This is a genomic window from Burkholderia dolosa (assembly GCF_902499135.1).
Classification (GTDB): domain Bacteria; phylum Pseudomonadota; class Gammaproteobacteria; order Burkholderiales; family Burkholderiaceae; genus Burkholderia; species Burkholderia dolosa.
In genome coordinates this window covers 1-57671 of record NZ_CABVPR010000040.1, presented here as the reverse complement: position 1 = coordinate 57671, position 57671 = coordinate 1, and the positions used below count along the sequence as shown (strand labels likewise).

The following is a 57671-nucleotide window of genomic DNA, read 5'->3' as shown; positions in this document are numbered from 1 at the left end:
AATTCTGAGCACCGGGGGCTATTCGATTGAAGTTCGCCAGCATGCAAAAAATGGCTTCCACGATATCGACGTTAACTCGGAGATCTCCGGAAATCCTCAAAGCACCTCTTACTTCTTCAAAGAGGGGAAGTATGCACCATTGAAAACACATGACGGGTCAGTGCGCCACTGATGAATTTTCAAGAACGTGACGGATCGAGCATATCTGTATACCCCAGCGACGATTGACAGATAATCGAAGACCCACGTTGTACGATGAGGCGAGGTTGAATTACCGAACTTATCGCGTGCGGCTGCTACCTGATTTCAAGTCTCCGCTTGATCCTGAAATGGAACAACGCGATAACGTTGTGCAGCTATCGTCCGCCGTGTCTGAAGATCCGCGCCGCAGACGTTCAGCACATTAAGCATGGCGCCTTTACAGAGGTGGGCACGAGAAACGTGACTTGTTATTGATGGCGCCCCCGTAATGCCGTTTCGCAAAATTCATAGCTACCGCGGAACAACGGTGCACCGATATGGTGGGCGACTTGCCGCGTGAGGCTGAAATACTCGCAGCTCTTACTGATCTCCGAGTGTTTCAGGCCGATCGCGGCGTGCCCTGCACTGGCCTGATATCGTGCACCCACTTGTGCACTTTGCGTTTTGCGGGAGACCCTATGCAAAATTCCTGCGTAGTCGATTGTTGCCCACGGGCTTCAATACATGATCGACAACGATCATCGTTGGCAAGAGCGCTACCGGACTTGTCTGTTCCTTGATCGCAATCGACAGACCGCGGCAGAACAGCAGCAATGGCTCGGCGAAACGCAAAAGCGCAAAGAAAAAGGGGTTAGCATCAGCTAACCCCTCGATTCCTTGGTCGGAGCGAAAGGATTCGAACCTTCGACCCTCTGATCCCAAATCAGATGCGCTACCAGGCTGCGCTACGCTCCGACGAATCGAAGATTCTATCGACCATTTGACCATTCGGTCAATCTTTATTGCAATATGGATGCAGGACGACGCGGCGATGAACCGTTCGCGGCCTGCAACGGCGGGCGCACGGCGCGCGACAGGTTCGGTCGTACTGCCCGTCCACGCATCGGAGACAAATCATGATGAACCTGATTCTGTGGCGCCACGCCGAAGCCGAGGACTATGCGGCGAACGATCTCGCGCGGCAACTGACCACTCGCGGGCGCAAGGAAGCGCAGGCGATGGCCCGATGGCTGCGAGGCCGACTCGAGTCGAGCACGGTGATTCTGGCAAGCCCGGCGGCGCGCACGGTGCAGACGGTCGAGGCGCTGACCGACCAGTACCGGACCGTCGACGCGCTCGCGCCGGACAGCAGCGTCGACGACGTGCTCGCAGCTGCCGGATGGCCGGACGGAATCGCGCCGACGGTCGTCGTCGTCGGTCACCAGCCGACGCTCGGCAGCGTCGCCGCGCATCTGATTGCCGGAAACGGCGACAGCTGGAGTATCAAAAAAGGCGGTATCGTGTGGCTCGCGAGCCGCAAGCGCGACGGCAACCGGGAAGCCGTGCTGCGCGCGGTTTTGCCGCCGGAACTGGTTTGAAGGGATAGATCGTACCGTTTCGCAAGCTTTCTGCTAAAGTCAATTCGGCGACACGTCATTGAAACGACATGCTCGTGCCACATAACGGTCACGGCCGGTTACTACATTGGCGGGCATGTCGCCTTATTCCTTACGACCAGGAAAGCCTAATGCGAGAACTGCCGACGCCTACGCTCCCTTTTGCCTCGCTTCCCCTCGACACGTCGCGGCGCCACCTGCCGCGCGCTGCTGAAACGGTCACATCGGAGTACCGCCTGCGCGCCGCATGGGCGCGCACGGAAGACGAACTGCGCGAGGCGCAGCGCTTGCGTTATAGCGTGTTCGCCGAAGAAATGGGCGCGCAGGTGAGCGGGCCCGCCGGCCTCGACGTGGATCCGTTCGATGCGTACTGCGACCACCTGCTGGTGCGCGATCTGGATACGCTGAAGGTCGTCGGCACGTACCGTGTGCTGCCGCCGCACCAGGCCGCGCGTGTCGGCCGCCTGTATGCGGAAGGCGAATTCGATCTGTCTCGCCTCACGCATCTGCGCGGCAAGATGGTCGAGGTCGGCCGCTCGTGCGTGCACAGCGACTATCGCAGCGGCGCCGTGATCATGGCGCTGTGGGGCGGTCTCGGCGCGTACATGATGCAGAACGGCTACGAGACGATGCTCGGCTGCGCAAGCGTGTCGATGGCGGACGGCGGCCACTATGCGGCGAACCTGTATCAGTCGCTGCCGGCGAACTCGCTGACGGCACCCGAATATCGCGCGTTCCCGCACACGGCGCTGCCGGTCGACGAGCTGCAGACGGGCACGGTCGTCGCGCCGCCGCCGCTGATCAAGGGCTATCTGCGTCTCGGTGCGAAGATTTGCGGTGCGCCTGCGTGGGATCCCGACTTCAACTGCGCCGATTTCCTGACGCTGTTCCGCCTGTCGGACATCAACGCGCGCTACGCGCGGCACTTCCTCGGCTGAATCGGGTGAAGCGTGTGCGCCGCTGACCGGCGCACACAAACGAGCGCCGTCGAGCGGTATCGAGCCGCGCGACGGCGTTCTCGCATTTGCACATGTATGGCCCCGTTAAATCGACGCACGCGCAAGCCATACCGTGCCCGCAGGCACGTTTTCCCAGACCGAAACGTGTGTGCCGGTCCGACGAGCCGGACGGCGGATACCGGCCAGATGCCGGCTGCTCAGTGCCGGCGCCGCCAGTCGAGCAGGTGGTGTTCGGCCATCCAGTGATGAATCATCCCTTCGCCGCCGTGGCTGCGCTTGTATTCGCGCGATTCGAAGTACGACAGCGCGACGAGCACCGCCAGACCAATGAACAGGCCGATCAGGCCGGCAATTTCTTCAGACGACATGGCAGCCTCCTTCCTACGGCACAGCGCCATGCGTACATAGTAGGACATGCGCGAGACAACCCGTAAACCGGAATTCCGCTAGACTCGCGCGTCCAGGCGCGCAGCGGGCGCGCCGCTTTCCGGAGCCATAACCCGATGATCCGTTTCATGCTGGCCGTGCTGGCTGCATCCATCGTCGCCGGCTGTGCCGGCGATCCGCGTCAGGCGCGCCGCGGTCACCCGCCGCAGGATCCGGCCGACTACCACGGCGTGCCGACCGACATGACGCCGCCGTCGATGCTCGGCGAGCCCGCACCGCCCGCGGCTCGCTGACGGCGCATTCCAAACGGTTACGCGCCCGCCGCGGGCGCGACCGTCGTGCCGCCGGCACCGATGCGTCGCACGAGCGCCGGCAGGTAGCGCGCGAGCGTCGCACCGCGCGCGGCCATGAACAGCAGCAGCGCGAACCACAGGCCGTGATTCCCGAGCGGGCCGACGAACGCGACGGTGGCCGCGACGAAGATCGCGAACGACGCGACCATTGCGCGCATCAGCGCTTGCGTGTGGGTCGCGCCGATGAACACGCCGTCGAGCAGGAAACCCCACACGGATACGATCGGCGAAAGCGCGGCCCACGGCAGGTAGCGCAGCGCGACCGCACGAACGTCGGCCTGATCGGTGAGCTTCGCGACGATCCAGCCGCCGGCCGCCCAATAGACGAGCGCGAACAGGACGGCACCGAGCGCCGACCAGAACAGCGTGACGCGCACCGCCTGCCGGAACGCGGCGCGATTCCGTGCGCCGGCCGCGGCGCCGACGAGCGCCTCGGCCGCGTGGGCGAAGCCGTCGAGGCCGTACGCCATGAAGGTCTGAAAATTCAGCAGCAGCGCGTTCGCAGCGAGCGTCGCATCGCCCTGTTTCGCACCGAGATGCGCGAACCAGCCGAACGCGCCGAGCAGGCACAGCGTGCGCAGAAAGATGTCGCGATTGAGAACGATCAGACGCTCGAGCGCCGCACGATCGGCGAGCGCGCGTGCCGCGAGCGGCGGCAGGCCGCGCGGCCGCAGCCGCCACAGGATCGATGCGCCGAGCGCGAAGCCGCACACGTCGGCAGTGGCGGTCGCCGCGCCGATGCCGGCGACGCCCCAGCCGAAGCCGTACACGTAGAGCAGCACCGCGCCGACGTTCACCGCGTTGATGAATACCTGCGCGACGAGCGCGAGCCGCACGCGCTGCGCACCAAGCAGGTAGCCGAGCACGACGTAGTTCGCGAGCGCGAACGGCGCGCTCCAGATCCGCGCGTGGCCGTATGCAAGGGCCGTCGCGCGCACGGCGTCGCTGCCGCCGAGCGCAGTCAGCGCAAAAGCCAGCAGCGGCACCTGCAGCGCGAGCACGGCAGCGCCGAGCACGAACGCGACGATCAGCGCACGCAGCACGTTCAAGCGGATGCCGGCAGCGTCGCCCGCACCGTATGCCTGCGCGACGAGGCCGGTGGTGCCCATTCGCAGGAAGCCGAAGCCCCAGAACACGAAATTGAAGAACAGTCCGCCGAGCGCGACGCCGCCGAGATACTGTGCGCCGTCGAGATGGCCGGCGACGGCTGTATCGACGGCACCGAGTATCGGCTGGGTCAGGTTCGCAATGACGATCGGGAACGCAAGCGACAGCACGCGCCGATGCGACACGGCGGCCGACGCGACGCCGGCCCCGTGTGCGGAAGCGGAGTCGGACATGGCGGACGCGTTATGCGCGTTCCTGCACGCACACCCACGGCGACACGACGACGGCCCACAGTTCCGGATTGCGCGCCGCGTAGTCGCTCGCGGTTTCGGCCGGCATGCGCGCGACGAGGCCGGCGGACAGCCAGCGCGTGACCTGTTCGGCATCGTCGCCGGCGATCGCTTCCGCGACGCTGATCAGATCGAGGTCGCGCGCGACTGACAGCAGCTTGCCTTGCGCAAAGAAGCGCTCGAGATCGCACCAGTCGATCTTCGCGGTTTCACCGAGGAGCTTGGCGTAGAGCGGGCTGTGCGACGCGCCCGCGGCGGATGGGTGTTCGGAGGACATCGGATTCTTCGAAAGACTGCGTGGCGCCACTATAAACCATCCGGCATCGTCGCCGGGCGGCAGTTCACGCGTCGCGCAGCGCGCGGCGCACGATCTTGCCGGTCGCCGTCATCGGCAGGCTGTCGACGAACGCGATCGCGCGCGGATACTCGTGCGCGGCGAGCCGTGTACGCACGTGCGCCTGCAGCGCGCGCACGAGCGCATCGTCGCCGACATGGCCGGGATTCAGCACGACGAACGCCTTCACGATTTCGGTGCGCGTGGCGTCGGGCACGCCGACGACGGCCGCCATCCGCACGGCCGGATGCGTGAGCAGGCAGTCCTCGATCGGGCCGGGACCGATCCGATAGCCGGCGCTCGTGATCACGTCGTCGTCGCGGCCGACGAAACGCACGAAGCCGTCTGCGTCGACGATGCCGGTGTCGCCGGTGAGCAGATAGTCGCCCGCGAACTTGTCGCGTGTCGCGGCCGGATTGCGCCAGTATTCGATGAACATCACCGGATCGGGACGACGGATCGCGATTCGTCCTTCGACGCCCGGCGGCAGCGGCGTGCCGTTGTCATCGACGATCGCGACGGTATGGCCGGGCACGGCCTTGCCGATCGCGCCCGGCCGCGCGTCGAACAACGCGGCGCACGACGACAGCACCATGTTGCATTCGGTCTGCCCGTAGAACTCGTTGATCGTCACGCCGAGCGCGTCGCGTCCCCACGCGGTCAGTTCGGTCCCGAGCGATTCTCCGCCGCTCGCGACCGACTTCAGCGACAGCGCGTAGCGTTCGCGCGGTTTCGGCACCGCGCGCATCAGCTTCAGCGCCGTCGGCGGCAGGAACGCGTGCGTTACGCCGTGCCGGGCCATCAGCGCGAACGCGGCGTCGCCGTCGAATTTTTCGAAGCGGCGCGCGAGCACGGGCACGCCGTGATGCCACGACGGCAGCAGCACGTCGAGCAGGCCGCCGATCCACGCCCAGTCCGCCGGCGTCCAGAAGAGCCGCGCATCGCGCGGGAAGCATTGCTGCGACATCTCGACGCCCGGCAGGTGGCCGAGCAGCACGCGATGCGCGTGCAGCGCGCCTTTCGGTTTGCCGGTCGTGCCGGACGTGTAGATGATCAGCGCCGGATCATCGGCGGCGGTGTCCGCCGGCGTGAAGTCGGGCGTTTCGGCCGCGAGCGCGGCGTCGTAGCGCAGTACGCCCGGTGCGTCGGGCGCATCGTCGCCGATGCAGTAGCACGTATGCAGCGCCGGCAACCGCGCACGCAGCGGCGCGATTTTCGCGTAGCCGGCCGCGTCGGTGACGAGGGCCGCGGCTTCGCTGTTCGCGAGCCGGTACTCGAGCGCATCGACGCCGAACAGCGTAAACAGCGGCACCGCGATCGCGCCGAGCTTGTACGCGGCCAGATGCGCGATCGCCGTTTCCGGGCCCTGCGCGAGAAAGATGCCGATCCGGTCGCCGCGTCGAAGGCCCGCGCGGGAGAAGCTGTTCGCGAGCCGGTTAGAGGCGTTCCTCAGATCGTCGAACGTGAAGCGCGAGACGTCGCCTTGCGCGGTTTCGTGGATCAGCGCGACACGTCCGCTGCCGTCGGCCCACTTGTCGCAGACGTCCACGCCGATGTTGTAGCGGGCCGGAACGTCCCACGCGAAGCGGGAGAGCAGGTCTTCGTAGCGGTCGGCGGCGGGCAGCATCGCGTGTCTCCTTGGCATCGATCGTGGCGTTGCCCGAACAGATTACATCGGCATTTCACGCGGACGAAACCACAATGGCGTCTGATGGATAGGGAATGTTCGGGCTCGTGCGACCGGTGCGGCGCCGTGCACGATTACGCAATGACGCATAAGATCACGACAAAACAGTGATGTGACCATGGATTTGCTTCTGATAGCTGCGGGGTTCAGCCTGATCGGAATCGGGGTGCTGGTGGCGTTTGCCCGTCACGTCGATCCGTTGTCCGGCCGTTTCACCGGACGTCTGCGCAAGCGCTGACGCAATTTTTTCCGACCTTCATGTGCGATGGCGCGCGATGCGCGCCGGCATCGCGCGCCATCGGCCGCGCTCAGCGTGCCGGCAGGTAGCGCGCGGGGTCGATCGAACGGCCGCCGTAGCGCAGCTCGAAATGCAGCGCGACGCGATCGCTGTCGCTGCTGCCCATCTCCGCGATCGTTTGCCCCTGCGTGACCGACTGACCTTCCTTCACAAGCAGCGCGCGGTTGTGCGCATACGCCGTCAGATAGTCGGCATTGTGCTTGAGGATGATCAGGTTGCCGTAGCCGCGCAGCCCGTTGCCCGCATAGACGACAACCCCCGGCGCCGCAGCGACCACCGGCGTACCGGCGGCGTTCGCGATATCGATTCCCTTCGACTTCGAGCCGTCGAACGTGCGCACGACGTTGCCCGCGGCCGGCCAGATCAGCGCGATGCTCGCGGCCGGCTTGACGGCCGATTCGACAGGCGCGGACGGTGCGGGGCGGCTGCGGCCCGTGGTGCCCGTGCCGGCGGTGGACGGCGCGGACGCGGTCGACGTGCCGGGCGGCGGCGCGACACGCAGGACCTGACCGACCTCGATCGCGTCGGGGTTCGTGAGCTGGTTCCAGCGCGCGAGGTTCTGCACCGACTGGCGGTTTTCGCGCGCGATCTTGTACAGCGTGTCGCCGCGCTCGACGCGGTAGAACCCCGGGCCGACCGGTGCGGCGCCACATGCGGCGAGCAACGCGGCGCAAGCGGCCGCGCAGAGTCGCTTCGTTGTTGTTTCGAACATTGAGCCTCGCAAGACCCTGCCGCACCGCGTGCGGCAGGCAACACAAAACGTCCGATTTTAACGGGTTCGACCCGCGTACCGCAGTTTGACCGGCGTTCGGCGGTTCGACGCGTGCGGCGTCAGGCGGCGTCGGGCACGACGCGAATGCGCAGCGATGCCGTTTCGGTCGCGCCCGGCGCGAGCATGCGCAGACCGAGGCCGTTGTGGATCGCGTCCGGCAGGCCGAGCCACGGCTCGACGCAGTAGAAGTCGGATTCCGGTTTTTCGGTCCACGTCGTGACCGCGTACCACGGGATCGATCCCGGCACGTCGAGCGCGATCTCGATCGTGCGGCGGCGGCCCGGCATCACGATGCGCACGGGCGCGGACGGCGTGCCGTCCAGGCAGTGGAAGCGGTCGAGAATCTTCGGATCGTCGAGGCGGTAGCGGCCTTCGCCCGGTTCGAGCGGCGTGATGGAGCCGTCCGGACGCTGCTCGCAGCGTCGCGTGCGCGGCAGCTCGAGCGTCGTGACCGCGCGTTCCCGATGCGGCAGCGCGAAGTAGAAGTGGTGGCCCGCGTAGTAGGGCAGCGGCGTGTGGCCGCGATTGGTGGTCGTCAGCGCGACATCGAGCGTATGCGCGTCGGCGAGCCGGTAGACCGCTTCGAAGCGGAAATCGAACGGATAGCTGTCGCGCAGCGCGTCGGTCGCGTCGAGCGTCATCGACAGCGCGGCGCCGTCGGTGGACGGCCGCGCGTCGAACGGCAGATCGCGGGCGAAGCCGTGCATCGGCAGGTCGCGCACCACGCCGGCCGAGTCGCGCCAGCGGCCGAGCTCGCCGTCGACGCGATGGCGGCCGAGAAACGGAAACAGCAGTGGATTGCCGCCGCGCACGCGCGCGAGATTGCTCCAGTCGGCCGTTTCCGGCCAGAAGATGACCGGTTCGCCGTCGATGTCCCATGACAGCAGGCGGCCGCCGAATTGCGGGGCGACGCGGACGAGCGACGGGCCCGCGTGAAGTTCGTGTATGTCGTGTTGCTGAAAAGTCGGCATGGCGAATCGGTATGAACGGGTGGATCGGACGTCGCGCGACGGCGCGCTCCATTATCGCGGCGGACGGCGCCCCGGGAAAACCCTTCTCGGGGAAATTGCGAGTTCTTGAGCGCGGCGACGCTCAGGATAATGCGCATAAACCGGTGATGTTGCCGGGTCATGACACTTTCGTGGAGGGGCCATGGATCTGGCAATGGCAATGGGAATCGCGCTGTTCGGTATGTTCACCGGCAGTACCGTGCTGTTTTTCTATCAGCTCGGCCGCTGACGGCATTTTCTGCCGGATTCGACAAGCCCGCCCTGCAAATGGCGGGCTTTTTGCTTTCCGCGCGCTTACAAATTGCAAGCGTTTGTATGCACTGCCGCAATATTCGGCCAAATGCCTTGGCGCGTTAATCCGGCCTCGGCATAATCGGGGCGCGTTTTTTCGGACGCGCGCCGCGTCGTCCGCCTTTCTTTCCGTTCATCTTCACTAAAGGACCGACGCGTGAGCCTCTGGTTTCTGGTATTCCTGAGCGTCCTGCAGGGCGTGACCGAACTCTTTCCCGTCAGCAGCCTCGGCCACACGCTGCTCGTGCCGGCGCTGTTCGGCATGCACATCGACAAGCATGCGCCGCAGTTGCTGCCGTTCCTGGTTGCATTGCACCTCGGCACCGCGCTCGCGCTGCTGTGGTATTTCCGCGCGCGCTGGATCGCGCTGATCGGCGGCTTCGTCGCGCAGCTCGGCGGACGCAAGAACGACGACGGGCATCTGATGTGGGCGCTGATCATCGGCACGATCCCGACGGGGATCGTCGGTCTGCTGCTCGAGAAGCGCATCGAGCGCGTGTTTCACGACTTGCGGATCGTTGCGGTCGCACTGATCGTAAACGGCGTGCTGCTGTGGATCGGCGATCGCATCCAGCGTAGCCGCGCGCATCAGCCGCCGGAGAAGATGACGTTCAAGCAGGCGTTCTTCGTGGGCCTCGCGCAGATCGGCGCGCTCATTCCGGGATTCTCGCGCAGCGGCCTGACGATGATCGCGGGCAACGCGGCGGGGCTGACGGCGGAGAAGGCCGCGGAGTTTTCGTTCTTGCTCGGCACGCCGATCATCTTCGCAGCAGGCGTGCTCGAACTGCCGAAGCTGTTCCATGCGCGCGACCAGCTCGCCGATGCGCTGCTCGGCGGCGTGCTGACGGCGATCGCCGCGTATCTGAGCGTGCGGTTTCTGATGCGCTATTTCGAAGGGCGCGGACGGCTGGCGTCGTTCGGGCTGTATTGCGTGATCGCGGGGCTGTTCTGCGTGGGCTGGTTCATGTTGCATCCGCAACCGGTTTGATCGCAGGCGCCGCTCGCGCGTAATATCACGCGTTGATCGGGTATAATTTCGGGCTCGGTTCCATGCCGGGCCCGTTTCGTTTCGGGGCGTCGAGTTCAGCGTGTCTGTTGCTCGGGGCCTTGCGCCGATTGCGGTCCGTGTCGCGGGCCGTGTCTTCTCCCTCGACCGCCCTTAGCTCAGTTGGATAGAGCAACGGCCTTCTAAGCCGTAGGCCGCAGGTTCGAATCCTGCAGGGCGGGCCAGCACAATGGATCGGTTGTGATGTTTTTCGCGTCGACTTGCTCCATCTGGTTCTGCCGTGTAACCGCCATGTAACCGGATTTTGTCAACGCACGAGCGTTGCCGCCGCGATGCCGGCGCTTGCGTAGTTATGCTTTGTTATCTTTTGCGTGCGGCGAGCCGGCTCTGCCGGACCAAGCGCTGAGCGTTGACTGTAGCGTCGCGGCCGCCGCACAGAAGTGGAGCCGCACGTCGATTTCGAAACTTCGCTATGCGCGAAGCATGACGTCCCGCAACTTCGCCGTGTCAGCGTATTGCTGGAACTGAACGATTCTGCCGTCGGACAACGTCCAAATATGACAGGCTTGCGCGTCGAGCGCGCGACCGGTCCGACGATGTATGCCCGTATATCGCGCTTCAACCACCACTGATTCCCCGCTGGCGTGAAATCGCACGGGCGTGATCGAAAATGTATGCCAGTCGTCCGGCATCCGATCAAGCAGATTCCGCTTGACGGCGGCCGGGCCTTTCCACGTCGCTTCGTTCGAATACGGACTGCTTTCGGCCTCGTTCCATTCGATCGATGGATCGAATAGGTCGAGCAACGCCGAAACGTTTCCCTCGGCCAGGTAGCGGTAAGCGCTTTTGACGGTATCCGTGGGAGTCATATGTCGGTTCTCCTGATACTCGATCTATCTGTGAGAAATGTGCCGTCCTGGTCCGGTGCGTCGTGAGCGGGCGATGTCATGGCTCGGCACCGCGACCGATGCACCGGACGAGACACGCATGCGAGGCAGGACGGCGATAGTCAGCTAGGCGAGCGGTGCGATGCGACTTGAATGCGCCGCCGCGTACGGCGCGATCTGATAGCCGGGAACCACTGGCTGATCCATGTCGACTTCGCGAGACGCCGCCGCTGTATTCGATACGACCGATGAAGCGGCTTCCGGTAGTGGATACGTGTCGCCGAATTGAGCGAGGAATCGATCCGTTTTCGTTGGATCGCGGCTAATTTCGCGCAACGCCTCCAAATCTCGCACAGTGCGAACTTTCAGTTCCGCCGTCTGGCAGACGAAATTGAAATAGCTCGCGTAGTCGTCGTGGCGTGCTGCGCGATAAGCGGCCAACGCTTGATCGAGCGGCACTTCGCCGCGCAGCCCGCGATCGACGTGCCAGCTGATCAGCTCCGCGTCGCGAAATGCGTGCGTGATGCCCATCGCCGTGACCTGATCTTTGAAGCTACCGGCATCGCCGATGAGCGCCCAGCCGCAGCCGACGTTTTGCCTCTGAAATGCGGGCATCGTTCCGCACGCCTTGAATGGCTCTTCGCGCGTGCCACTACGGACCTTTTCTGCCGTGTCCGGATCGCAGAACTCATATGTCTTGAGGAAATTCTCCTCCGGGTCACGACGAAATTCGTCCCACCACGAACTGGGCCCGTATGTGAGTACCATGTGCGTGCCGTCCGACGTGGGGAAGATCGCCGTGCCGAGGCGCCCGCGGTTGCATATGGTCAATTCGTCCTTGTCGATACCGGAGAAGTATCCGAAATAGGCAAACGTCGAATTCGACCGGTAATCGGTCGTTTCGGCACCGACAGCCTTCGCAAACTGGGAAAAGCGTCCGTCCGCACCAATGACGAGGCGTGCGCTCGCCTGAATCGGCGTGCCTTGTTCGGTGACTGCGTGGATGCCCGTCACCTCGCCATTCTCCACGATCGGACGCGTGAAAGTCGTACGCTCGCGAACATCGGCGCCGGCCGCGGCCGCTGCTCTGATCAATTCGTGATCGAGAAGGAGACGTCTCGGCCCGCAATAGACGTTGGTTGCGCCATTCGCGTCGCCATGCACTTTCCGAAAGCGTTGCTCGATGTCCGCAAGCGGGATCGAGCCGGACATCCTGACGCCCTCGATCGTCACTTCCATATGCGCGAATTTCGGGGTGCGGCTGAGAATAGGCTCCGCGATACCCCAGCGCTTCAGATAGGACACGCCGCGCGGCCAAATGAAATGGGTCGAAAGCGTATCGCGCGGGAATTGCTTCCGGTCGATCAACAACACCTTGTGTCCTTGACGTGCGAGATGCATGGCAGTCGGTGCGCCGGATACGCTGGCGCCGACGACGACGACATCGAACTGTTCCATAAGCCCTCCAGTATTCGGCACAAATCAGCCGTTCGCGACCGAACGGGACTGGGCATCAAACAGGCCGTGTTTGCTGGCGAGTTCGCCGAGCAGATCGACGGTGTGATCGATTTGCTCGCGCGTGTGTCGGACGTTCACGATGAACCTGATGCGGCCGTCATTCTCGGCTACCATCGGATACGCGACCGGCACGGAAAACACGCCGTTCTTGTACAGATCGAAACATATTCTCAGCAGCTTTTTGGTATCCGGTATATAGATCGGCACGATCGGGGTCTGGCTGTGCCTCAGGTCAAAGCCGATCCGCTGCAACCGGGAACGCATGTACCGATTCTTCTCGTGCAGCTCGCGTGCGATGCCCGGTTCGGTCTCGATCACTTCGAGGGCGGCAAGCACGGCCGCGGCGTCCGCCGGGGTAAAGCACGCCTGGAATGCATATGCATTGGCGCTCCATTGAAAATATGATGCGAATCGACGCTCCATTGCGACGAAGCCGCCGATCGAAGCCGTTGCTTTCGAGAACGTGGATGCGATGAAGTCGACCTGGGCGGTGACGCCTTCTTGATGACAGAGGCCTCGTCCTCCGTCGCCGTAAATGCCGAACGAGTGGGCCTCGTCGACGAAGAGCAGAAAGTCGTAGCGCTGCTTCAGCGCAACGACTTCCGCGAGCGGGCAAATATCGCCGCTCATCGAATAGGCCGACTCGACAATCACGACGATCTTGCCCTTGCATTCCCGTTGCGAAATTTCGAGTTTGCGCTGCAGATCTTCGACGGAATTGTGTCGAAACGAAATCCAGCGCCGTGCTGGCGACAGGCGGATGCCATCACGGATGGACGCATGAGATTCATCGTCGATCAGCACGTGATCGTCTTCCTGGCACAGGGCTGCCAGCGCACCCATATTGGCAGTGAACCCGGTGGGGAAAAGCATGACGGATTCCTTCCCCAGCCAGTGCTGCAATTTGGCTTCGATTTTCCGATGCAGAACGTTCATGCCGCCGGAGATAGCCGACGTTCCACAGCCTGTGCCCATTCGGCGAACTGCGCCGACGACTTCCTCGATTACCTTCGGATGGCGATTCAGGCCAAGATAAAGATTGGTCGACCAGATCGAGCAATCATGAGGGGTTTCGTTCAGAGACGTTGCGATGGGCGAGGACGCATCGCTGCCAAGGCAGGAGAATGAGTCGAAGCTGTAGATGCCTTCCCGTAGCTGTTTCTGGCGCAGAGCATCCATCTGCTCGGTAATAATGTCGACATCGCGGATGCCCGACCGCTTGAGGTGCATCATCAAGGTTCCGGTCGTGTTTTTATATATCTCGTCGTCGTGGGAAACGCTGAAATCAAAATTGCCGATTGACGTCATGGTGGCCTCCTGGTCAACAATCGATAAATTTGATGCGAATTTTAATTAAGGCAGTCAATAGGCTCCGACCGGCTTATTGCAGTCGATTTTCGATATATGGTCGGAGCTCAAGCAGCTGTATGGCGCCGGTCTGACGTGACGCCCGTTGATCGGCTCAATCCTTTTGGCCTTCGATCACGATCGCATGCGGCCAATCCCGGTAAGCTCGCAGATCATCGCGGTCCCCATCCGACGATGTCAGGCGATGCCATGCGATGGAGCGAATCCCCGCGTTGTTCAAGGCTTTCTCGATGGAAGCCTTTTTCCAATACCATGCATAAACGCTCCCTTCATATCCCCGATAATTCAGGTCGAGCGTCAAGCGACTGCAGTCTTCATAACTCTGTTTGTCGGGATCGGACGGAGTAAAACGCAGACCGTAGCGTTCGTAGTACTCCGGATTGGGATTGATATCCGGATTGATGGTGACTGCGACGAACCGTCCGCCGGGGCGAATGAGCGACGCCATTTCCGCGCACATGGCGTCAAGTTGCTCAGTATTTGTGGCGTAAGGGAGTACGTAAATACTGAGAAGAATGTCAAATTGACCGATGAGATCGGGCGTGAGAGCAGAAACGTACTCGATATCGAGACGTTCTTGATCTGCGCGGTGTTGAGCATTCTGTCGCATGCCGTCGGTTGGTTCGTAACCCAAAACGCGCGCGGCACCGAGCTTCTTGAATATGCGGGTATAGCCGCCGCCGCCACATCCGAAATCGATGATGGTCGAATTGCGCGGATCACCGACAACGTTTTGAACAGTAGGTGCTTCGAAATACTTTCGGAACGGCCATTCGAACATGTCCTCATATAAATTGAACAATGTCGCGAACTGTTCAGCTTCTACCGATTTCATGCAAATCTCCAAGTACGTCGAGCGTTTGACGTTTGACTGCGTGGGAACGGATTCGGGGTACGGCTGATTTTTAGATCTCAACCTGTCGGAAAGCGAGGCGCAGGCGCTGGAGGGGCGATCAACCCAGGGCGATACTCATCAAATTCCGAACTCAGCGTAACGCAGCTGTCAGCGGCAAAATACTATTAATTCCTCTAGGGTCTGCGCGAATTTTGACCTGCGGTTCGAAATACGCAAGTGAGCGTCGTAAAGGCTGAATATTTGCCGGAGAGACGTGCGTCGGCGACTGGAGTAAATAAGCGCTGATTGCGCTGAAATTCGTGCGTAGCAGCTTGGAGCTTGATTCTGTTCGCTTGCCTCCGTCGAGCTTGCCAATATCAGTGACAGCATCAAGTCGTGCGGCTGTCGTGGGTGCGGGCGCATTTACGCCACCAGTTTCGGCGAGTCCTTATGGAATCCATCAAGCGTTCGTTCCTGTCGCATTGCTGAAGTGTTCAACTATGTCGGCCATTGGCCACGAACGGGTGTCCTGTTAGCGAGCGGATACGGATCTCAACCGGGGGTATGCGTCGATACCGTTGAACGTGAGGCCTGCCTGCTCGAGCATCCGCGCGTCGATGCGATCGCGCCACGTGGGCGGTCGATCGAGTGGGTGGCGGTAATGCTTTTCGGCTAACTCGCTTGGTTTGTGCCCGACGATTTGCGCGCTCATACCGCTCGGCATTTCCACCCCTCGCAGAGACTGCCGAACGATCGGCGCACGGCGTGCAGGCTCAAACGAGCAGGCGAGCCGCGGTCAGGGACGTTGTTGTGTGCGTGACGGGGTTCAGCGAGCCGGCCGTCATGTGCAGTCGAACTGGAAAATACCCATTCGTTACGGCGAGGCGGCGCGGCCAGTAAGGTAGATATATGGCGTCAACGGGATGACGCGGCCAGTGTCTGTCATCCTGCACGGCGCGCCGATGAAATCCATGCGTTGGCTGGTACTGCAAATTTCCGGTCCACTGCCGCTGTCCATGTGGCCGAGTGCGATTTCGTCCGCTGCAGCGGCGACGATGTACCCGATCGTCGAAGGCGCCGGTCGCAGGCTCCCGGACGCCGCCCGCCCACGCGCATAGGTGGCGCCCGCCGCGAGGTGGCTGGCCGAGACGATCGGCGGGCGGCGCGCGCGTGTCCGCGGCGCGGCCCGACGAGATCCGATCGGCGCTGACGGCCGTTTGTCCGGCAGCCTACCAGCTATAGCGATAACCGCCAGCGTCGCTCCATGTTGCACCGTCATCGTCGATGCCGCGCTCAGTACAGTCGCGGCGGCGGCCTTCAGCGTTCCGGCTGCGACGATCGTCGCCTGTCTGCGTATCGGCACCGGCCAGCAGCAACGTGCCGTCGCCCGCTTTCGTGATGCTGCCGGAATCGGAGATCGTCCCGTCGAGCGTGGGCGTCGTGACCGGTCCGGCTCTCTTCATGAAGCCTTCGCAAAAGAACGGCAGTGGGCGAAGCCATGTGCATTCCTTGACGAGATTGACAACGTCGATCACATATTCGCGAATGCCGCGTCAATCAAATGCAGTGAGCGAAGCGGCCGATCATCGGCGAACAGGCCTGTCGTCATGACCTTCTGGCGAGCGTGATCGCGCGTTCGGGGCAGGCCGTCACGCAAAGTCCGCACGACCGGCACGCATCCGCATTCGGCGTATACGCGACTTTCATTCCATGCACGCGGATCTTCATGCGATGCATCAGCCCGAGCGCGCCGTAATCGGCGTCGTCGATTCGCCGGACTTCGAACACGTTTTCCGGGCAAACGGTTACGCAATCGGCCTTGCCTTCGCAACGTTTCAGATCGACGACCGGCGCGATCACGCCCGGCCGTTGCTTGCAGTCGCTCGTTGATTGATCGCGCATGCTCATTCCCCGGTCGACTGGCTGCGCCGCGAGCGCCACGCGTTGCGGAAATGCTCGCGTTCCTCCGGCGTCATGGATTCCCACTTGCGCCAGTGGCGCCGGCCGTGCCACCCGCGGTGTCCGCGGAATCCGCCGAACAGGATGCGGCTCAGCACGAGCAGGCCCAGCGCATGAGCGAAGTCGATCGTCCGCGCGCCGACGAACAGCGCCGGCATCACCCAGTTCCATAGCATCATCACGAGCCATCCGAGCACGCCGATGGCGATCACCGCAAACAGTGCTTTGCCCGCACATCTGATCCGAAAATTCATTCGCCGACTCCTCTAGAGATCCAGTTCGTCATAAATGGGCTGCAGCCGTGCACGCAGATGCAATACCGCATAGCGCTTGCGCGCGAGCAGCGTATTGAGCGCGACGCCGCTTTGTGCGGCCATCTCCTTGAAGGAGCGGCCTTCCAGTTCGTGCGCGACGAAAACGTCGCGCTGATTCGACGGCAACTCGTCGAGCGCGTCCTGCAACGCGTCGAGCAACAACGTGCGCGCATACACCGCTTCCGGGCCGGCGTCGTGCGCGGGTAGCGCAAGATCCAGCCGATACTCGGCGTCCGCGTCGTCGTCGGTGTCGAGCAGGTCGGACAGCGGCTGCTCCTTCTTCTTGCGAAACCGGTCGACGATGCGATTGCGCGCCGCGCGGAACAGCCACGCGCTCGCCTGTTCGATCGCCGCGGGGAGGCGGTAAGCCTGCACGAACTCGTGAAATACGTCCTGCAGAATGTCGTCCGCATCGTCCGGGTCGCTGATTCGACGCCGGATGAAATGCCCGAGTCTCGTTCGTTCTCGCATCACTATCGCGGTGATGTCGCGGTCAGGGTCGGTCATCGTGCGCGTAGTGGGTGGCGATTCCATGCGTGTGAAGACGTTTCAAGCGCGCGAATATTGTGGAGACCGTGAAAAATCGCCGGCTCGGCATGTCGGCTTGCTGCGGGGCGACCAGTCGCCGGCCAGGTAGAGCAGGGGCCCGGCATGTCGATCATGCTGGAAGGCAGGAAAACGCTCATTCCGCCGCTGGGCTTCGATACGCGAACCGGCCGTCTTCCGCGCTCGAAAAACATCGCGATTCGCGCAACCGCGACGGCATCGCAGGCCAACGACCCGAGCAAGGCGCGTCGTTTCGCTCCCGCCCGGTGCTTTCGGCAGGATCGCGACGTCGCTCTACTCGCCGTCCGCCTTGATGAAATCGATGAATGCCCGCAGCGGAGCAGGGACGAAACGCCGCCCCGGGTAGTACAGATACGGACCGGAGAACGGCCGCCACCAGCGCTCGAGCACGGGCTCCAGCGCACCGCTCGCGAGATGCGGCCGAAGCCACTCCTCGTAAAGATGCACGACGCCGAGCCCGGAGCGCGCGGCGTCCACGACGAGATCGACCGCGCCGCCGATCTGCACGACGAGCGGGCCGGACGGATCGACACGGACGACTTCGCCGTCGCGCTCGAATTCCCATAGCGGCATCGTGCCGCTCGCAAACCGTCCGCGCAGGCATGCGTGGTCGAGCAGTTCGCTCGGGTGGCGCGGACGGCCGCGCCGGTCGAGATAGCCGGGCGCGGCGGCGGTCGCGAACCGCTGCGTACGCGGCCCGATCGGTACGGCGATCATGTCCTGCTCGAGGCGCTCGTCGTAGCGAATGCCCGCATCGCAGCCGACTTCGAGAATATCGACGAAGCTTTCGTCGGCGACGATCTCGAGCCGTATGTCCGGATACGCGGCGAGAAAGCGCGGGACGATGGACGGCAGCACGAGCCGCGCCGCGCTCATCGGAACATTGAGCTTCAACGTGCCGGCCGGCCGGTCGCGGAAGCTGTTGACGACGTCGAGCGCGGCCTCGACCTCGCTCAGCGCGGGCGTCAGGCGCGCAAGCAGGCGCTGTCCGGCTTCGGTCGGCGCCACGCTGCGCGTCGTGCGATGCAGCAGCCGCACGCCGAGTTGCGTCTCGAGCCGCCGCACGGCCTCGCTGAGACCGGACGCGCTCGCGCCTACCGTTCTCGCGCCTTCGCGGAAGCCCTTCGCGCGCGCCACCGCGACAAACGCGTTCAGATCGCCCAGATCGACTTGCATTGTTCGTCCTTTCGTACAGGTCGTGCAGATTGTGACGGATTATCGCGCAGCACAACGGAGCGTAACCTGCGGTCACTCATTCGTCACAGGAGCTCGATATGTCCGCCATCGTTCAGTCCGGCACGTTTTCTTTCGCGGGCCGCCGCGTTCATCGCATCGGCTACGGCGCGATGCAGCTCGCAGGGCCCGGCGTGTTCGGCCCGCCGAAGGATCGCGACGCGGCGCTCGCGGTGTTGCGCGAAGCGGTTGCATTGGGGGTCGACCATATCGACACGAGCGATTTTTACGGCCCGCATGTGACCAACCAGCTGATTCGCGACGCGCTGCATCCGTATCGCGACGATCTGCTGATCGTGACCAAGGTCGGCGCGAAGCGCGGCGACGACGGCGCGTGGCTGCCGGCCTTTTCTGCGGAAGCGCTCGCTTCGGCCGTGCACGACAATCTGCGCAATCTGCGCGTCGACGTGCTCGACGTGGTGAATCTGCGGATCATGTTCGACGCGCATGCGCCGGCCGAAGGCTCGATCGAAGCGCCGCTGACCGCGTTGGCGGAACTGCAGCGGCAGGGGCTCGTGCGGCACATCGGGCTCAGTAACGTCACGGCCGCGCAGATCGACGAAGCGCGACGGATCTGCGAGATCGTCTGCGTGCAGAACCACTACAACCTCGCGCATCGCGACGACGACGCGCTGATCGATGCGCTCGCCCGCGACGGCATTCCGTACGTTCCGTACTTTCCGCTGGGAGGTTTCAGTCCGCTGCAGTCGTCGGTGCTCGACGCGGTTGCCGCGCGGCTCGGCGCGACGCCGATGCAGATCGCGCTCGCGTGGCTGCTGCGCCGCGCGCCGAACATCCTGCTGATTCCGGGAACGTCGTCGGTCGCGCATCTGCGCGAGAATCTCGCGGCGGGCGAGCTGGTGCTGCCGGACGATGCGGTGCGCGAACTCGACGGCATCGCGTCTGCGCGTGCATGAGCGCGTCGCGGCGCCGTACGCGGATGCGCTCGTTTCCGGCGACGTGATGCAGCGCGATTCAGGTGCATCGGCCTGAGCGGAATTCGGTGTTCTGCGCGCACGCGGATCGCGCGCGCGAATCGCGGCTGCAGCTGCTGACTCGCGCGGCCGACACGCATGCGACGGTGTTCGCCGCGCACTTCGCGCGGACGTCGGCGGGCAACGTGACGCGCTCGGGCGACGGCTTCGAATGGCGCGACGTCGAGCCGCAGGTGCGGTGACCATTCGACGGCGGCCGTCGCCGGCGTGATCCGACCGTGGTCGCCGGCGGCGGCTTGTCGTTGCAGACGCAACCGTCTGCCGCCGCGGGCTGTCGGATCGACGACGTGTTGCGACTATCAGCGAGCGAGCGCGGCCGCGAAGTCGCGATAGGTGTGCAGCGGACGGCCCAGCATTTTGGTGAGGCGCTCGACGTCGCCGGCCTCCGGCACCATGCCGTCGGTCACGTAGCGCTCGGCCATCAGACGCATCTCGTACGCCATCCATTTCGGCATGAAGCGTGCGAGATTGCTTTCGAACGCGGCCGGATCGTCGCCGCCATATGCGACCGGGCGGCCGAGCGCCTGCGACCAGATGTCGGCGAGCTGCGGGCCGGTCAGCGTGTCCGGTCCGACGAGATTCACGGTCTCGACGGGCAGCTTGGCCGCTGCGTCGTTGCGGCGGATCAGCTCGATCGCCGCGATTTCGGCGATGTCGCGCACGTCGATCATCGCGACGCCCTTGCTGCCGATCGGCATCGGGTAGACGCCGTGACCGACGATCGCGTCCTTGATCATCAGCTCGTTGTCCATGAAGTACGCGGGGCGCAGGATCGTCGCGCTGAAGCCGGTTCGCTCGATCATGCGCTCGGCACCCGACTTCACCGCGAAGTGCGGGACGTTCACGAACCGGTCGGCATGGATGACCGACAGATAGACGACGCGCTCGACGCCCGACCCGCGTGCGACGTTCAGCGTGACGAGCGCCTGCGTGAATTCGTCGGCCGCGACCGCGTTGAGCAGAAACAGCGTGCGCACGCCCGAGAATGCGGTGCGCAGCGAGTCGAGGTCGAGCATGTCGCCCTGTGCGACCGTCACCGCGGCCGGAAAGTCGGCTTTCGACGGATCGCGAACGAGCACGCGCACGTCGGCGCCGCGGCTGACGAGCTGATGAACGACCTGGCGGCCGACTCGGCCGGTGGCGCCTGTTACGAGGATGGTCATGATGTTCACTCCTGGATGAAGGTTGGCTGCCCACGTAAGTTAGGTGATCCGCATACGGTCCGGAAGATGTGTTAAATAGACGGCGTGTCTCACTGGTGGAACGCTATGGACCTGCTCGCACTCGCCGATTTCAATCTCGTCGCCCGTCATGGCAGCTTCGGCGAGGCCGCTCGTGCGGCGGGCCGGCCGAAGGCGACGCTGTCCCGTCGCGTGACCGAGCTGGAGAACGCTCTGCATCTGCGGCTGTTCGAACGCGGCGCGCGCGGCGTGAAGCTCACGCAGGAAGGGCGTGCGCTCTACGAGCGCACGGGTGCGCTGCTCGCCGAGCTTGTCGATAGCGCGTCGGCGATCGCGTCGGGCGGCGAGCGGCCGCGCGGCCGGCTGCGCATCAGCGCACCGGCGCTTTTTTCGCAGCTCGCGATGAGCAAGCTTGTCGCGACGTTCGCGCTCGCGTATCCGGACGTGCGGCTGGAAGTGACGACCGAAGATCGCGCGGTCGACATGGTCGAGGAGGGGTATGACCTCGTGATTCGCGTCAATCCCGCGCGGGACGAAAGCCTGATCGGGCGCGTGTTTCTCCGGGATCGGCTCGTCGTCGTGGCGGCGCCGGCGCTCGCGCGTCCGACCGACGGCTCGGCCGTTCCGGCCGTCGTTCGCGGTGACGGCCCGCGAAACGCGTACTGGGATGTCGTCGACCGGAATCGGAAACGGCGGATAGCGATTGCGCCGGTCGCTCATCTGTCGTCGCTGATCATGGTTCGCGATACGGTGCGGTTCGGCGTAGGCGCCGCTTGCCTGCCACTGTCGCTGGTGAGCCGAGACGTGGCCGAAGGCCGGCTCGTGCATTGGGGCGACGTGGAAGGCTCCGAAGTCGCGCTATGGGCGCTTTATCCGTCGAGGCGGCTGTTGAGCGCGCGGGTGTCGGCTTTTCTTCAGCACCTGAGTGAAGCGTTTCCGCTGGGCACGCCGGAGGAATTGGCGGGGTATATCGGAGCGGGGATGTGACGTGGAGACGGCAGTTGTCGTCCTTCACGGCGGGATGGCGGCGTGCGCGCGGCCGCACCGCCGTTCTAGCGCGCGCCGTGACCGCACCGCGCGGCGCGCGAGCGTTCGCACGGTAGCGCGATATCTCGCGCGCGTGTGCGCGACCACGCCGGCACACCTCGTCGGAAAGCGGCGACACGCGGTGCGGCCGGCTCGAGCGCCGGCCGCGTGCTCGTCGTTCGCGAAAATCCTGTAGCATCGCCAGCGTACTTCCCTGGGCATGCGGCGTCCGTCGCGGCATGTCCGGTGTTCCCGTCTATCGCGGCATCGTCGGCACGCAGCGGCGATGCCACTCCGCGTGAGGTTCAGCATGCGCCGCATTGGACTTGTCGTCGTCCCCCAGTTCCAGGTGATGAGTCTGCTCGCGTTGTCCGTTTTCGACATCGCCAATCTTCGAGCGGGACGAAAGCTGTACGAAGTCAGCGTGATTTCCGAAGACGGCGGTCCGGTCGAGGCTTCGTTCGGCATGATCGCGTCGACGAAGCCGGCGCTGGTGTCGGAGCTTCATACCGTGTTCGTCGGCGCGTCGCTGTCGACGCCGCCGCTCACGGACCGCATGCGCGAACTGCTGCTCCGTCTGTCGGACAACGTCGAGCGTATGGCGTCGATTTGCCTCGGCGCGTTTCTGCTGGCGGAAGCCGGGCTGCTCGACGGCCGGCGCGCGACCACGCACTGGGCTTTCGTCGATCGATTCAGGGATCGCTATCCTGCCGTGTCGGTCGAGAAGGACTGCATCTTCGTGCGCGACGGCCGCGTGTGGAGTTCGGCCGGAATGAGCACGGCGATGGACATGGCGCTCGCGATGCTCGAGGACGATCTCGGCGCGGACGCCGCGCTGCAGGTCGCGAAAGACCTCGTGCTCGAGCGCTGGCGGCGCTCGGGATCGCAGCCGCAGAACTCGGTGCTGATCGACCATCCGGCGCGCTCCAATCGAATCCACGACGTCATCACGCACATCCGGACGAATCTCGGCACGAATCTGACCGTCGAAAAACTGGCCGACGTCGCGCGCATGAGCAAGCGCCAGTTCACGCGCCGCTTCAAGGACGAAACGGGCCTCACGCCTGCGAAGGCGGTCGAACGCATCAGGCTGGAGACGGCGCGGGATTTCGTGACGAGTTCGTCGTGGACCATCGACACGATTGCGCGCGAAACCGGCTACGCGGATCCGGAGCGCATGAGGCGATCGTTCGTCCGCGCATTCGGCCAACCGCCTCAGGCGCTGCGGCGCCAGCGCAAGCCGGAGCGCACCGGCGCCGACTGACGCGCGCGCCGGCGCGTATCGCTCGCTGCGCAATGCAGCATGACGCGAAACGAGGGAATTGAGTCCCTCCGCATACGCGCTTCATCAATAGAATGTTTGCTGTTCGGGCCGGCATCGGTCCCGGGCAGCGTTGTCCTGTCGCGGCGTCGCGGGTGTCGGCTCGCCGCGTCGGGCCAGCGCGCCCGCGCCGGGTGACCGGCGGTCGTGCGTGCGGGTTCGTCTCGCGCCGCGGCCCCACGACGCGATGTTCATCGCGGGCTCGTCGACGACGGATCGTCCGCTTGACACCCGGTAACTTGCGAAACAGCCAATGCAGCAGATTTCACGCCGATCGTTCGAGATAGTTCACGTGAGCCGGACGTACGAGCTGCCGGCCACCGATTTCATCGCCGCGTTCGACGGCGTGCTCGGTACGCTCGACCGGAACGCGCTGACGCTGATGCGTGACGATCCGGCCGCGGCCGCGCGGCAGATCGAAGTGATGCAAGGGCCGCACGGCCTGATGCTGTTCGACAAGCTCGACCACGGCGTCCTGTTCGCGATGAGCGGCCGGCCGCGCGTTGCGTACCGGTATCACGTGGGCAATCCGCTGATCGCGTGGCGGATGACGCGCATCGATGTCCGCGCGGCGCTCTATGCACCTTTGACGGTCCTGATCGACGGCGCGGACGATGCACGAACGCGAATCGAATACGACCTGCCGTCGACGGTGCTCGGCCAGTTCGGAAACGGCGACGTCCGATCGGTCGGGCTCGAACTGGACGACAAGCTGAACGCTGCGATCGAAGCGGCCGCGCAGTGCGCGGCAGCGCGCACGCAGCAACGATGACGCGTGTCCCGCACGGGCAGCGCGCGCGTGCCGGCGACGAACGATAACGGAATGGATGGTTGGGACACACGCTATGTCAAATGCAGCAACGCAAGACGATTCGGCTGGCGTCGTCTACATCGTCGACGACGATTCGTCCGTGCGTGCGTCGCTCGATACGCTGCTGCGTTCGATGGGACTGCGCGTCGTGACGTTCGCGAGCACCGGCGAGTTTCGCGCGGCAAGCTGGCAGGACGCGCCGAGCTGCCTGCTGCTCGACGTGCGGCTGCGCGGCGAGAGCGGACTCATGTTCCAGCAGGCGCAGGATCGCCCGGCGCTGCCGATCGTGGTGATGACCGGCTTCGCCGACGTCGAGGTGTGTCGCAAGGCGCTGAAGGGCGGTGCGATCGACTTTCTGGTCAAGCCGTTCACGGATCAGGAACTGATCGATGCCGTGAATCTCGCGCTGTCGCTCGACGCGGCGCGGCGAACCGAGAACGATGCGCGCAAGCGCCTGCAGCAGTCGTTCGAGCTTCTGACGCGCCGCGAGCGCGAAGTGCTGTCGTATGTGATCAGCGGTGCGCTGAACAAGCAGATCGCATCGCATCTCGGGTTGAGCCTGATCACCGTCAAGCAGCACCGCGCGTCGGTGATGCGCAAAATGAATGCGTCGTCGCTCGTGGATCTCGTGCGCAAGTCCGAGGCGATCGGCGTGCAGCTATCGGATAGCCGCTCGGCCGCGTGACCGGCTAACGCAACGACGGATTCCGGCTGCGCCGCGCCCGCCGACTCGACGGCGCCGCTCGCCGGATGCAGTTTGCGACGCTATCGGCTGCGGTCGTGACGCAATGCGTGCGTGCCGTCATCCGCGGGCGCCGGCAGCGCGAACGAGAAGCAGCTGCCGACGCCCGGCTCGCCATGTGCCCACATCCGTCCGTGGTGCGCTTCGACGATCGCGCGTGCGACCGTCAGTCCCATTCCCATCCCGTCGCGCTTGCTCGTGAAGAACGGCTGAAACAGCTGATCGACCTTTGCCGGCTCGACGCCCGGCCCCGTATCGCGCACGTCGAAGACGACTTCGCCCGCCGCTGCGACGACCGTCACGGCCAGCACGCGCTCGCGCGACGGACCCATGTCGATCGCCTGAATGCCGTTCAGCAGCAGATTCGCGAGGACTTGCTGGATCTGTACCGGGTCCGGCCAATACGCGTATGTCCGGATCGACGCTGCTGTCGACACGAACGTCCTTCGCGCCCGCTTCCGGCGCGATCAGGAACAGCGCCGCCTTTACCGATTCGACCGCCGGAAAGTCGATGAACTGCACCGGCGCCTTGCCGATGAAACCACGAATCTTCCGGCATATCTCGATCGCGTCGCGTGCCCAGCGCGCCGCGTTCGCGATCGCGGCCGACGCTTCGTCGACGTTCGGCTCGTCGCGCGACAGCCAGCGCAACGATGCGTCGGCCGCCGCGCTGGCCGCCGATAGCGGCTGACTGACTTCGTGCAGGATCGACGCCGACATTTCGCCGAACAGCGACACGCGTGTCGCCCGCGCCATTTCCGCACGCAGCGCTTCGAGCCGCTCGGCGTTCTCCTTCTGTTCGGTGACGTCGAACGCGTAGAAATGGAGCCGCCGATAACCTTCCTCGTCGTTCGGCAACGAGCAGCGCCACACGATCGGCACGGTGCGGCCGGCGAACGTGACGAGCGTGCGTTCGCCCTGGCAGGCAGGTTTGTTCTCGTAGATCGCGCGCAGCACGGCACTGTTGCTGAGGCGGTCGGCCGGCAACAGGATTTGCGCATGCGCGAGGAAATGCTCGCGCGATTGCGCGTCGAACAGTGCGACGACGGCGTCGTTTGCGGCGACGAACGAATGCAACGCACGCAGGTTCGAGACGGCTTCCGGATGCGCGTCGAAATAGCGGTCGATATCGGCGACGCCCGATGCCTGCAGTTCCTTGATCGCGCGATATACGCGCGACCAGTCCTCGATCAGGATCGGAATCGGCGCGCTGAGGAACAGCTCGCTTTCCGCGGGATTCGACGAAGTGAACGGGTCGGGCGCGATGGCGGCAAGCGTGGACATGGCGACACGGATGGAACGCTAAGACCTCGCGCGATGCGCGCGAAGCCGGATGATGGAGGGGGACGGCGGAGCGGACGGCATGCGTCGGCCGTCTTCGACGTAGCTGCCACTATAAGGCAGATGAGCGCGTGCTGCTCGGCCCACGTCGCGATGCGTGCGTTTGCGCGCGTCGTTTTCGTCGTCACGCGTGCGATGTTTTCTGCGGCCGACATGCGTCTTGCGCGGCGCCGGTGCACACCTTGGTATGAGCGATCAGAGACCACGGACTGATGGAGCGTGCGCGGCCGTTTCAATAGACTCGGTGTCGTAGCGAGCGATGCAGTCAACGTCGGCAGTCGGGACGATACGACGTGTGTGCGGCGTTCGCACACCGGAGCCGGTTGCCGCGATCGCGGCAGACGGGCATTCGATGCGACAAGGACGGGCGAAATGACGCAAGCAACGATTGCACAGGACGATGTATTCGAAAGGGCACTGATCCGCTTGCTCGATCCGTCGGGCATGCCGGCCGCACGCAACGGTACGGTGTCGGCCGGCCGCCGTCGTCCGGCTCGCCGCATGCGGGCGGACGGCAAGCCGGATGACGATACGCGGGCCGGCGCGCAGATCACGATCGTCGAGATTCTGTCGAGGACGTCGGTCAGCGTGCGTTGGAGCGATCCGCGATCCGGGCATTTCGGTGAACAAGTGTGGCATTGCGTGATTGCACGGACGTCGTCGCGATGTGTGCTGACCGGCGTGCCGATCAATCGCGGCGATCGCGTGTATCGGCCGCGCGGACGCGGCCGGACCGTTCCATGCAACTGGGACCGGATGATCCATGCGGCTGCCGTGACGCCGTTGCCGGCAAGCGATTGCCCGCTGCAAGCGGCGTCGCGGTATCGGCTCGAGCGGACCGGCGACGTCGACCGTGACCGGTCGGAGCGCGCGTGAGCGGCGACGCGCGCGACGCTCGCGAGCGGTGCATCGTCGTGCGCCCGGTATTGCGGCAACCATACCTCGGCATGATTGTGACGCGCCGGTGCCGCCGATACGCTCGCGGTTACACGGTGACGCTTCCCAGCGTGAAGCCGAGAGCCTGGCGTCATGCGGGAGACTCTGTGCACGACAAGACGGTTTGCATCATCGACGATGAAATGGCGATGAGACAGGCGCTGGAATCGCTCGTCCGTGCGATGGGCGCGCGGGTCCGGCAGTACGCGTCCGCCGAAGCGTTTCTCGAACACGGCCGCGATGCGCCGTCGCACTGCATCGTATGCGACGTGCAGATGGCCGGGATGTCCGGCATCGAGTTGCTCGCATGCCTGCGTGCCGAGCGCTGCGACGTGCCGGTCATTTTCGTGACGGGGCACGTGACCGCGGACCGGCTCGCGGAGGCGGCGCGTCTCGGCGCGTTATGCGTGCTGGAAAAGCCGTTCGATCCGGCCGAACTCGCGCAGTGGATGAGCCGCGCGCTCGCAGCGCGTTGACGCGCGCTCGTCCGTACATCGCGACGGCAGCGGGCGGACCGTATCGGCGCCGTTCGTGCGGGACGACGAATCGGCCGCAGCCTATCCGTGGCGTCGAACGCTCGACGACACGACTTGCTTGAAAACGACGGGAGGATCTTGATGAAAAACGATACGCCGAGCCTCAGCGCCAGAACGCAGTTCGTCGACGTCGACGGGCGGCGTCTCGCGTACCGCACCATCGGCAGCGGCACGCCGCTCGTGTTGTGCGTGCGCTTTCGCGGGACCATGGACACATGGGATCCGCTGTTCCTCGACAGCCTCGCCGAGCGCGGCTTCCAGGTCACGATCTTCGACTACAGCGGCCTCGGACAGTCCACCGGCGAGCGCACGTATCACCCCGCATCGCTCGCGAAGGACGCGATCGATCTGATCGTCGCGCTGAAGCTGGGGAAGGTCGTCATCGGCGGGTGGTCGGTCGGCGGAATGGCCGCGCAGATCGTGCTTGCGCAAGCATCTCAGCTCGTCACGCATGCGGTTCTGATCGCGACGACGCCACCCGGGCCGCTCGTGAAGCCGGGCGAGCAGCTGTTCTACACGATGGCCAGGCGCGAGAACGACTTCGAGGATTTCGTCACGCTGTTCTTCGAACCGACGTCGGCCGACAGCCGTGCGGCGGCGGAACGGGCGGCCGCGCGCGTCGCGCAGCGCAAGGTCGATCTGAGTCCGGCCGTGCCGGTCGAGTGGGCGGGACAGCAGGTCGGCGACGGCCCGAAGAACCCGGTGTTCCCCGTGGCCGCAGTGCTCGATGCGCTGAAGTCGACGTCGATCCCGGTTCTTCATCTGGGCGGCGATCACGACATCGTGTTCCCGGTCGAGAACTGGTACGCGCTCAACGGCCGGCTGCCGACGCTGCATGTCGTCACGCTGCCGCGCGCGGGGCACGGGCCGCAGCTTCAATATCCGCAGGCCTGCGCAGCACATATCGCGGCATTCGTCGGCAACGACGTCGGCTGAGCGCCGCCGGAAGATCCGCGCGCCGGCCGTACTTCGGTCGGGCGGCGCGCCGGATCGCTTCGACAACACACTCGCATTTATCAGGATCGCAAATGGAAGATCTGGTTGATTTCGCCATTCGCGCGGCAGGCGGCATGGAGCGCTTTCGAAGCTTCCGCAGCGTGTCCGCGCAATTGCATCACACGGGCGTGATCTGGAAGCTGAAGCAGCGCGACGGCGTGCTGACCGATTCGCGCGTGACGGTGCAGCTGCACGAGCAGCGCGTGTCGCACGCGCCATTCGCGCCGACCACGGACCATTCGGTCTATACGCCGTCGCGCGTCGAGATCAGGCGCGCCGACGACAGCGTCGTCGATACGCTCGACGATCCGCGCGCATCGTTCGACGGCTACGACATGGAGACGCCTTGGTCGAACGCACAGCTCGCATACTTCGCCGGCTACACGATGTGGACGTATCTGACGTCGCCGTTTCTGCTGCGTCACAGCGGCGTGCGCAGCCGCGAAATCGAGCCGTGGAAGGTCGACGGCTTGCCGTGGCGGCGGCTGCGTGTCGAGTTTGCGCCGGAGATCGCGACGCACAGCGCGGTCCAGACCTTCTATTTCGACGCGGACGGACTGCTGCGCAGGCACGACTACGAGGTCGACATCCAGGGGCGCAACGCGGCGGCCCGCTATCTCGACGATTACGTCGATGTGCAGGGCATCCGCATGCCGACGCGCTTTCGCATTTATCCGCGAACCGCGGACAACGTCGCACTGCCGGCGCCGCTGATCGTCGGCGTCGATCTGTCGAACTTCCGTTTCGAGTAACGAGGAAAACATGACACATGCAACGACCTACCGCGCCGCGGTCGTGACCGCGCCCGGACGACTGGAGCTGGTGGACCGGCCGATTCCCGAGCCCGCATACGGGCAGGTACGCATCCGCGTCGAAGCGTGCGGCGTATGCCACTCCGACAGCGCGACCGTCGAACGGCACGCACCGGACGGGGCGCCGCCGCGCGTGCCGGGCCACGAGGTCGTCGGGCGCATCGACGCGGTCGGCGGCGGCGTCGAAGGCTGGCAGATCGGCCAGCGCGTCGGCGTCGGCTTTCTTGCCGGCGAAGACCGCACCTGTTCGTCGTGCCGGCACGGCGACGTCGTCAATTGCGAGAACCCCGTGATCACCGGGATGACGACCGATGGCGGCTACGCGGAGATCATGCTGGCCGAAGCGCGCGGCCTCGTTCGTGTGCCGGACGATCTCGACGCGGCCGAGGCCGCGCCGCTGCTCTGTGCGGGCCTCACGACGTTCAACGCGTTGCGCAATGCCGGTGCGCGGCCGGGCGACGTGGTCGCGATCCACGGGCTCGGCGGGCTCGGCCATCTCGCGGTGCAGTTCGCGAACAAGATGGGTTTCTACACCGTCGCGATCGCACGCGGCGAGGACAAGGCCGCGCTCGCATCGCAGCTCGGCGCGCATCGCTATATCGATGCACGTGCCGACGACGTTGCCGTCGCGCTGCGCGCGATCGGCGGTGCGAAGGTCGTGCTCGGCACCGCGCCGACCGGCCCCGGCATGGCCGAGACCGTCGCCGGGCTGTCCGCGCGCGGCAAGCTGATCGTCGTCGCGGTGCCGGGCGAGCCGATCGCGGTGAACGCGGTCGACCTCGTGTTCGGCGGCCGTTCCGTCGTCGGTGCGCTGACCGGGACCGTGGCCGACAACGAGGAGACGCTCGCATTCGCGAAGCTGCAGAACGTTCGACCGATGATCGAGACGTTCCCGCTCGAGCAAGCACAGGCCGCATACGACCGCATGATGCGCGCGGATGTCCGGTTCCGCGCGGTACTGACGATGAATTCCGAATCGAAAGGAGTGGCCGCATGAACGCGATCGCCCGATCCATCATCGACGCGCACGGCGGTCTCGAGCAGTGGCGCCGGTTTCGCCAGGTTCGTGCGCGCCTCGTGCAGGGCGGCGCACTGTGGAGCCTCAAAGGTCAAGCCGGCGTGCTGGACGATACGACGGTGACCGTCGCGACCGATCGGCAATGGGCGTCGCATGCGCCGGTCGGCACGGTGGCCGCGCGCAGCGAATTCACCGGCGAGCGCGTCGCGCTGCTCGATTCGTCGGGGCGCGTGCTCGCGGAACGCGAGCATCCGCGCCGATCGTTCGACGGGCATACGCTCGAAACCGCATGGGACGAGCTGCAGCTCGCGTTCTTCGCGGGATGTGCGATGTGGACGTATCTGAATGCGCCGTTCGTGCTCGCATGGGACGGCGTGAGCTGCGACGAGGACGGGATCTGGAACGAGCACGGGGAATCCTGGCGCAGGATTCGCGTGCGCTACCCGGACACGCTCGAAGTGTTCAGCAAGACGCAGACGATCTATGTGGGGCCCGACGACCTGATCCGGCGGCTCGACTATGACGTCGAAATCGCGGGCAACACGCCGGGCGCGCATTACGTCAGCGACTACACGACCGTGTCGGGCATCCGCTTCCCGACCAAGCGGCGCATCTACCCGCGAACGCCCGACGGGCACGCGCTGCCGGAACCGCTCGTCGTATCGATCGACCTGCACGACATCGCGCTGAGCTGAGCGCCAAAACGGCGCGCTTCGCGCGCACATCGAGGATCGAACCATGACCGCAATCACTTCGTCCGTCGCACCGACGCGTTATGTCGATGCGTGCGGCGTGCGCTACGCGTATCGCCGCTTCGGCAATGCCGACGGCGGACTTCCGCTGCTCTGTCTGCAGCACTTCACCGGCACGCTCGACAACTGGGATCCGGCGATCGTCGATGCGCTCGCACAGGACCGCGAAATCATCCTGTTCGGGAACGCCGGCGTCGGCCGCTCGGGAGGGACGGTGCCGACGTCGGTCGCGCAGATGGCCGAACACGTGCTGCGTTTCGTCGACGCGTTGACGCTCGCCCGCCTGCACGTCCTCGGCTTCTCGCTCGGCGGCTTTCTCGCGCAGGACATCGCGATCGCCAGACCAGCGCTCGTCGAGCGGATGATCGTGTCCGGCAGCGCGCCCGAAGGCGGCGAAGGCGCGGGCATGGACCGTCCGGAGCTGCTTGCGATCTATACGGACGGCGAGATGCCGATGAGCGAAAAGCTCAAGCGGCTGTTCTTCCCGGCGACGCCGGCCGGCCAGGGAGCGGCCGCCGCGTTCGTCGCTCGCCTCGATGCGCGCAGCGCGGAGCGCGATCTGCCGGCCGGGCCGGAAGTCGCCTCCGCGCAATTGCAGGCGATGATCGCGTGGGCCAACTGGAGCGGCGACGTGGCCGGCAAGTTGGGCCGGATCCGGCAGCCGGTCCTCGTGACCAACGGCGACGACGATCGCATGATTCCGACCGCGAACAGCTTCGTCCTCGCGGAAGGTTTGCCGAACGCGACGCTGATCGTCTATCCGAATGCCGGCCACGGTGCGCTGTTCCAGTACGCACCGACGTACGTCGCCCATGTGCGGGAATTCCTGCGCGGCGCGTGAGCGCAGACCTTCGTTCGCCACTTCAGGGAGTCATTGATGAAAGCCATCGTTTATGCGCAGGCCGGTCTGCCGATCGACGATCCGAACGCGTTGTACGACACGGACATGCCGGTGCCGACGCCCGGCCCGCGCGATTTGCTCGTGAGGATCGACGCGATCGCCGTCAATCCTGTCGATTCGAAGCTGCGTTTCGGCGTGCCGCCGAGCGGCCCGCGCATTCTCGGCTGGGACGCGGCCGGAACCGTCGAGGCGGTCGGCAGCGACGTCGAACAGTTCCAGCCGGGCGACAAGGTCTGGTATGCGGGCGATATCACGCGGCCCGGCAGCTACGCCGAGTACGGGCTCGTCGACGAGCGTATCGCGAGCCGCCGGCCGGCCACGCTCGGCGCCGCGGATGCCGCCGCGCTGCCGCTCACCGCCATCACCGCGTGGGAGCTGCTGTTCGACCGGCTGAAGGTCGCCGAGCGCGGCGGCGCCGGGCAGAGCCTGCTCGTGATCGGCGCCGGCGGCGGCGTCGGATCGATTCTCGTGCAGCTCGCGCGCAAGCTCACGGCGCTGACCGTGATCGGCACGGCGTCGCGGCCGCAGACGCAAGCGTGGGTCGCCGAACTCGGTGCGCATCATGTGATCGACCATCGCGGGCCGTTGCGGCCGCAACTGACCGGCGTCGGCATCGAGCACGTCGATCACGTGATCAGCCTCACGCATACCGACACGTACTACGCGCAGATCGTCGATGTGCTGAAGCCGCAAGGCCAGCTCGCGCTGATCGACGATCCGGACGCGCTCGATGCGATGCCGCTGAAGCGGAAATCCATCTCGCTCCATTGGGAGTTCATGTTCACGCGCTCGATGTTCCGCACGCCGGACATGGATCGTCAGCATGCGCTGCTCGCGCGCGTGGCGGCACTGATCGACGACGGCGTGCTCAAGAGCACCGTCGGCGAACATCTCGGCAAGATCGACGCGGTCAATCTGCGGCGCGCGCACGCGCTGCTCGAAGCAGGACGGGCGAAAGGCAAGATCGTGCTGGAAGGGTTCTGAACGCCCATCGAATCAACGACGACGAGATCATCATCATGAGCACCATCACGACGAAAGACGGTACGCAAATTTTCTACAAGGACTGGGGCGCCGGCCAGCCGGTCGTGTTCTCGCACGGCTGGCCGCTCAACGCGGACGCGTGGGATGCGCAGATGCTGTTCCTGCTGCAGCACGGCTACCGCGTGATCGCGCACGACCGGCGCGGTCACGGCCGCTCGGGACAGCCGTTCGCCAGCAACGACATGGACACGTATGCGGACGACCTCGCTGCGCTGCTGGATGCGCTCGACGTGCGCGAAGCGACGCTCGTCGGCCACTCGACCGGCGGCGGCGAAGTCGCGCGCTACATCGGGCGGCATGGCACGAAGCGGGTCGCGAAAGCCGTGCTGATCGGCGCCGTGCCGCCGATCATGCTGAAAACCGATGCGTACCCCGGCGGCTTGCCGCTGGACGTATTCGACGGGATTCGCCGCGGCGTGGCCGCGAACCGTTCGCAGTTCTATCGCGATTTAGCCGTGCCGTTCTTCGGGTTCAACCGGCCGGACGCGACAGTGTCGGCGGGCACCGTCGACGCGTTCTGGGCGCAGGGGATGAGCGGCGGCATCCACGGCCAGTACCAGTGCATCCGCGAGTTCTCGGAGGTCGACTACACCGAAGACCTGAAGAAGATCGACGTGCCCACGCTGATCCTGCACGGCGACGACGACCAGATCGTGCCGATCGACAATGCGGGACGGCTTTCCGCACGGATCGTCGAGCACGCGACGCTGAAGGTGTACGAAGGTGCGTCGCACGGCATGTGCGTCGTCGATGCCGATCGCGTGAACGCCGACCTGCTCGCGTTCCTGCGGTCGTGACGCACGTTCGGCGCGGATTCATATGTTTCGAGTCGGACGAATAGAACCTGGAGAGCAGAATGGCAGACGTCAAGCGGGTTGAATACCTGTTTCTGGGCGGTGGCAAGGGCGGCAAATCGCTCGCGATGGATTTGGCCCGTCAAGGCAGGCGAGTGACGGTGATCGAGCGCGGGATGATCGGCGGGTCGTGCATCAACGTTGCATGCATTCCGAGCAAGGCATTGATCCACCATGCGCGTTCGATGCATGCGTGGCGCGAAGCGGCGAAACGGGACGATGTCACCGCCGACATGGCGGCCGTTTCAGATTACGTCGCGTCGGTCGTGAGCGGAATGGTCGACGTCAATCGTCGGGCGTTCGAGCAGTCGGGGCTCGAACTCGTGATCGGGACCGGGCGCTTCGTTGCACCGCGAACCATCGCGGTGCGGGCGGCCGACGGGACCGAAACGGTCTACGAGGGCGAGAACGTCTACATCAACACGGGTACGGTCGCGTCGATCCCCGACGTGCCGGGCCTGCGGGACGCGCAGCCGCTCACGCATGTCGAGGCGCTGCGTCTGACGGCGCTTCCGCAGCATCTGGTCGTCATCGGCGGCGGCTATATCGGACTCGAGATGGCACAGGCGTTTCGGCGGCTCGGCAGCGCGGTGACGCTCGTCACCGATACGCCGCGCGTCGCGATGCGCGAGGACGAGGATGTCGGCACGGTGATTCAACAGGCGCTGACCGACGACGGCATCCAGCTGCAGCTTGCCGCGCAACTCGTCCGCGTGCACGGAAAGAGCGGCGAAAGCATCTCGGTCAGTCTGGCCGACGGCAGTACGGTCGAAGGCTCGCATCTGCTCGTCGCGACCGGGCGCACGCCGCAGACGCACGGGATCGGACTCGAGCTCGCCGGCGTCGAGATCGACGAGCGCGGCTTCATCAAGGTGGACCACCAGCTGGCGACGACTGCGCAAAGCACGTGGGCAATCGGCGAAGTTGCCGGCACGCCGATGTTCACGCACGCGTCGTTCGACGACTATCGTGTGCTGAAAGCCGGTATCGAACGGCGGCCGGCGAGCACGGCGGCACGCATCGTCCCGTACGCGCTGTTCATCGATCCGGAGCTCGGCCGTATCGGCCTGAACGAAACGGACGCACGCGCGCGCAACATCGACGTGCGGGTCGCGAAGCTTCCGATGGCGTCGGTGCCGCGGGCGCGTACCGACGGAAACACGCGCGGCTTCATGAAAGCGCTGGTGGCGCCGGACACGGGGCGCATTCTCGGCTTCACGATGCTCGGTGCCGGAGCCGGCGACGTGACGACCGCGGTGCAGATGGCGATGCTCGGCGGATTGCCGTATACGGCCGTGCGCGACGCGATCATCGGGCATCCGATCGTTTCCGAAGGGCTCAACTTGCTGTTTGCGACGCTGCCGTGAAACGGAAATAGTTTCGATCGCGTCGCGTGCGGGGCGCGACGTGCGGGATCGGTCCGCATGTGGCGACCGCCGACGATGTGCGGCGCAACTGGCCTGCTGTTTTGCCGACGATGCCGGCGCGAGCAATCGCGCCGGCGTTTTTGTTTTGCGGGGGAGCGCCGGGACCGGTATGGACAGGCCGCAGTAGTCGATCGGCGTCGGTGCGGCCGCAGCGCTGTCGGCTAGGACAAGTTCGAAGCGTCGCTCGCTTACCCTCGCAAATTTGTCAGGAAACGGTCGGCCTCGAGTGAGGTAATATTCGCCCGAAATTCATTAACAATACGGTCGATATTTTCGGCTGACAGCGTTCGTCATTCCGTCCGGGGGCGGAATTGCCGTCGGCTCGCTACAGCGGTCACGCACTTCATTGAGGTGCGCCAGTGCCGCCTGTATGCCGACGATGACGGTCTTCACTCTGTCTTTCGACAATGCGACTCGATTCCAGACGATGTTCGACACCGTGAGAGCGGGTCGAACGAATCGCGAGTAGACCAGAATCATGAATAAGAACCAATATCGGCTGGTGTACAGCCGTGCGCGCGGTATGCTGGTTGCCGTCGAAGAGACGGCCAGCAGGACGGGGAAAACAAATACGGGCGAGACTCGCCGTGCAGTGAAGCGCGGCAATGGGCATCCGCCGGCGATGTTCGCGTTACGGGTCGCTGCATTCGGCGCGCTGGTTGCAGCCGGCATGAGTCCGATGTGGGCGAATGCGCAGATCGTCGGCGCGGGGCCTCACGCGCCCGCGGTGGTGCAGACGCCCAACGGCCTGCCACAAGTCAACATCAACAAGCCGAGCGCCGCCGGCGTGTCGCTCAACACTTACAACCAGTTCGACGTTCAGAAGAACGGCGCGATCCTGAACAACGCGTCGACGATCGTCAACACGCAGCAAGCCGGCTATATCAACGGCAATTCGAACCTGAGCGCGGGGCAGGCGGCGCGCATCATCGTCAACCAGGTCGACAGCACGGCAGCCAGCCAGATCAAAGGGTATGTCGAGATCGCGGGAAGCCGCGCGGAGATCGTGCTCGCCAATCCGGCCGGGATCGTCGTCGACGGCGGCGGTTTCATCAATACGTCGCGTGCCGTTCTGACGACCGGTGTGCCGCAGTTCGGCGCGGACGGTTCGCTGACGGGCTTCAACGTGAATCGCGGCCTGGTGACCGTGCAAGGCGCGGGTCTGGACGCATCGACCGTAGATCAGACCGACATCATTGCGCGTGCCGTTCAGGCCAATGCGGCGATCTATGCGAAGAATCTGAACGTGATCGCCGGCTCGAGCCGCGTCGATCACGACACGCTTGCCGCGACGCCGATCCAGGGCGACGGCGCGGCGCCGGCCGTCGCGATCGACGTCGCGCAACTGGGCGGGATGTACGCGAACCGGGTGTTTCTGGTCGGCAACGCTGCAGGTGTCGGTGTGGCGAACGCGGGCACGATCGCGGCACAGGCGGGCGATCTGACGTTGCAGTCGGACGGGCGACTGGTGCTCACCGGCAAGACGACCGCGAGCGGCAACGTCGCGATGTCGGCTGCAGGCGGAATCCAGAATAGCGGCACGACGTACGCGCAGCAGTCGCTGTCGGCCGGCACCGGCGCCGATCTGACGAACAGCGGGACGCTGGCTGCGCAGCAAAATACGGCGGTCAATGCCGGCAGCGTCGATTCGACCGGTACGCTGGGCGCGGGCGTGAACAACGACGGTTCCGTCGCGCACGGCGGCGATTTGAGCGTGACGACGTCGGGCCGGTTGAGCGCGGTCGGCCAGAACGTAGCGGGCGGTAGCGCTTCGCTGACCGGCGCCGCCGTGAATCTCGCCGGCGGCCAGACGGCGGCGAACGGCAATCTGTCGCTGAACGCCGTGGCCGGCGACGTGAATCTGGCGAACGCGACGACGAGTGCTCAAGGTACCGTGTCGGCAAACGCTTCAGGCACGGTGGTCAACGACCGCGGCACCCTGTCGAGCGGCGGCAACATGACGCTGACCGGCGGCAACCTGTCGAACCAGGGCGGCAAGGTGTCGTCGCAAGGCTCGCTGTCGGTCAACGTTGCCGGCCAGCTCGCCAATCAGGCGGGCGAGATCGTCTCGCAAAGCACGATCGATATGCATGGCGGTGCCGTCGCGAACAACCAGGGCACGATTCAGAGCGCCGGGCGTGCGGCGCTCGACGGGAACACGATCGACAATACGGCCGGCCGGATCACTTCGCTCAATGGCGATGGACTGACCGTGAGCGCGACCGGTCAGCTGACGAACGCAGCCGGCACGACCGCGGGCGGCGCGCAAGGCGGCGTGATCGGCGGGAATGGCGATGTGATCGTGCAGGGCGGCACGGTGGTCAATCGCGGTGCGATCACGTCCAACACGAATCTGCGCGTCGCGGCGCAGGCAGTCGACAACGGTAGCGGCACGCTGCAGGCTGCGCAGAACGTTGCAGTCGATGCCGGCGCGCGACTCACGAACAATGGCGGCTCGATCGTCGGCCGGACGGCGACGGTCGGCGCGACGATGCTCGACAACAGTGCGGGCACCGTGCAGGCCGATCAAGTGTCGTTCAATGCCACGACACTCGTGAATCACGGCGGCTCCATCACGCAGAGCGGTACCGGTGCGATGGCCGTCAACGTGTCGGGCACGCTCGACAATTCGAACGGCGGTACGTTGCAAACCAACAGTACCGACCTGACGCTCGGCGCGGCGGCCGTCGTCAACGACGGCGGCACGATCGCCCATGCCGGCAACGGTACGTTGACCATCGATAACGGAACGGGCCGGGTGTCGAATGTCGGCGGCACTATTACCGGCAACGGGCGTGTCGCGGTTCGAACCGGAACGCTGAGCAATGCGACGGGCGTGATCGGCAGCCAAACCGGCTTGACGGCTACCGTCGGCAGCGCACTCGACAACACCGGAGGCAAGCTGCTGTCCAATGCCGACCTCGACATCGCAGGCGGCACGCTGAAAAACGACGGCGGGCGGATCAGCGCGAATACGAATGCGTCGATCGAGAACCGATCGATGACGAACAGCGGCGGGTCGATCGCCGCGTCGACGCTGAGCGTGAGCGCGAGCGAATTGCTCGACAACAGTCGAGGCACGCTGGAGGCGAATCAGCTCGCATTGACCGCGCCGAATCTGACGAACCATAACGGGACGATCACGCAGTATGGCGCGTCGGCGATGAACGTCGACGTCAGCGACACGATCGACAATTCGGCGGGCGGCGTGATCCAGACCCGCAGTACGGACCTGACGCTGTCGCCTGCGAAGCTGATCAACGATGGCGGCACGATCACGCATGTCGGGACGGGCACGCTGACGCTCGGCAACGGGGCGAATGCGGTCAGCAATGCGGGCGGGAAGATCGTCGGCAACGGCCGGATCGACGCCCGGTCGGCGACCTTCGACAACACGGCAGGTTCGATCACTGCACAGAACGGCTTGACGGCGGAAGTCAGCGGAACGCTGAACAACGCGAGCGGCAAATTGTTGTCCAGTACGGACCTCGGCGTGACCGCCGGTATGCTCGTCAACGACGCCGGACAAATCGGTGCGAGCGCGAATGCGACGATTCAGACCGCGACGATGACGAACAAGCAAGGGTCGATCGTCGCACCGAATCTCGTTGTGAAGGCAAGCAATCTGCTCGATAACAGCCAAGGCAGGCTGGAGGCAAACCAGCTTGCATTGACCGCGGCGAACCTGACGAACCATAGCGGCTCGATTACGCAATACGGAACGTCGGCGATGGCCGTCGACGTCAGCGGCACACTCGACAACTCGTCGGCCGGCGTGATTCAGACCAACAGTACCGACCTGACGCTCAAGCCTGGCGCGCTGAACAATGCGGGCGGAACGATCACGCATGCCGGTACCGGTACGCTGACGATCGCGCCGGGCAATGGAGCGAACGCGCTGAACAATGCGTCGGGCACCATCGTAACGAAGGGACAGGCCGCCGTCAGCGCGGGCAGCTGGAACAACGCGAACGGGATCCTCGCCGCGCAACGCGGTGTAAACGCGACGATCGGCGGCGACGTGAACAACACGCAGGGCCTGCTGCGCTCCACCGCTTCGCTATCGCTGACGGCGGGCGGCGCAATATCCAACCGCGGCGGCCATATGCAGGCGGGCCAGTCGACGGCCGGCGACGCGAGTACGCTCGATCTTCGGGCTGCGTCGCTCGACAACACGGACGGCGCGATCGTCGATCTCGGTGCGGGCCGAATGAACGTCCAGGGCGGGGCCTGGATCGCGAACAGCCATGCCGGCAACGTATCGGGCATGGGTGCAATCACCGGCAACGGCGATGTCACCATCGGCGCTGCATCGATCAGTAACACGCAAGGCGGTCAGCTCAGCGGCGGGTCGCTGCATGTGAGCGCAAACGCCATTGACAACAGCGGCGGCGCGATCGGCAATGTCGCCAACACGAGCGGCGACGTGAACGTGGCGACAGGCGGTGCGATCACGAACACGAACGGCCGAGTCAGTTCGACGCGCAATCTGACGATGTCGGCCGCCACGTTGCTCGGCGGCGGCGCGTACGGTGCGGCACGCGACGTGAACGTGAATCTGCAGGGCGACTACGTGTCGACGTCCGACACACAGTTCAACGTCGGTCACGATCTCACGTTCACGCTGCCCGGCACCTTCACGAACTACGCGAACCTGCAGTCGGTGAACAACCTGAGCGTCAATGCAGGCAACGTCGTGAACGTCGGCGCGCTGACGGCAGGTGGACTGTTGCGGACGCAATCGGCGAATCTGTTCAACACGGGTGCGCTCGTCGGCGCGAGTGCGTCGCTCAATGCAACCGATACGATTTCGAACGTCGGTCCGACTGCGCTGATCGGCGGGTCCGACGCCAACGGCACGCTCGAGGTGCTCGCTCGCGACATCGAGAACCGGGACGATACGTCGTCCGCCGATACGATGGCCACGACAGCCATTTTCGGCATGGGCAAGGTCGTACTGGCCGGCGGCAAGGATGCAGGCGGCAATTACACGAATGCGGCGCTGGTCAACAATGCGTCGGCGTTGGTTCAGTCCGGCGGCGACATGGAGCTGCATGCGGATCGTGTTACGAACACGCGTCGCCAGATGCAGACGTCGGGTGCGACCACAAGCGTCGATCCCGCCGTGCTCGAGCAACTGGGCATCAGCATGTCGGGGTGTGTCGCTTACTACATGGACGCTTGTAGCGGTCAGAACGTCCATTGGATCAACCTCTCGCGCGATCCGAACTATCCGGATTACGATCCGGCACCGATCATCGCGAAGCTGCAGGCTCAGCCGGGCGGCGTGTTCACCGTTCCGCCAAACGGCGGCCAGTGGAATAGCGGCTACCAGTACACGACGTATACCGGCACGGCGGTCGCGAACACGATTACGGCGCTGAGTGCTGTCGGTCAGATCGTGTCCGGCGGCAATATCAATGCGACGACGGTCGGGAACCTGCAGAACTACTGGAGCCACATCACGGCCGTGGGGAACGTCGATATGCCGCAGCATTACGACGGCGACGGTTGGGCGGCGTCCGGCCAGCAGGCGCCGGCCGTGACCGTCACGTATTCGGGCTACTACCACTACAACAACTACGACAACACCGAGCACAACTGGACGCTGCCGTTCGGCGACATGCCGTTTGTCGGCGGCCGTCCCGGCGGCTACACCCAGGCCGCGCCGGCCGATGTCAAGAAGTATGCGATCGCCGGTTACGACTCGACGTTGGGCTCGAACGGCACGATCTCGGGCACGGGCGTCAGCATCAACAACACGGCGGGCAATGCGTCGCTTCCGTCGCTCGGCTTGCTTCCCGGCCAGGAAGTGCCGGGCCTGACGTTTGGAAGCCTGAGCGGCAACGCCGCCGTGTCGAAAACGTCGGGCGGCATGATGACGGGGCAGGTGTCGGGCGCAGGCGCGAAAGGCGCGACCGTGACCGGCAAGCCCGTTCAGCCGGTCAGCCCGATCATCGCCAGCGCCACGGCGCAAAACGTGCTGAACAATCTCGCGATTCCGCAGGGCGGGTTGTACAGGCCGAATCCGTCGCCGAACGCGAGCTACGTGATCGAGACGAACCCGGCGTTCACGAATCAGAAGAACTTCCTGTCGAGCGACTACTTTTTCAATCAGATCGGCGTCGATTTGACGCATATCCCGAAGCGTCTTGGCGACGGATTCTACGAGCAGCAACTCGTCAGAAACGAGGTAACGGCGCTCACGGGCAAGGCTGTGCTCGGTCCGTACACGGATTTGCAGACGATGTACCAGTCGCTGATGGGGGCCGGGGCCGATCTGGCGAAATCGCTCGATTTGCCGGTCGGCGCGAGCCTGTCCGCCGATCAGGTATCGAAGCTCACCGGCAACGTGATCATGATGGAAACGCGCGTGGTCGACGGTCAGTCGGTGCTCGTGCCGGTCGTGTATCTCGCACAGGCCAACCAGCAGAACGTCAATGGTCCGCTGATCACCGCCACCGACATCGATCTGAAGGACGCGCAGAACTTCACGAACGGCGGCACGGTGAAGGCCGACAACACGCTGTCGATTCAGGGCAAGCAGATCGACAACGCGTTCGGCGCGCTGCAAAGCGGCGGGCTGATGTCGCTGACGACAGACGGTCAGGTCGATTTGACGTCGGCCAAGGTGAAAGCCGGCAGCTTGAATCTGAACGCAGGCGGCGACCTGATTCTGAACACCGCGACGAACACCAGTACCGAGGTAAGCCGCGACGGCGCGACGAGCGCCAAGACGACGCTCGGGCCGACCGCGCAGCTCGATGTGGTCGGCGATGCGTCGATCACGACCGGCGGGAACTTTCAGCAGAATGCAGGCAGCCTGACGGTCGGCGGCAATCTCGGCGCGAACGTCGGCGGCGACTGGACGCTCGGCACGCAGCAGGTTGGCGAGCACAAGATCGTCCAGCGCGCGAATGGTGTGTCGAACACCGATCTCAACAGCGTTGTCGGGAGTTCGGTGAAGGTGGGTGGGCAGTCGAGCATCGGCGTCGGCGGCGACCTGACGGCAAAGGGCGCGCAGATTGACCTTGGTCAGGGAGGGACGATTGCCGCAAAGGGCAACATCACGCTTGGCGCGGCGAGTGCGACGTCGACGGTCAACAGCAACAGTTCGGGCAGCGACGGTCACGGTAGCTATGCGGAGACGCTGCACGCGTCGGACCAGATGCTGACGGGCACGACACTCAAGGGCGGCGATACCGTTACGTTGGCGTCGAGCAAGGACCTTACAATCAGCGGCAGCACGATCAGTCTGGAAAAGGGCAATGCGAATCTGTTGGCGAACGGTGACGTCAATGTGGGTGCCGCGACCGAGGCACGCGAATATAGCTCGCATGAAACGCACAGCCACAGCAATGTTGTCAGTGGCGCACAGATCGCGAGTGGGATCGATCAGACGGCGTCCTATCGTCAGGGCAGCACAGTGTCGGCCGACGGCGTAAGCATTGTCAGCAACCGAGACATCAACGTGACAGGCAGCAACATCGTTGGCACGAACGACGTCACTTTGCAGGCGAAACGCGACGTCAACATACAGACCGCGCAAGACGCGGTTCAATCCTCCAGCTATTACGAGAAGAAGGAATCGGGTCTTCTCACGAACGGTGGTTTGTCGGTGACGGTGGGTTCGCGCTCGACGGCACAGCAAGACCAAGCAAGTTCGGTCACGAATCGCGGCAGCGTGATTGGATCGTCGCAAGGCAATGTCACGATCCAAGCAGGCAAGGATGCAACGATTACGGGCAGTACGGTCGTTGCCGCTCAGGACGTCGGCATCACGGCACAGAACGTGACTGTGAACGCTGCCTACGATACCTACAACGACGCGCAATCGCAGCAATTCAGTCAATCGGGATTGAGCGTCGGATTGGGCGGCGGCCTGGTTGGACTTGGGCAGTCGATGGCGAGCGCGGTCCGCCAAGGTCAGCAGTCGGGTGATTCGCGTCTCGCGGCAGTGCAAGCCGTGGCAGCGGCCGAGCAGGCATACCAGAACCGTGGCGCGATCAAGGACGCGGCCAATGCGCTGTCGAACGGTAATGTGAGTGAGGCCGCCAAGGGCATTCAGGTACAACTCAGCATCGGATCGAACCATAGCAGCAGCAATTCGACGATATCGGTCTCGGATGCGAAGGGGTCATCGATCATCGGTAACGGCAACGTCGCCATTGTCGCGACCGGCACGCCGGATGCGAACGGAAATACTCAGGCAGGCACCGGCAATATCGCGATGACCGGCGCGTCAGTGCTCGGCAAGAACGTCACGCTCGATGCCAACAACGCGATTACGTTGCAAAGCGCGCAGAGTACGGAGCGGAACACGAGTTCGAACAGTTCGTCCGGCTGGAATGCGGGCGTCGCAATCGGGGTGGGCAAAAACACGGGCATCAGCGTTTTTGCGAATGGTTCGAACTCGCACGGCCAGGGCAATGGTGACAGTGCTACGCAAACCAACACGACGGTGGCGGCGGGTAATACGCTGACGATGAAGTCGGGCGGTGACACGACGCTGTCGGGCGCCAAGGTGTCGGGCGACAAGGTCAAGGCGGATATCGGCGGTGACCTGACGATGACGAGCCTTCAAGATACGTCGAACTACAGCAGCAACCAGCACAACACCGGCGTCAGCGGCAGCTTCACATTCGGCTACGGTGGTGGCGTAGACGCGTCGATCGGCCATACCAGTATCGACGCGGACTATGCGTCGGTGAACCAGCAAACCGGCATCGTTGCAGGCAAGGAAGGATTCGATGTCAACGTGGCGGGCCACACGCAACTCAACGGCGCGCAGATCGCGAGCGCCGCTCCGGCTGATAGCAATACGTTGACGACCGGCAGTCTCGGATTTACTGACATTCAGAACAAGATGTCGTACTCGGGATCGTCGGAAGGGTTTTCGACGTCGGGTGGGCCGAGCTTCGCGCAGACGGGCGATAGTGCAAGCGGTGTCACGCACGCCGCGGTCAGTCCGGCGAAGATCGTCGTGAAATCGGATGAGCAGAACGGCACGGACAGCACGTCCGGTTTGTCGCGCGACACCGCGAACGCGAACCAAACTGTCGAGAATACGTTCAACCTGCAGAAGGTCCAGAACAATATGGCTTTCGCGCAGGCGTTTGGCAAGGTTGCGACCTTCGCGGTGGCCGAGGCGGCGACGCAACTGGAAAACAGCAGCCCGCAGATGAAGGCGCTGTTCGGCGAGGGCGGTGCGGGTCGCGACGCGCTGCACGCCGCTGTGGCGGCGATCGGGGCAGCGCTGTCCGGCGGCAACATTGGCGGAGCGGTTGCTGGTTCGTTGGCGGGAGATGTGTTGCAGTCGCTCGCGCAGCCGATTATCGATCAGATGGTGAGCCAGTTGCCGTTGAGCGCGCAGGCCGCCGCGCGAAATGCGCTCAACGAGATCGTGGCGACTGCGGGCGGTGCGGCGGCTGGTGCACTTGCGGGTGGCGGCTCATCCGGTGCGCTGGCCGGCGCAGGTTCGGCGATCAACAACGAGCTTTACAATCGACAGCTTCACGTGGAAGAAGTGAGGATTGTCGAACAACTCGCGAAGGAAAAGGCTCAGGCCGTATGCCGCGGCGACTCAAGTTGTGTGGCGAAGGCAACGATCTATTGGACCGACATGCTCGAACGGGCGGCGAAGGGAATGGTCGACGATACTGCCAATAAGGAGAACATGGCGTATCTTCAAACGCTGATCCAGACAGCGAACAATCCGACCAGCGAAGGCGCAATGGGTGGGCTGAGCTCCTACCTGGCGAACCTTCAGACAGCGCAAGACATGTTGTCGCAGTATATGGGCAAGCCGATTCTGGTACGCGGTTCGCCTATCGTCTCCGACGGTTCGGCTCAGACGTATTTCAGTGCGACGCCCACGCAACGTTCGGATCGGTACTTGAACTCCGGGCTGGGTTCGCTGCCCGACTCCATCGTGCCGGGTGCAAGCCAGCGCGATCAGAATCGGCTGGATTCCTTCGCCACGCAAAACGGCTCCGTGAAACCCGATTACACGATCGAGGAAACGGTCATCGGCGGTATCCTTGCGAACAAGATTACGTCGACGGTAGCGCGCGTGGGAGAGTCGATCGACATCTGGTTGGCGGGACCGGTGAATCCGACGGGCAAAGGGTTCATCAGCACCGGCAAGGTGACGATGGAGAGCATGCCGGTGAAATTGAATACTGCGGAACAAGGCGTGCTATCACAACTCGACCAGCTCCCGTCGAAGGATTTGCAGGGGCAGGCCCGCGAGTATGTGTCGAATAACTACTTCGTGCGGAATGGGTTTACACCGCTGGACGGGAAGTGCGGCGCCAACTGCTTTGATGGTGTCTACGTCAAGGGAGACACGGTTTACATTAATGAAGTAAAACCGCTGAACGGACCTGGATCGATTAGCTTGAATCCAGAAAATCCCGCGACTGGGCTTCCGACCCAGCAAACTGACGAATGGGTAAGAAATTCATTTCAAACACTAAAGAAATCGAAAGATCCAGATTTGGTAAAAACAGGATCAATCATCGAGAAAGCTTTTGAAGAGGGCAAGCTCGTGAAATTGGTTTCTGGGGTTGATTCAAATGGGATGGTGATTGTCAAGATTCCAAGGGGTTCGAAATGACAAGTAGAGCCGAGATAAGTGAGCTCGCTGATTTTGTAAATCTAGAGAATAAAAGAATTCCTGATCTTGTCAATTCGATACTTTATCGAAGGGACAGGGTTCGTCTTGGTGCGATTTATGTGGGATTGGCCAGTCGTGCAAGAGCACAGGCGGTTTACGAATATTTTGGAAAAGAAAACATAGAAACGAGCAAGCAGAATTTTTATCTTTCATCGAAGTTGTCCGTGGAAAGTTGTAATTTAGATGGGGGCGCTAGCTTCACCACAGGACTTGAGCTGCTCTGTGCAATCTTGTCCGATAACGAAAGTGTTATTGAGACGGCGGCGCAGGTGGAAACATCAGCACTGTTAAATGGAAAAAATGATCCAAAATCGGCAGCAGCATTCCAATATAGATTTAAGGTTGCGATCTTGGGCAAGGATCAGGAGTTGGAAGCCCTGATCGAGGACGTGCGCAGAAATGGAACCAAGGCCGATCGGCAGGCTATCTCGAATGGTGAGTATTTTTTCTCATTGCTTCTCGCGCGGGATGCGGCTGGGTTGAGAGCGTTGATCGAGAAGCGGCACGCAAACGTCAAATGCGTTTGGCCAGATTTGGAAAATTTCATCTCATACCTTGGGACGCTCGAGACAAAAATTTGCTGGCGTCGTGGCATCCCAATTGAAATCGACCATCCACTGGTGCCAATGGGGCTGATGCCGGTCAAGCCGCTTGATCACTACGATGACGTCTACGACTTTCTGAAGCCGGGTTGGGTGCCCCCTCCGCAAGGACTGATTGGCCGCGTCTCCCGGTGGTTCAAGACGTGATCGACGGACGTTGCGTTCATGTCGAGGCAACGATGAAGAAATCCAAATGGCCCGTGGCCTTGGCGCTTGCATTGTCCGCGCTTCTAGCTGCATGCGAGACCGTACCACCTGATGCACCACCGCGTCCTCCTCCGAAGCCGGAAATGGAGCCCGTATTGCCGTCGTGGTCGAGCACGATCTGGGTCATGGGCTTTTGGAAATGGAGCGGTACCGAATGGGTTTGGATTTCGGGACATCTAGCCCCCAAACCATAAAATCGAACGAACAACACCACATCTATGACAATCCGTACCCCGGTCGTGCTGCTGTCGGCCGCATGGCTGATTCCAATGGCCGTGTCGGCGCAAGAAGTTCCTCGCCCGATCATTTCGGGCAACGACCAGCAAATCCGACAGCAGGAAGAAGCGCGCGAGCGCGAACGGACCGTCACAGCGCCCGGGGTGCGTTCGAGCATAACGGCGAGCGCAGGGTATCCAGCGCTGCCATCCGAAACGCCATGCTTTCGCATTGACCGTTTTGCGCTCGACGTACCCGATGCGCTGCCTGCCTCGCTGAAATCAGAAGGCGCGTCGGCGTTGCCCATGGATCGCTTCGCCTTCGCGCGTGAATGGCTTGAGCACTATGCTGGCCAGTGCATCGGAAAACAGGGTCTCGACGTGCTCGTCAAGGGCCTCTCGCAAGCGATCCTGGCGCGCGGATACGTCACCACGCGCGTGCTAATGCCCGAACAGGATCTGTCGACCGGAACGCTCAATTTTTCACTGATCCCCGGCGTAATTCGCCACGTCCGCTTCGCCGACGAAAAACTCCGCGGCACCTGGAAAACCGCCTTCCCGACCCGCGACGGCGAACTGCTGAACCTGCGCGATCTCGAACAAGGTCTCGAGCAGATGAAGCGCGTATCGAGCCAGGATGTATCGATGCAAATCGTCCCGGGCGAGCTTCCCGGCGAAAGCGACGTCGTGCTCGACGTAAAGCGCGGCAAGCCGTGGACGGTCGTCGCATCGGTCGACAACGCCGGCACGCGCGCGACCGGCAAGCTGCAAGGCAATCTGTCGCTCGGCATCGACAACCCGCTTGGCCTGAACGACGTGTTCAACATCGGCGTGAGCCAGGATTTGGAACTGGGCGACAAGCGGCTCGGCTCGCACGGCTGGAACGGCTTCTACTCGATTCCGTGGGGCTACTGGACGGCCACGCTGTCCGCGTACACGAACACGTACTACCAACAGATCGCCGGCGTGAACCAGACATTCGTCGCGAGCGGCAATTCGAAGACGGTCGATTTCAAGCTGGCTCGCGTATTGGCGCGCAGCCAGAACGACGTGTTCGGCGTCTACGCCCGCGTGTCGCGTCGTTTCGGACAAAGCTTTATCGAAGACACCGAGATTTCGCAGCAGCGCCGCAATAACACGATGATCGAACTCGGCCTGACGGACCGGCATTACTTCGGCGGTGCACAGTTCGATGGTTCGCTCGCGTATCGCCAAGGCGTCGGTGGATTGGGCGCACAGAACGATACATTGGCGGCGGGTGGCGGCCCCACTTATCGCTTCAAGATGGCCGTGCTCGACGCGAACCTGTCGGCACCGTTCGCGATCGGCAAGCAGCCGTTCCGCTATGTCGGTACGTTCCACGGCCAGTACACCGGAAACACGCTGTACTACATCGACGACCTGACGATCGGCAGCCGCTATACGGTACGCGGCTTCGACGGCGAAACGATGCTGGCCGCGGCGCGCGGCTTCTACTGGCGCAACGAGCTACAGGCACCAAGCGGGCAGACGGGCCAAGCGGTTTACGCAGGACTCGATTACGGCCGCGTATGGAGTCCGCAACCGATCGCGCTCGTCGGTACGCAGTTGGCCGGTGCCGTGGTCGGCGTGAAAGGCAGTGTCGGCACGCGGTTCGGTGCCTATGCATACGATCTCTTCGCGGGTACGCCGGTTGACAAACCGTCGGGTTTCGAGACGGCGCGCGTGACGGTCGGGGTTCAGATAACGGCGCAGTTTTGAAGCTGCGGCGCCTGGACGATCGGTAGGCGCCACGTGCAGAACCCGCTCCTGGAAGAGCAGTGCCGAGCAGCGGGCTAGTGGTATCGGACGTTAGCATGACGGCGACGTCGGCGCGCTACGCCCCAAACGACTTCGTCGATGCATGCTTGCAGCGACGACAGCCCGCCCGAACCCTGAAAGACTGCTTCCATTGCCGAGCTGGCGTCAGCTATCTTCCTCGTCCGAGAGACAGTTTCTCCAATAGCACTTTCACGTCCACCGGCTTCGGCAAGTGATCGTCGAAGCCGGCGGCAATCGCGGCGTCCCGGTCGTGTATCGACGCGAGGCCGGTGAGGGCCAGCGCGTAGATGCGCCGCCGGCCGCCTTCACGATTGCGGACGTCGCGCAGCAGCGCGTGTCCGTCGGCACCGGGCATCGCGAGATCGCTGACGAGAATATCGAAAGAGCCGGCAGCGAGGCACGCGAGCGCTTCCTTTGCACCGGAAGCGATCTGAACCTGCGCACCGAGGCCACGGAGCAAGTGTGCCAACGGCTCCTGCGCAGGCACGTCGTCGTCGACCAGCAGCACCGACAGGCCGTCGAGCCGTGCCGATTTGTTTGGTGCAACGTCGATGGTCTCCTGTTCGGTCGTGGCCGTTTGCAGCAACGGTATGCGAACCGTGAGTCTGGTGCCGCGACCTTCGCCTTCACTGCTCGCGGTGACGGTGCCGCCGTGCGCCGTTACCAGATGCTTGACGATCGAAAGCCCGAGTCCAAGGCCGCCGTACTGACGCGTACGGCTCGTGTCGGACTGCATGAAGCGGTCGAACAGACGCGGCAGCAGTTCCGGCTTTACGCCGATGCCGTTGTCGGTCACCGAGAGCTCGATCAACGCCCCGAGACGCGTCAAGGCGACCTCGACGCGGCCGCCCTGCGGCGTGAACTTCAGCGCATTACCGATCAGGTTGGACGCAACCTGCTGCAGACGGCGCGCGTCGCCGCTGACGATAGCCTGACCTTGCAGGTCCGACGTTGCGAGCACGATCGCTTTCTTGGCCGCTATCGGGCGATGGCTTTCCACCACGGTTCGTATTGCCGCTGCAAAGTCGACCGGTTTCGCATCGAGCGAGAAACGGCCGGAGGAGATACGGGAGACGTCCAGCAAATCGTCGATCAGTTCGGCCTGCAGCTGGCAGTGGCGCAGGATGGTCGTGACCGCACGCTGACTCATCTGCTCGTCGGTCGGCACGCCGCGCTCGCTGGCCGCCATGAGCACCGCTGCCCAATTGGAGATGACGTTCAGCGGCGCGCGCAGCTCGTGCGATACGAGGGCAAGGAAGTTGTCCTTCGCCGTATTGGCCCGTTCCGCATCGAGCTGCGCCGACTGTGCGTTGCCGAGCGCGCTTTTGAGCTGGTGGATATCCTGGAAAGCGAGCACGGCGCCGTCGATACGGTCGTCGGCGGTGCGGTATGCACGTACGTTGACCAGCCACCATCGGCCTTCGCTGTCTTGATACTCGTGTTCGACATCGGCCAGACCCTGGACGGCCGACTGCACGACGCGTTCGAGGTCGACCGCGGAGAACAGGCTGTTCAACTGCGCCAGCGGTTGTCCGACGCTATCGTCCGGCAGCCGGAATAGCGTCTGGGCCTGCGGCGAAAAATGCCGAAGGCGCAACTGCCGGTCCAGCACGACCACCGGCAGCGGGATGCCTTCGACGAGATTGCTGAGGTCGTCGTTGACACGGTCGAGCTGCTCATTGCGCGATTTCAGCTCGTCGTTCAGCGACGCGAGCTCCTGGTTGGCCGACTCCAGCTCCTGCTTGGCCAGCAGCAGTTCCTCGTTCGCGCTTTGCAGCTCTTCGTTGGTGCTGAGCATCTCCTCGTTGGCCGTGCGTAATTCCTCGTTGGCCGATTCGAATTCGGCGACGACCGTCTTGAGTTGAGCCTGGGTGGCCTCGAGCTCGTCGGACAGGGTGGTGATCGTGCGCTCGAGTTCCTGAACGCGGCTGTGCGGCGAGCCCGCATTCAGGGTGTCCGGAGCCGGCGCGTCGTCAGGCAATCGTTCGAGCGTGACCAGAAAATGCGGTACCAGATCGTCGGCGGCGAGCGGCAGTACATCCAGCGCGAAGTGTGCGTCGCCGAGCGGGACGCGCTCGCGCCGCACGGGCTGGCCCGTCCGCTTGGCCTCGATCAGCGCGGTGCGCACCGTCACATTGAGCTCGGGCTGCAACAAGCGCGGCAGCGCCAGCGACGCTTCGCCGCTCGCCGGCGCGACGAAACCGGACACGTCGCCGCGGAAGTGCACGACGTCGCCCTTGTCGTCGACGATGAAACCCGGCGGCGCATAGCGCTCCAGAGCGGTGCGATCGGCGGCCTCGAGGACGGGGTCCGCCTGCTGCGCGCGTCGTACCGGCGGGGCAGTGCCCTGGCTCGCCCACGGGCGTAGCGCATCGATCGGGAACGCGCCTTGCGACCGCTTCGCCGTCGGCACTTTGCGGTACAGATGCGGAGCGCCCGCATGCTCGAAGCCGTCGGCTCCCGAAACGGCCTCGGCGCGCCCGAGCAGCAGAAATCCGTTCGGCCGGCATGCGTAGTGCAACACCTCGAGCACGTGCTGCTGTGCCTCCTTGCGCAGATAGATCAGCAGGTTGCGGCAACTGATCAGGTCCATGCCGGAGAAGGGCGCGTGGGTCAGCACGTTGTGCCGCGCGAATACGCACATCTCGCGGATCGACTTGCGCACCATATAGCCGCCCGAAGTGGCGGCGAAGGTTCTTTCGCGAAACGCCTCCGGTACGTCGTCGATCGACGCCAGGCTGTAGCGGCCGGCTCGCGCGATTTCGATCGACGCCTCGTTGATGTCGGTACCGAAGATCTGCACGCGGCGATGAGGCTGCGCGTCGCGGTCGAGCGCCTCCTTCAGCAGCGTCGCGATGGTGTAGACCTCCTCGCCCGTCGAACAGGCGGGCACCCACACGCGGATCGGGTCTTGCTTGAGTTCCAGCAGAGCCGGAATGACCGACTGGCGCAGCACGTTGACGAACTCGGCATCGCGAAAGAAGGCGGTCACGCCGATCAGGATGTCGTCCCGTAACGCTTCGGCTTCCCGTGCGTCGCTGCGCAACAGCTGCAGGTATGCGTCCACGTCCCGGTCCTTTTGCAGCAGCACGCGGCGCAGGAACCGGCGACGCAGATTGACGTCCTTGACGTACGCGAGATTGACGCCGGTTTTTTGCTGAACAATCGAGATGGCGGTGCCGAGCGCGTCGTCATCGGCCGTTCGAGCGTCGGCGGCGTCGCCGCCGCGGGCGGGAGTGCCGAAGCGCCGCACCAGGGACGGCGCGATGTCGTCGGGAGGCAGCACGTCGTCGACCAGACCCGAATCGATCGCCGCGGTCGGCATGCCGTGATAAGCGGCCGTCTGCGGCTGCTGTGCGATGACGAAGCCGCCGGAGGCCTTCAGATCGACCAGGCCGGCTGCTCCGTCCTGCCCGGTGCCGGAAAGGATCACCGCCGCACCGTCGACGTCCGGATCCTCGGCGAGCGAAGCAAGGCACGCGTCGATCGGCAGGTTGAGCCCGGCTTGCCTGCGCGTCAGTCGAAAATGACCGTCCAGCGCAATCACGCCGGCGTTTTCCGGCAGCACGTATATCCGGTCATGTTCGATCTTGCGCAGATGGACGAGCTTTTCGACCGGCAAGCGCGCATCCTCCGCAAGGATATCGGCAAGCCGGCTCTCCTGCTTCGGGTCCAGGTGCGTGATGACCAGCACGGCGAAGCCGGGATGGTTCGGCAGAGCGGCAACGATCGCGCGCAACGGGTCGAGGCTGCCAGCCGATCCTCCCAGCACGACGACCTTCAACTGCTCCGACAAAATCGATCCCACGGCCGTTCTCCTGCTCGTTGTAATAGCGTGGGTCGCAGTGTATCGCCGCCCCTTGGGCATATCAACGGCCGGTCCGCTGCATTCGCATGCCGCGTGCGCATCAGCGCGCCGTGCGTTGCGACACTCGAAGCCGAGCATATTCGATATGGAGCAGGCGACCGTCGTGCCGCTTGCGCTCGGTCGTTTTCAATCGACGGAATGGATCGGTGTCGTGCGATCGTCGTGAACAGGCCGCGGTGCCGCTGCGGTACGACCGCACAGGTCGGCCGGCAAGCCGTATGAGCGTCGGTGAAGCAAGCGATAGCGAATGGGCGTCGACGCGGTGTCGGATCGCGCGGCTGTCGGCTGCTATCGCACGTAGAGGGGCTGGCACGTGGGCCGCTGACGAACGCGATGTTCGCGGCGACCCGCAAGCGGATCCGCAATTTGCGGATCGCGGATCAACTCGCGAAGGCGGACGCGAGCCGATCGCGCGTCCGCGCGTCGGGCGGTGCGGTACGGCCCGGCACGCGGAGCACGATCGATCTCGATGGCGGCGTTCGTTCGACGGCGAACGGCCGCGATTCAACTCGCGGCCAGCGGGGCGCTCGCGCAATCGACGCGGCACGCGCCGTCGCGCTGCGCCGTGTCGTCGAGACCGTCGGGCAACGTCCGCGCGGGCAGCGTGATCACGAACCGCGCGCCGCCGAGCGGCGAATCCTCGAGCCGCACGTCGCCGCCATGTACGACGGCGACGCGCCGCACGATCGCGAGCCCGAGACCGAAGCCGCCGGTTTGCCGGTCGCGGCTCGAGTCGAGCCGCTGAAACGGCTCGAAAACACGCGCGCGATCGGCGGCCGGAATGCCGGGGCCGTCGTCGTCGACGGCGAGCACGAGCGCACCGCGCGCATCGCCGGTCGCCGACAGCCGCAGCGTGCGCGACGCGTAGCGCGTACCGTTGCGAATCAGGTTCAGCAGCGCGCGTGCGACGAGTTTCGGATCGCATACGTGCGTGACCGGTGCGCCGAGCGTCGACACGTCGAGCACGATCCCGCGATCGGCGACGTCGTTCGCGACATTGCCGGCGACGCTGTCGACGAGCGCATCGACGACGACTTCCATCGGCGCGAGCTGGCTCGCGCCTTGCTCGAGCCTGCCGATCGTCAGCAGCTCGGTGACCAGTTCGTCGAGTTCGCGCACGTCGCGCCGCAGATCGTCGCGGCGCGTGCGCATCCGGTCGCTTCCGTCGTGTTCGGCGAGCAGCGCGAGCCCGAACTCGAGGCGCGCGAGCGGCGTCTTCAGTTCGTGCGAGATGCCGTGCATCATTTCACGCTGCTGCGTGATCGACGCCTCGATCCGGTCGGCCATGTCGTTGAACTGCTGCGACAGCTCGTAGATGTTCGACTTGCGCGGCAGCTTCACGCGCGTCGACAGCTCGCCGGCGCCGAACGCGCGCGCGGCGTCCTGCAGCTTGCGCAGGTCGCGCCAGTGATACGAGATCCACAATCCGACCGCGAGCAGCGCGGCGAGCGCGAGCAGCAGATACGCGTAGATGCGGATGTCGAGATCGAACGGCTGGACCGGTCGCGCGTGCAGTACGGAGCCGTCCGCGAGCGGCATGTAGTAATCCCTGCCGTCGTAGCTGATCGCGATCTTGCCGGCGTCGAGATCGCGCAGCGGCGCGCCGGTGAGCCGCGCGCGCGCATCGGCCATCGGCATGAAGCCGAACCCTTCGTTGCCGTGCAGCGCGAGCTCGCGTAGCGCGAGCGCGCGTTGTCCGCCCGGATGGCGTTCGAGATAGTCGTTCAGGACGAACGCGTAGGTCGTCAGCGAATCGCGCTGCGCCTGCGCCGCACGTTCGTAGAAAATCCGGTCGAACGAGAACTGGATGATCGCGATCGACGCGGCGCCGCACGCGATCACGATGAGGTAGAGCCTGAGCAGCGGGCGCAGCATTTATTCGTCCCACGCGGAAGGACTGAACAGATAGCCGCGGCCCCAGATCGTCTTGATCTTGTGCGGCTCCGACGACGCGTCCTCGAAGCGGCGGCGCAGCTTCGAGATGCCGGAATCCACCGAGCGGTCGAGTCCGTCGAACTCGATCCCGCGCAGCTGCTTCAGGATGTCGTCGCGGCTCAGCACGGTGCCGGCCGCGCGCGCGAGGATCAGCAGCAGGTTGAACTCGGCGGTCTTCAGGTCGACCGGTTCGCCGCGCCACGTGACGGTGCGGTTCGGCGGCGAAATGATCAGTTGCCCGAACACGAGCGCTTCGGGCGCCGCGGCGCCGCGCGCACCGGCAGCCGGCTGCGCGCGACGCAGCAGCGCACGGGCGCGCGCGACGAGCACGCGCGGCTCGATCGGCTTCGTCACGTAATCGTCGGCGCCGGTCTCGAGGCCGGCGACCTGGTCGTAGACGTCCGCGCGTGCGGTCAGGATCAGCACGGGCACGTGCGTAAACGCGCGAATGCGGCGGCACACTTCCATGCCGTCGAGATTCGGCAGCATCAGATCGAGTATCACGAGCGCGGGCTGATGCTCGCGCACGGCCGCGACCGCGAGATCGCCGCGCCGCACGACGGTCACCGCGAATTCGTAGCCGTCGAGATATTCGCGCACGAGCTGCGCGAGACGATCGTCGTCCTCGATCAGCAGCACACGGTGTTTGAGCGGATTGTCGTTCATGGTCTCCTCGAAATGCGCACGCGGCCGCATGCGCCGGCCGGCGCAGCGCGGCGCGGCACGCGAATTCTATCCGGCGTTTCGCCGGTCGCGGGAGCGGCCACGACAATCGCGAACAATCGAACACAATTGGGCACAGATTTGCTGCAGATTCGGGACAGTCTTCGCGCGCGGCGATACCTAGACTGCCGGCTCCATCACTCTTGTCCCGATATCGTGCACCCCATCTTCCGCCGTTCCCGCTATTGCGTGCCGCTTGCCGGCCTGACGCTTGCCGCCGCCGCTCATGCGGAAAACGAATACTCGATCTCGCTCGGCGGCGGCTTCGCGCCGCGCTACCAGGGCAGCAACCAGTACCGCGGCGTCGTCGCGCCGTCGTTCTCGGCGAAATTCGGCAACGGCTTCTTCATCGGCGGCGACGACGGCGCAGGTTATCGGCTCGATCTGCCGCACGGCGCGTTCGTGTCGGCGGCCGTCAATTACGATCCGGGGCGCGCGGACAAGAACCGCTTCGATCTGCCCGGCTCCGACTACCTGAAGGGAATGGGGCGGATTCCGGGCTCGGTGCTCGTCGGCGTGCGCGCCGGCGTGACGCTGTTCGGCAGCGCGATGCTGAGCGCGACGATCGAAACGCCGGTTACGCATACGTCGCGCGGCGTATCGGGCCACGTCGATCTCGCGGTGCCGGTGTTCAAGGCCGGACGGCACGAGATCGTCGTGACCGGCAGCGTGCACGGCGGCACCGGTCGCTACATGCAGACGTTCTACGGCGTCACCGACGCACAGTCGATGGCGAGCCGCTTCCGGCCGTACTCGGTGGGCGGGGGGATCGACAGCGCGTCGATGTCGGTCGCGTGGAACTGGAGCCTGTCCCAGCATTGGTCGTTGCTCGCGACCGCCGGCGTGACGCGGCTGCTCGGCCGCTACGGCGACAGTCCGATCGTCCAGTCGCGCAGCAATTACTATGGGATGGCCGGCGTCAGCTACAAGTTCTGACGAGCGTCCGGATGCGCGGCCGCCGGTGGCGCGGCGGCATGATCGGCCAACGCGCCGCGTGCGATACCATGCACGCGGATGCGGCGTTGCGCCGGATCTGCGCGGCCGCTTGTCCTCGAGAGGCGGGCTACGCGACCGATGACGAATGCCGGCACGCGGACCGCGCGAGCGTCATCGCTTCTTCGGCCGCGCGTCCAACGGAGAAACGGAGACTTCGATGAAGAAAACCCGTGCGACGATCATGGCGCTCGTTGCGGCCGCAACGTTGGCCGGCTGTGCGGACATGCACGCGAACAATACGAATGCCGTTGCAGACGCATCGAAACCGGGCCAGACGCGCGCATCGCATGCGTGCCGCGCGGACGCCGGCCCGGACGATGCGCTCGTCGGCAAGACCGAAGCCGACGCGGCCGCGCAGCTCGACGGCTGCCTGTGGCGCGTGCTGGAGCGCGACGGCAAATCGCTGCCCGGCACGATGGACTACCGCGAAGAGCGCCGCAATCTCGGCGTTCGCGACGGGAAGGTGATCTGGGTCCGGCGCGGGTGACGACGCGCTCGCGCAGCGCCGGCTGTCGCGATGCGCGAGCGCGTCGCGGTCGGCGTTACGCGGCCGTCGAAGCCGCCGCTCGCCGATAAGCGCGCAGGCGCGCTACTTCGAGATGTACCACAGCGCGTCGGTACTGACGCGCGCAGGCTGTGCCGCAGCCGGTGCCTGAACGGGCGCGGCGGGCGGCGCGTTCGACGTCACGGCGGTCGGCGGCGTGGCCGGCGCCGACGCAGTCGACGACGTGTTCAGATACCACAGCGCATCGGTCGACGCCGCACGCTTGGTCGGCGGATCGGCCGGTTGCTTCGACGTGGCGGCCGCAGCGGGTGCGGCGGCCGTCGTCGCAGCCGGCGGCTTCGCACCGGCGCCGGTAGCCGCACCGGCACCCGCCCCGGCCTGCGCAGTCGCCGCGCCGGCTCCTGCCGTGCCGCGCTGCGCGCGCGCTTCGAACGGCCCGAGCTGGAAGATCAACGTTTGCGCGGGACGCGTGAGCACCGCATACGGAAACTGCAATTCCCACGACATCAGCACGCGGCCCGACGGCGTGTCGGTAAAGATCGCCGGCGCGTGCTTCATGTCGCTGAACTGCACGTAGATTCGCGCGCCGTCGTCGAACACCTGGGTCGGCTTCGCCTGATCCGCACCGGTGATCGACCAGCCGAAGTTGTACGTGCCGGCAGGCCCGGCGGGCCCGCCCGCGGGCGGCGGCGCGGCA

At 64.5% G+C, this 57671-nt stretch carries 51 protein-coding genes, 2 tRNA genes and 1 pseudogene (1 of these 54 running past the window's edge); 32 read left to right on the top strand and 22 right to left on the bottom strand.

Going from position 1 to position 57671, the window contains the following annotated elements:
* Both BUB20358_RS18365 and BUB20358_RS18360 read left to right on the top strand, forming a co-directional pair.
* A protein-coding gene (locus tag BUB20358_RS18365; RefSeq protein ID WP_123806843.1) for a hypothetical protein crosses the window boundary here: on the top strand, positions 1–172 show its 3' portion. It extends 302 nt beyond the left edge of the window; only the last 172 of its 474 coding nucleotides appear in the window; its start codon lies off the left edge, out of view; the stop codon is at positions 170–172.
* A gap of 533 nt (positions 173–705) precedes the next feature.
* Positions 706–846 carry a hypothetical protein gene (locus BUB20358_RS18360; protein WP_158380479.1) on the top strand — a complete coding sequence of 47 codons (141 nt, stop codon included), beginning with the start codon at positions 706–708 and terminating at the stop codon, positions 844–846.
* 13 nt (positions 847–859) lie between these two features.
* On the opposite strand, the gene BUB20358_RS18355 is transcribed toward BUB20358_RS18360, so the two are convergent.
* Positions 860–936 (bottom strand) — tRNA-Pro (locus BUB20358_RS18355).
* 161 nt (positions 937–1097) lie between these two features.
* Between BUB20358_RS18355 and sixA the strand changes: the two genes are divergently transcribed.
* Both sixA and BUB20358_RS18345 read left to right on the top strand, forming a co-directional pair.
* Positions 1098–1559: a phosphohistidine phosphatase SixA gene (gene sixA, locus BUB20358_RS18350; protein ID WP_006764635.1), complete on the top strand. Its 462-nt coding sequence runs from the start codon at positions 1098–1100 to the stop codon at positions 1557–1559.
* 149 nt (positions 1560–1708) lie between these two features.
* Positions 1709–2515 carry a GNAT family N-acetyltransferase gene (locus tag BUB20358_RS18345; RefSeq protein WP_045552477.1) on the top strand — a complete coding sequence of 269 codons (807 nt, stop codon included), beginning with the start codon at positions 1709–1711 and terminating at the stop codon, positions 2513–2515.
* A 218-nt stretch (positions 2516–2733) separates the two neighbouring features.
* Here BUB20358_RS18345 and BUB20358_RS18340 read toward each other — a convergent pair whose 3' ends face one another.
* Positions 2734–2904, bottom strand: coding sequence for a hypothetical protein (locus BUB20358_RS18340; protein WP_165802995.1), 171 nt, complete (start codon positions 2902–2904; stop codon positions 2734–2736).
* A 135-nt stretch (positions 2905–3039) separates the two neighbouring features.
* On the opposite strand from BUB20358_RS18340, the gene BUB20358_RS18335 reads away from it, so the two are divergent.
* Entirely contained in the window at positions 3040–3216 is a 177-nt protein-coding gene (locus BUB20358_RS18335) for a hypothetical protein (RefSeq protein ID WP_006764632.1), read from the top strand.
* 17 nt (positions 3217–3233) lie between these two features.
* On the opposite strand, the gene BUB20358_RS18330 is transcribed toward BUB20358_RS18335, so the two are convergent.
* The 5 genes from BUB20358_RS18330 to BUB20358_RS18310 all read right to left on the bottom strand — a co-directional run bounded on the left by BUB20358_RS18330 (position 3234) and on the right by BUB20358_RS18310 (position 8735).
* Positions 3234–4616 carry an MATE family efflux transporter gene (locus BUB20358_RS18330; protein ID WP_035972635.1) on the bottom strand — a complete coding sequence of 461 codons (1383 nt, stop codon included), beginning with the start codon at positions 4614–4616 and terminating at the stop codon, positions 3234–3236.
* A gap of 10 nt (positions 4617–4626) precedes the next feature.
* Positions 4627–4950 carry a DUF2288 domain-containing protein gene (locus BUB20358_RS18325; protein WP_035972633.1) on the bottom strand — a complete coding sequence of 108 codons (324 nt, stop codon included), beginning with the start codon at positions 4948–4950 and terminating at the stop codon, positions 4627–4629.
* A 64-nt stretch (positions 4951–5014) separates the two neighbouring features.
* Positions 5015–6634 (bottom strand): acyl-CoA synthetase, encoded by a 1620-nt coding sequence (locus BUB20358_RS18320; protein WP_035972632.1) that lies wholly within the window; start codon positions 6632–6634, stop codon positions 5015–5017.
* 368 nt (positions 6635–7002) lie between these two features.
* Positions 7003–7704 (bottom strand): peptidoglycan DD-metalloendopeptidase family protein, encoded by a 702-nt coding sequence (locus BUB20358_RS18315; RefSeq protein WP_006764628.1) that lies wholly within the window; start codon positions 7702–7704, stop codon positions 7003–7005.
* 119 nt (positions 7705–7823) lie between these two features.
* Positions 7824–8735, bottom strand: a complete 912-nt coding sequence (locus BUB20358_RS18310) for an aldose epimerase family protein (protein ID WP_006764627.1) — start codon at positions 8733–8735, stop codon at positions 7824–7826.
* 11 nt (positions 8736–8746) lie between these two features.
* Between BUB20358_RS18310 and BUB20358_RS18305 the strand changes: the two genes are divergently transcribed.
* From BUB20358_RS18305 to BUB20358_RS18295, 3 genes are all read left to right on the top strand, one after another.
* A complete protein-coding gene (locus BUB20358_RS18305) occupies positions 8747–9211 on the top strand; it encodes a hypothetical protein (protein ID WP_123806842.1) in 465 nt (154 codons plus the stop codon).
* 11 nt (positions 9212–9222) lie between these two features.
* Entirely contained in the window at positions 9223–10053 is an 831-nt protein-coding gene (locus BUB20358_RS18300; protein WP_006764626.1) for an undecaprenyl-diphosphate phosphatase, read from the top strand.
* Positions 10054–10218: 165 nt separating this feature from the next.
* Positions 10219–10295 (top strand) — tRNA-Arg (locus BUB20358_RS18295).
* Positions 10296–10541: 246 nt separating this feature from the next.
* Here BUB20358_RS18295 and BUB20358_RS18290 read toward each other — a convergent pair.
* The 9 genes from BUB20358_RS18290 to BUB20358_RS18250 all read right to left on the bottom strand — a co-directional run bounded on the left by BUB20358_RS18290 (position 10542) and on the right by BUB20358_RS18250 (position 18695).
* A complete protein-coding gene (locus BUB20358_RS18290; protein WP_035972631.1) occupies positions 10542–10940 on the bottom strand; it encodes a nuclear transport factor 2 family protein in 399 nt (132 codons plus the stop codon).
* A gap of 144 nt (positions 10941–11084) precedes the next feature.
* Entirely contained in the window at positions 11085–12416 is a 1332-nt protein-coding gene (locus BUB20358_RS18285) for an NAD(P)/FAD-dependent oxidoreductase (protein ID WP_065228299.1), read from the bottom strand.
* Between the two features lie 24 nt (positions 12417–12440).
* The gene (locus tag BUB20358_RS18280) at positions 12441–13784 is read right to left on the bottom strand and encodes an aminotransferase class I/II-fold pyridoxal phosphate-dependent enzyme (RefSeq protein WP_199901228.1); all 1344 of its coding nucleotides are present in this window, start codon (positions 13782–13784) and stop codon (positions 12441–12443) included.
* Between the two features lie 154 nt (positions 13785–13938).
* Positions 13939–14679: a class I SAM-dependent methyltransferase gene (locus BUB20358_RS18275; protein WP_081293599.1), complete on the bottom strand. Its 741-nt coding sequence runs from the start codon at positions 14677–14679 to the stop codon at positions 13939–13941.
* Positions 14680–15908: 1229 nt separating this feature from the next.
* The gene (locus tag BUB20358_RS18270) at positions 15909–16214 is read right to left on the bottom strand and encodes a hypothetical protein (RefSeq protein WP_035972626.1); all 306 of its coding nucleotides are present in this window, start codon (positions 16212–16214) and stop codon (positions 15909–15911) included.
* Between the two features lie 70 nt (positions 16215–16284).
* Entirely contained in the window at positions 16285–16581 is a 297-nt protein-coding gene (locus BUB20358_RS18265) for a 4Fe-4S dicluster domain-containing protein (protein ID WP_035972624.1), read from the bottom strand.
* A gap of 2 nt (positions 16582–16583) precedes the next feature.
* The gene (locus BUB20358_RS18260) at positions 16584–16892 is read right to left on the bottom strand and encodes a hypothetical protein (protein WP_006764624.1); all 309 of its coding nucleotides are present in this window, start codon (positions 16890–16892) and stop codon (positions 16584–16586) included.
* Positions 16893–16904: 12 nt separating this feature from the next.
* A complete protein-coding gene (locus BUB20358_RS18255) occupies positions 16905–17486 on the bottom strand; it encodes an RNA polymerase sigma factor (protein WP_006764623.1) in 582 nt (193 codons plus the stop codon).
* A 306-nt stretch (positions 17487–17792) separates the two neighbouring features.
* A complete protein-coding gene (locus tag BUB20358_RS18250; protein WP_006764622.1) occupies positions 17793–18695 on the bottom strand; it encodes a LysR family transcriptional regulator in 903 nt (300 codons plus the stop codon).
* A gap of 98 nt (positions 18696–18793) precedes the next feature.
* On the opposite strand from BUB20358_RS18250, the gene BUB20358_RS18245 reads away from it, so the two are divergent.
* Both BUB20358_RS18245 and BUB20358_RS18240 read left to right on the top strand, forming a co-directional pair.
* A complete protein-coding gene (locus tag BUB20358_RS18245) occupies positions 18794–19669 on the top strand; it encodes an aldo/keto reductase family oxidoreductase (protein ID WP_006764621.1) in 876 nt (291 codons plus the stop codon).
* Between the two features lie 86 nt (positions 19670–19755).
* Positions 19756–19929 carry a hypothetical protein gene (locus tag BUB20358_RS18240; RefSeq protein WP_223296906.1) on the top strand — a complete coding sequence of 58 codons (174 nt, stop codon included), beginning with the start codon at positions 19756–19758 and terminating at the stop codon, positions 19927–19929.
* A gap of 117 nt (positions 19930–20046) precedes the next feature.
* On the opposite strand, the gene BUB20358_RS18235 is transcribed toward BUB20358_RS18240, so the two are convergent.
* Complete coding sequence (locus BUB20358_RS18235; RefSeq protein ID WP_035973380.1) at positions 20047–20910, bottom strand: SDR family oxidoreductase; 864 nt, start codon at positions 20908–20910, stop codon at positions 20047–20049.
* Positions 20911–21015: 105 nt separating this feature from the next.
* Here BUB20358_RS18235 and BUB20358_RS18230 point away from each other — a divergent pair, with 105 nt between their 5' ends.
* From BUB20358_RS18230 to BUB20358_RS18215, 4 genes are all read left to right on the top strand, one after another.
* Positions 21016–21915, top strand: coding sequence for a LysR family transcriptional regulator (locus BUB20358_RS18230; RefSeq protein WP_006764618.1), 900 nt, complete (start codon positions 21016–21018; stop codon positions 21913–21915).
* Between the two features lie 349 nt (positions 21916–22264).
* Positions 22265–23218, top strand: a complete 954-nt coding sequence (locus BUB20358_RS18225) for a GlxA family transcriptional regulator (protein WP_035972620.1) — start codon at positions 22265–22267, stop codon at positions 23216–23218.
* A gap of 349 nt (positions 23219–23567) precedes the next feature.
* On the top strand, positions 23568–24047 hold the full coding sequence (locus BUB20358_RS18220) for a DUF302 domain-containing protein (RefSeq protein WP_052688683.1): 480 nt from the start codon (positions 23568–23570) through the stop codon (positions 24045–24047).
* A 73-nt stretch (positions 24048–24120) separates the two neighbouring features.
* On the top strand, positions 24121–24771 hold the full coding sequence (locus BUB20358_RS18215; RefSeq protein WP_035972619.1) for a response regulator transcription factor: 651 nt from the start codon (positions 24121–24123) through the stop codon (positions 24769–24771).
* Between the two features lie 80 nt (positions 24772–24851).
* Here BUB20358_RS18215 and BUB20358_RS28440 read toward each other — a convergent pair whose 3' ends face one another.
* Positions 24852–25265 carry an ATP-binding protein gene (locus BUB20358_RS28440; protein ID WP_223296905.1) on the bottom strand — a complete coding sequence of 138 codons (414 nt, stop codon included), beginning with the start codon at positions 25263–25265 and terminating at the stop codon, positions 24852–24854.
* 98 nt (positions 25266–25363) lie between these two features.
* Between BUB20358_RS28440 and BUB20358_RS28435 the strand changes: the two genes are divergently transcribed.
* The 16 genes and pseudogenes from BUB20358_RS28435 (at position 25364) to BUB20358_RS18140 (ending at position 48887) form a co-directional block, all read left to right on the top strand.
* Positions 25364–25519: a hypothetical protein gene (locus BUB20358_RS28435; protein ID WP_223296904.1), complete on the top strand. Its 156-nt coding sequence runs from the start codon at positions 25364–25366 to the stop codon at positions 25517–25519.
* Positions 25520–25527: 8 nt separating this feature from the next.
* On the top strand, positions 25528–26382 hold the full coding sequence (locus tag BUB20358_RS28430; RefSeq protein ID WP_223296903.1) for a hypothetical protein: 855 nt from the start codon (positions 25528–25530) through the stop codon (positions 26380–26382).
* Between the two features lie 159 nt (positions 26383–26541).
* Positions 26542–27045, top strand: coding sequence for a DUF3331 domain-containing protein (locus tag BUB20358_RS18205; RefSeq protein WP_035973378.1), 504 nt, complete (start codon positions 26542–26544; stop codon positions 27043–27045).
* A gap of 116 nt (positions 27046–27161) precedes the next feature.
* Positions 27162–27581, top strand: coding sequence for a response regulator transcription factor (locus BUB20358_RS18200; RefSeq protein WP_390886194.1), 420 nt, complete (start codon positions 27162–27164; stop codon positions 27579–27581).
* A gap of 141 nt (positions 27582–27722) precedes the next feature.
* Positions 27723–28577 (top strand): alpha/beta fold hydrolase, encoded by an 855-nt coding sequence (locus BUB20358_RS18195; RefSeq protein ID WP_035972615.1) that lies wholly within the window; start codon positions 27723–27725, stop codon positions 28575–28577.
* 92 nt (positions 28578–28669) lie between these two features.
* Positions 28670–29389: a hypothetical protein gene (locus BUB20358_RS18190; RefSeq protein WP_035972614.1), complete on the top strand. Its 720-nt coding sequence runs from the start codon at positions 28670–28672 to the stop codon at positions 29387–29389.
* Positions 29390–29399: 10 nt separating this feature from the next.
* Entirely contained in the window at positions 29400–30446 is a 1047-nt protein-coding gene (locus BUB20358_RS18185) for an alcohol dehydrogenase (protein ID WP_006764611.1), read from the top strand.
* On the top strand, positions 30443–31162 hold the full coding sequence (locus tag BUB20358_RS18180; RefSeq protein ID WP_006764610.1) for a hypothetical protein: 720 nt from the start codon (positions 30443–30445) through the stop codon (positions 31160–31162). Before BUB20358_RS18185 ends, BUB20358_RS18180 begins: the two co-directional genes overlap by 4 nt.
* A gap of 43 nt (positions 31163–31205) precedes the next feature.
* Positions 31206–32060: an alpha/beta fold hydrolase gene (locus tag BUB20358_RS18175; RefSeq protein ID WP_035972613.1), complete on the top strand. Its 855-nt coding sequence runs from the start codon at positions 31206–31208 to the stop codon at positions 32058–32060.
* A gap of 36 nt (positions 32061–32096) precedes the next feature.
* Complete coding sequence (locus tag BUB20358_RS18170) at positions 32097–33104, top strand: zinc-binding alcohol dehydrogenase family protein (RefSeq protein ID WP_006764609.1); 1008 nt, start codon at positions 32097–32099, stop codon at positions 33102–33104.
* 35 nt (positions 33105–33139) lie between these two features.
* The gene (locus BUB20358_RS18165; RefSeq protein WP_006764608.1) at positions 33140–33961 is read left to right on the top strand and encodes an alpha/beta fold hydrolase; all 822 of its coding nucleotides are present in this window, start codon (positions 33140–33142) and stop codon (positions 33959–33961) included.
* A 59-nt stretch (positions 33962–34020) separates the two neighbouring features.
* Entirely contained in the window at positions 34021–35385 is a 1365-nt protein-coding gene (locus tag BUB20358_RS18160; RefSeq protein WP_006764607.1) for an FAD-dependent oxidoreductase, read from the top strand.
* A 538-nt stretch (positions 35386–35923) separates the two neighbouring features.
* Complete coding sequence (gene bcpA, locus BUB20358_RS18155) at positions 35924–46063, top strand: contact-dependent inhibition toxin BcpA (RefSeq protein ID WP_006764606.1); 10140 nt, start codon at positions 35924–35926, stop codon at positions 46061–46063.
* On the top strand, positions 46060–46872 hold the full coding sequence (gene bcpI / locus BUB20358_RS18150) for a contact-dependent inhibition immunity protein BcpI (protein WP_158380478.1): 813 nt from the start codon (positions 46060–46062) through the stop codon (positions 46870–46872). The genes bcpA and bcpI overlap by 4 nt, the downstream gene beginning before the upstream one ends.
* Before the next feature lie 119 nt (positions 46873–46991).
* Positions 46992–47126, top strand: a pseudogene (gene bcpO, locus BUB20358_RS28425) (CDI system lipoprotein BcpO); the annotation flags it as partial.
* 75 nt (positions 47127–47201) lie between these two features.
* Positions 47202–48887: a ShlB/FhaC/HecB family hemolysin secretion/activation protein gene (locus BUB20358_RS18140; protein ID WP_375136223.1), complete on the top strand. Its 1686-nt coding sequence runs from the start codon at positions 47202–47204 to the stop codon at positions 48885–48887.
* A 208-nt stretch (positions 48888–49095) separates the two neighbouring features.
* Here the strand turns inward: BUB20358_RS18140 and BUB20358_RS18135 are convergent, their stop codons facing one another.
* From BUB20358_RS18135 to BUB20358_RS18125, 3 genes are all read right to left on the bottom strand, one after another.
* Positions 49096–52755, bottom strand: a complete 3660-nt coding sequence (locus BUB20358_RS18135; protein ID WP_035972609.1) for a CheR family methyltransferase — start codon at positions 52753–52755, stop codon at positions 49096–49098.
* 564 nt (positions 52756–53319) lie between these two features.
* On the bottom strand, positions 53320–54690 hold the full coding sequence (locus BUB20358_RS18130) for an ATP-binding protein (protein WP_006764603.1): 1371 nt from the start codon (positions 54688–54690) through the stop codon (positions 53320–53322).
* Entirely contained in the window at positions 54691–55416 is a 726-nt protein-coding gene (locus tag BUB20358_RS18125; protein ID WP_035973377.1) for a response regulator, read from the bottom strand.
* Between the two features lie 246 nt (positions 55417–55662).
* Between BUB20358_RS18125 and BUB20358_RS18120 the strand changes: the two genes are divergently transcribed.
* The gene (locus BUB20358_RS18120; protein ID WP_035972607.1) at positions 55663–56409 is read left to right on the top strand and encodes a MipA/OmpV family protein; all 747 of its coding nucleotides are present in this window, start codon (positions 55663–55665) and stop codon (positions 56407–56409) included.
* A 217-nt stretch (positions 56410–56626) separates the two neighbouring features.
* Positions 56627–56956 (top strand): hypothetical protein, encoded by a 330-nt coding sequence (locus BUB20358_RS18115; protein WP_035973376.1) that lies wholly within the window; start codon positions 56627–56629, stop codon positions 56954–56956.
* A 102-nt stretch (positions 56957–57058) separates the two neighbouring features.
* Here the strand turns inward: BUB20358_RS18115 and BUB20358_RS18110 are convergent.
* Positions 57059–57671, bottom strand: a 613-nt coding sequence (locus BUB20358_RS18110; RefSeq protein ID WP_174905095.1) for a TrbG/VirB9 family P-type conjugative transfer protein, incomplete at its 5' end; no start/stop codon positions are given.

Bases quoted from the DNA above. Each gene is read 5' to 3' on its own strand.
- BUB20358_RS18360 (WP_158380479.1), top strand. From the start codon at position 706: ATGATCGACAACGATCATCGTTGGCAAGAGCGCTACCGGACTTGTCTG.
- sixA (WP_006764635.1), top strand. From the start codon at position 1,098: ATGATGAACCTGATTCTGTGGCGCCACGCCGAAGCCGAGGACTATGCG.
- BUB20358_RS18345 (WP_045552477.1), top strand. From the start codon at position 1,709: ATGCGAGAACTGCCGACGCCTACGCTCCCTTTTGCCTCGCTTCCCCTC.
- BUB20358_RS18340 (WP_165802995.1), bottom strand. From the start codon at position 2,904: ATGTCGTCTGAAGAAATTGCCGGCCTGATCGGCCTGTTCATTGGTCTG.
- BUB20358_RS18335 (WP_006764632.1), top strand. From the start codon at position 3,040: ATGATCCGTTTCATGCTGGCCGTGCTGGCTGCATCCATCGTCGCCGGC.
- BUB20358_RS18330 (WP_035972635.1), bottom strand. From the start codon at position 4,616: ATGTCCGACTCCGCTTCCGCACACGGGGCCGGCGTCGCGTCGGCCGCC.
- BUB20358_RS18325 (WP_035972633.1), bottom strand. From the start codon at position 4,950: ATGTCCTCCGAACACCCATCCGCCGCGGGCGCGTCGCACAGCCCGCTC.
- BUB20358_RS18320 (WP_035972632.1), bottom strand. From the start codon at position 6,634: ATGCTGCCCGCCGCCGACCGCTACGAAGACCTGCTCTCCCGCTTCGCG.
- BUB20358_RS18315 (WP_006764628.1), bottom strand. From the start codon at position 7,704: ATGTTCGAAACAACAACGAAGCGACTCTGCGCGGCCGCTTGCGCCGCG.
- BUB20358_RS18310 (WP_006764627.1), bottom strand. From the start codon at position 8,735: ATGCCGACTTTTCAGCAACACGACATACACGAACTTCACGCGGGCCCG.
- BUB20358_RS18305 (WP_123806842.1), top strand. From the start codon at position 8,747: ATGAACGGGTGGATCGGACGTCGCGCGACGGCGCGCTCCATTATCGCG.
- BUB20358_RS18290 (WP_035972631.1), bottom strand. From the start codon at position 10,940: ATGACTCCCACGGATACCGTCAAAAGCGCTTACCGCTACCTGGCCGAG.
- BUB20358_RS18285 (WP_065228299.1), bottom strand. From the start codon at position 12,416: ATGGAACAGTTCGATGTCGTCGTCGTCGGCGCCAGCGTATCCGGCGCA.
- BUB20358_RS18280 (WP_199901228.1), bottom strand. From the start codon at position 13,784: ATGACGTCAATCGGCAATTTTGATTTCAGCGTTTCCCACGACGACGAG.
- BUB20358_RS18275 (WP_081293599.1), bottom strand. From the start codon at position 14,679: ATGAAATCGGTAGAAGCTGAACAGTTCGCGACATTGTTCAATTTATAT.
- BUB20358_RS18265 (WP_035972624.1), bottom strand. From the start codon at position 16,581: ATGCGCGATCAATCAACGAGCGACTGCAAGCAACGGCCGGGCGTGATC.
- BUB20358_RS18260 (WP_006764624.1), bottom strand. From the start codon at position 16,892: ATGAATTTTCGGATCAGATGTGCGGGCAAAGCACTGTTTGCGGTGATC.
- BUB20358_RS18255 (WP_006764623.1), bottom strand. From the start codon at position 17,486: ATGGAATCGCCACCCACTACGCGCACGATGACCGACCCTGACCGCGAC.
- BUB20358_RS18250 (WP_006764622.1), bottom strand. From the start codon at position 18,695: ATGCAAGTCGATCTGGGCGATCTGAACGCGTTTGTCGCGGTGGCGCGC.
- BUB20358_RS18245 (WP_006764621.1), top strand. From the start codon at position 18,794: ATGTCCGCCATCGTTCAGTCCGGCACGTTTTCTTTCGCGGGCCGCCGC.
- BUB20358_RS18235 (WP_035973380.1), bottom strand. From the start codon at position 20,910: ATGACCATCCTCGTAACAGGCGCCACCGGCCGAGTCGGCCGCCAGGTC.
- BUB20358_RS18230 (WP_006764618.1), top strand. From the start codon at position 21,016: ATGGACCTGCTCGCACTCGCCGATTTCAATCTCGTCGCCCGTCATGGC.
- BUB20358_RS18225 (WP_035972620.1), top strand. From the start codon at position 22,265: ATGCGCCGCATTGGACTTGTCGTCGTCCCCCAGTTCCAGGTGATGAGT.
- BUB20358_RS18215 (WP_035972619.1), top strand. From the start codon at position 24,121: ATGTCAAATGCAGCAACGCAAGACGATTCGGCTGGCGTCGTCTACATC.
- BUB20358_RS28435 (WP_223296904.1), top strand. From the start codon at position 25,364: ATGAAACCACGAATCTTCCGGCATATCTCGATCGCGTCGCGTGCCCAG.
- BUB20358_RS18205 (WP_035973378.1), top strand. From the start codon at position 26,542: ATGACGCAAGCAACGATTGCACAGGACGATGTATTCGAAAGGGCACTG.
- BUB20358_RS18195 (WP_035972615.1), top strand. From the start codon at position 27,723: ATGAAAAACGATACGCCGAGCCTCAGCGCCAGAACGCAGTTCGTCGAC.
- BUB20358_RS18190 (WP_035972614.1), top strand. From the start codon at position 28,670: ATGGAAGATCTGGTTGATTTCGCCATTCGCGCGGCAGGCGGCATGGAG.
- BUB20358_RS18185 (WP_006764611.1), top strand. From the start codon at position 29,400: ATGACACATGCAACGACCTACCGCGCCGCGGTCGTGACCGCGCCCGGA.
- BUB20358_RS18180 (WP_006764610.1), top strand. From the start codon at position 30,443: ATGAACGCGATCGCCCGATCCATCATCGACGCGCACGGCGGTCTCGAG.
- BUB20358_RS18175 (WP_035972613.1), top strand. From the start codon at position 31,206: ATGACCGCAATCACTTCGTCCGTCGCACCGACGCGTTATGTCGATGCG.
- BUB20358_RS18170 (WP_006764609.1), top strand. From the start codon at position 32,097: ATGAAAGCCATCGTTTATGCGCAGGCCGGTCTGCCGATCGACGATCCG.
- BUB20358_RS18165 (WP_006764608.1), top strand. From the start codon at position 33,140: ATGAGCACCATCACGACGAAAGACGGTACGCAAATTTTCTACAAGGAC.
- BUB20358_RS18160 (WP_006764607.1), top strand. From the start codon at position 34,021: ATGGCAGACGTCAAGCGGGTTGAATACCTGTTTCTGGGCGGTGGCAAG.
- bcpA (WP_006764606.1), top strand. From the start codon at position 35,924: ATGAATAAGAACCAATATCGGCTGGTGTACAGCCGTGCGCGCGGTATG.
- bcpI (WP_158380478.1), top strand. From the start codon at position 46,060: ATGACAAGTAGAGCCGAGATAAGTGAGCTCGCTGATTTTGTAAATCTA.
- BUB20358_RS18140 (WP_375136223.1), top strand. From the start codon at position 47,202: ATGGCCGTGTCGGCGCAAGAAGTTCCTCGCCCGATCATTTCGGGCAAC.
- BUB20358_RS18130 (WP_006764603.1), bottom strand. From the start codon at position 54,690: ATGCTGCGCCCGCTGCTCAGGCTCTACCTCATCGTGATCGCGTGCGGC.
- BUB20358_RS18125 (WP_035973377.1), bottom strand. From the start codon at position 55,416: ATGAACGACAATCCGCTCAAACACCGTGTGCTGCTGATCGAGGACGAC.
- BUB20358_RS18115 (WP_035973376.1), top strand. From the start codon at position 56,627: ATGAAGAAAACCCGTGCGACGATCATGGCGCTCGTTGCGGCCGCAACG.